Below are 57,671 nucleotides of genomic sequence, written 5' to 3' on the forward strand. Positions count from 1 at the left end.
AAGATGGTTGCAAGGAAGTGTTTCAAGTAGGGGATGTATTCAGAAAAACCATTACCCTCAACTAAGTAGTAAAAATATGAAATATCATAATAACTGTTTCCAGCCTGCTCTATAATTTGACAGACATAAGGAAATATATCTTTCCTCGCTTGATCGCCATTACCTCTATCTGACTGATTAGCCCAATAGTTAATAAGAGCATCTAATATGATCCGATTGGTATCATCATAGCCATACAGACGATGCGAAATCATCCACTCTAATTGCCCTTGACTGAACATCTGTGTCAAGACATCAAAGCCTTCTCTGATTCCCCAAATGGTCAACAATCTAGAGGATTTATAACGCAAAAATTCATCATCACTAGACAATAATGAAGTCAACTTTTGAATCGTTTCTTCGGGAACATCTTCTAGATCAACATCTTCCAATAGATCTGCATAATCAACCCCTTCAGGGACTTTATAAAATAAATCTTCAAATTCTTTATTGTTCATCACTTCTCCATTATTCTGGGAATTATTTTCAACGTCAATCCACTAAAGTCACAGGAAAACTATCTTCCCCACTACGTATGTTATCTTCCATTTCTTTCCACTCAATCACTAATTTATATAGTTCTTCAGTTGGAATAAAGCAAGGGCCTCCTAAAAGTTCTTCCTCAAATTGGAAGTAAACTGCATTCTCTTATTCCGTTACATGACATAGAAAAAAGTAACTATCACAATCAATAATATATAGAGAGTACCAAAAATAATGATATGTAATCGTAAGATTCTGTCATGACCTGGATACCTTTCAACGTAGCCTTGTTTAGGTTTTTGGGGATTACACCATACCGTCATTTTAGAACCAATTGGGAATATTTTTCTTAAATCTAATACATGATAAGGACTTCTGATAAATTTTGTATCAAATACGTCAGCTTTCGCTTTTTTCGAAGTTGTTGTTTCAAAAGTTGAATAAGAGAAACGTTTTTGATATATTTTTCCTTCTACCACATATTCAACAACTGGTAAGGCAGCTAAATCCGAACCATTTAAATAACTATGTTTAACCACTTCTCCAATAACTTGCATAGTTGAATATTTCTGGATATTCTTCTCCCTTTTATAGAATAAAAAATATATTAAAAGGAGGAAGCCAAAAAAAGCTGTGAAGGTGAATATTATTTGAATATATAGGGCTTTCGTCATTTTACAACCGCCTTACTATTTAAAATATATGAATAGAATTTAGTTTAAGGATTTTCTTTATTCCTTTGCCAATCATTCTTTAAACTCACTTTTGTTTAAATCCTATTTTACCAAAATATGCCCATGAATTCATACTCAACCAAAAAGAGAGCAGCAAACTGAGCTGCTCTCTTTTTGGTTTATTTTTCTACCATTCCGCCCTTGATAAGACTGTCTTTCGTTACTGAATAACTGACTGTTTTGTCATCTAGGGGATTAAATCCTGGTACGATTTCTTTTAATTTATTAAAATCGATTTTTGTGTAATCAATGGTATTGCGGATATAAAAGATTCCGTCTTTGTATTCTGATGTTAGTTCAAATCCATGGCCCATCAGATCTTTGAATTTTTCTTGGCTCTTAGCAACGGCTTCTTTCATGGTTTCAAGAGGGTTCTCACCAGGCACTTTTGAGACGTCGTAATCATCAACTTTTTCTTGTAATAACAAGGTATCTCCCTTGTAATACAATGTAATAGTTGACTTACCTGCTTCATCACTCGTTTCGAGAACGGTTTTTTGTGCACCTGCTAGTGCATCTTCTTTTTTGCTTTCATCAGTTGATGACTCTTTTGTCTTCTCTTTAGCGGATGATTTGCTTGTTGCTTTACTAGTTGCTTTAGTAGACGATGGACTAGTAGATTTTGTAGTCTCTTTTTGTGCGCAACCAGCTAAAAGAAGACCCGCTGTCAAGAAGACGGCTAACATTTTTGTGGTTTTATTCATTTTGAATACCTCACTTTTTATGATGGTTAAGGAAATGACTGACGTTTGAAACGAGTCATTTAGCAAGATCAACTGTCGTTTTAAATGTTATTAGAAAAGCCTCAAAAATGATGTTCGCAGTCCCTCCTTATCGATCATTGTAGCCATCTGGGTGGCTGGAATGCCAAGCCCAGGCTGTTTGGATGATGGTTTCGATATTGTCAAATTTTGGTTGCCAGCCGAGGATGGCACGCGCCTTCTCAGAGGATGCGATCAGGGTATCTGGATCTCCTGGTCTGCGATCGGCCAGCTCAAGTGGGATCGGATGCCCTGTCACCTTGCGGGCTGCTTCAACGATTTGAAGATTGGAGAATCCAGTCGAAGAGCCCAGGTTAAAGGCTGTAGATGGGTTGCCATTACGCAGATACTCCACTGCTAAAAGATGGGCATCTGCCAAGTCAAATGGATGGACATAGTCCCGAACATTGGTGCCATCTGGTGTCTGGTAGTCATCTCCAAAAATAGAGATCTTTTCGCGTTTGCCTTGGGCCACTTGCAAGACGATCGGCAAGAGATGGGTCTCTGGTCCATGGTCTTCTCCGATGGATCCATCTGGCTTGGCACCCGCTACATTAAAGTAACGAAGGGGAACATACTTGATCCCGTAGGCTTGATCGGCCCAGCGCATGATGGTTTCCATCATGAGCTTGCTTTCGCCATAAGGATTGATCGGTTTTTGTGGAGTGGTTTCAAGAATCGGAATTTCTTCTGGAATGCCGTAGGTGGCAGCAGTTGAAGAAAAGACGATGTAGTGGACCCCACATTCATGCATGACTTCCAAGAGTTTGACCATGCCTGCTGTATTGTTGTCAAAATATTTCAATGGATCGGCCATGGACTCCGCGACCAGTGAGTAGGCCGCAAAGTGGATGACCGCATCGATATCTGCATGTTCCTTAAAAACAGTGCGCATAAAGTCTTGATCCGCCAGGTCTCCTTGGTAAAAGACGGCATCTGGATGCACCGCTGCACGGTGGCCTGTGACCAGGCTATCGACCACCACGACTTTTTCCTGTCCTTCATTGACCAAACGGTCGACCATGTGGGAACCGATATAGCCAGCTCCTCCGAGTACGAGTATTGCCATTTGTTTTCCTTTCGCTTCTTGTCTTCTCTCTTATTGTACCAAATTTATGTCGCTTCTCCACACTTAAAGTGTTGCAACAAAGCGTCTAAAGGCAGCTTGTCCTTCTGCTGTTCTCTTGTAGACTCCAGCATCTTCCAGCACGCGCGCAAATATCTGGCCGACTGATTCACGGACAAGGGCTTCTGCCTCTGCTTCGTCTGTGATGGCTGGGTGAGTGGCTTTCAAATCATCTGCCCAAGGCTGGTGGTAGGTCGCCACAGTATTCTCACGTCCAAGCAAATAGTCTTGAACCTGCTTGAGCTCTTCCTTGAGGCGAGGTGGCAAAATAGCCAAGCCCATGACTTCGATCAGGCCGATATTTTCTTTTTTGATGTGTTGCACATCCGCATGTGGGTGATAAATGCCATCGGGATGCTCTGGTGAGGTTTGGTTGTCACGGAGCACCAAGTCCAGTTCATAACGCCCATCTCGAATCCGTGCAATGGGGGTAATAGTATGGTGGGGCTGACCGTCGGATGCCGCTAAGACTTGAACGGCTGGATCCGAGTAGCCTCGCCAGGCTGTTAGGATATGGTCTGCCAGGGCAATCAATTGCGCCTTGTCATCTGATTGCAGACGAAGAACCGACATGGGCCAGTTAACAATTCCTAGCGATACAGCCTCAAATCCCTCAACGCTAAAGCTTTCCTCAACAGGAGCTAGCTCCATAGGGAAGGTGTGCCGTCCGCCTTGGTAATGGTCATGAGTCAGGATGGATCCCCCTACAATGGGCAGATCTGCATTAGACCCTGCAAAATAGCCTGGGAAAGTCTCGACAATGGTCAAGAGTCGTTCAAAGGTCTTGCGGCTAATGGCCATGGGAACATGTTGGCTATCGAGGAAAATGCAGTGTTCATTGAAGTAGGCATAAGGGGAATACTGGAAGCCCCAGTCATGACCGTCCATATCAAAGCGAATAATCCGGTGATTGACCCGAGCTGGATGGTCTAGGCGACCTTGATAGCCTTCATTTTCAAAGCATAATTGGCAGGCTGGATAATGACTGGCTTTGGCAAGTTTGGCCGCTGCAATGTCTTTAGGATCTTTTTCAGGTTTTGACAGATTGATGGTGATTTCAAGAGAACCGTAGGGAGTTTCTGCCTCAAAGGCAATATTTTGCGCAATGGCTTTGACTTTTATGTAATCATTGCGCTTAGAGAGGGCATAGAAATCCGCAATCGCGTCTTCTTTGGACTGACGGTAGGTCTCCCAGAAACGATGGTTGACCTGACTAGGGCTAGGGATGATCCAATCCATCAACTCTGCACCCAAGCTGTCCTTGGTGGCCATACTATCCTGGATCTTGCTATTTGCAACAGCGATCTCTACCAGCTGATCTTTGAGCGCAATCAACTCTTCTTTTTGGGCTGGAGCATCTAGCCCTTCTTCTCCAACGCGACTCATGATGCGATTTTTTAGATAAATCCGATCCATCTCTTCGTAGTCACTTGCCGCAATGACGGCTGTGACAAATGCATCCAAAATTCCCTGATTCATTGATTCTCCTTCTTACGTTTTAAATAGTCTCTGACAGCATCCAAATCCTGGAAAACTTGTTCTGCTTTAGTTAAGAAAGACTGTGCTGGTACTTTTAAATCTGGAACACATATGACTGGGATTCCAGCCCGATAGGCTGCTTCAATCCCTGCTTCACTATCCTCTAGCACTAAGCAATTCTCTGGTAAAGCATTCAAATCACTACAAGCCTTTAAAAATATATCTGGGTAAGGTTTACTTCGTTTGACATCTTTTGCAAAAACTAAATGGTCAAATAGGGACAGTACCCCATTGCTATCCAAGATCATTCTAGCCCGAGATTCAACACTTGAAGTTGCTAGGGCGATTGGAATGCCCTCTGTTTTCAAAAAAGTAAGCAAATTTTTAGCACCTTTTTTTAAATGAACACCTTGGGCTAAGATTCGAGCTTCTAGTTCATAAACTTTAGCCAGAGTTTGTTCGAAATTCCAAGGTAAATCATAGGTATCCAAAAATCGTTGAACATTTTCCTCTTCCCTATGTCCACTGTAGTCTTTAGAATAAGTTTCTTCTGTGAAAGGAATTCCAAAATCTCTAAGCAATTCTTGATAAACTTTTAGAGAAATGATTTCAGTATCGGCTAATAAGCCATCTAAATCAAATATTACAGCTTCCATTATTATCACCTAGTCTAAAACCCGTGTCCCTGCCGCAACTTCTGCAATATAAAAGCTAGGCGCATAGCCAACGACTTCTTCATAGCGTTTGCCGACAGCTTCTTTAAAGGCATCAACTTTATCTTTGTTTACAAGGGCGATGGCGCAACCACCAAAGCCTGCTCCTGTCATACGAGCGCCCAAGACACCTTCTTGTTCCCAGGCTGTATGCACCAAGGTATCCAATTCTAGACCTGTCACTTCGTAGTCATGCTCCAAGGATACGTGGGAAGCGTTCATGAGACGGCCAAAGCCTTCCAAATCACCTGCTTCAAGTGCCTTACGAGCTTGGAGGGTCCGTTGGTTTTCAAGTACAGCATGGCGAGCTCGTTTGATGCGATTTTCATCCTTGATCAAGAAGCTGTAGGCATCAAAAGCCCAGAGATCCAATTCCCCTAAGGTTTGGATATCCAATTTTTCTTGGAGTTCAGAAACGGCGGTTTCACATTCTGAACGACGTTCATTGTATTTTGAATCCGCTAATTCCCGGCGTTTGTTGGTATTCATGATGACTACGACATTGTCTTTGAGGTCCAGCGGTACCAGATCATACTCTAGGGTGTTGGTATCGAGATAAATAGCCCGTTGATCAGCTCCCATACCGATGGCAAATTGGTCCATGATCCCAGAGTTGACTCCGATGAAGTGATTTTCAGTTTGTTTGCCGATCTTGACCAGATCTAGACGATCTAACTGAAGATCATATAGTTTCTCAGCGATGACGCCAATCAAGAGCTCAAGCGATGCTGAAGAAGAAAGACCGGATCCGTTTGGAATATTGCCGTAGACATAGACATCCATACCGCTATCAATGACATGACCAGCTTCTTGCAAGAAGTGGAGCACGCCTTTTGGATAGTTGGTCCAGTTGTGCTCTTTTTCAAAGTGGAGATTTTCAAGTGGAACTTCAATGATCCCCTTGTCTTCAAAGTTTCCTGAGAAGAAACGCAAGACCTTATCCTCGCGCTTTCTTGCCGCTCCGTAGGTACCAAGTGTGATGGCTGCTGGGAAGACATGGCCACCATTATAGTCCGTGTGTTCACCAATCAGATTAATCCGTCCTGGTGAGAAGAAAGTGTGGTCAGCCTTTTCCCCAAAAACAGCCTGGAATTTTGCTTGTAAATCTTGAGATGTGATTGTTGTCGTCATGAGAAACTCCTTTAGCTTTGTAAACGTTTTTATACTTGTATTATATCTGATCACAAGTAAAACTTCAAGTGTTTTTAGTAAAATTTTATTAATTTTTTATTTTATGCCCAGAAAGGCGATAACAAAGGGTTTTCCTCCGATTACAACTTCTATTCCATCATTGCCATCTCGAGTTAATTTTAGTAAACTTTTACCAAAAAATCTCAATTGGGAAATCACCCAATTGAGATTCTGAATCCTTTAGTGTTTCTTTCTTGGATAGACAAAAGATCCAAGGAAGGTTAAGAGGCTGATGCCCATGAGGGAGAAGAGGTTCCCTGTTTGACCGGTTTTTGGCAATACCGATGATGCAGGACTTGCTGAAACACTTGCAGGAGCCTGATCAGTGGCTTGTTTCACAGCGATCGGAATAACTTGTGGAGCATCAAGAGTGCTAGCTTTTTCTTGCTTGCTAACAAGGACCTGAGTTCCTGTGTTACCAACCTCTACTGGTTGTGTCTGATGGGTTGGATCTTGGACTGGTGAAGTTGGATCTTGGGTTTCTGGTGTTGGCAATGGTGCCGGTGCTGGATAGAAGAGACCATGACCAATGCGGTAGGCGTACTCTGTTTCCGACATTTTTCCGTCTACAATTTTTGGAATATCCACCGGCAAGGTACCTAGATGTTCTTTGCCATTGAAGATGACTTCCACTCCTGCAGGAATATTAGGACCAAATGCATTGTCTGGTTTGAGGGATTCCGTTGGATCCATTCCCTTATTTCCATAGACTGCCAAAATGGCTTTGGCTGCTGGATAGTTGGCTACATCATAAGGTTTAGAGATAGAAAGGACTGCTGCCTTCTTATGGTTGGTATTGGCATAATTGACGATTTCAGTTGGGATCTTGGTCCGCCAGAAATCTTTATCTAGATGCCCTTCATAACCGATCTCTGAAATCACTACGATGTGAGTGGCTTTCTCTAGGTCTTCTTTTAGACTATCAAGGGTAGATTCTTTAGTGAAGTTCTTGGCCACAAAGGAGGTATCTTTTGGAAGCACTCCGTCATCAATTAAGCGACGCATACCCAAATCGAGTCCAGGAACTTCGTTTTCAAAAGCTCCTAAGAGTAAGACATGGTCCCCTGTTTGCACCTTAAATGGCAAGGTATTGTCTTCATTTTTTACAACCGTCACCGCTGCTGCAGCAATTTTGCGTTCCAAGTCACGGTTGAGGCTAGATCCGACTGCTTCTTCTGCTTTTTCAGCCGTCCGAACACTTGGATCAAAATTCAGGACCCCACGTTTTTCTTTGAGGGTCAGGATCCGACGAACCGACTCATTTAAGCGTTCTTCTGAGATGTCACCGGTTTGGACCGCATCTACCACTGCATTGACAATGGTATCAATCTTGGTCAAATCGGCTTTGCTGCGAAGGGTCGTTGGCATCAAGACCAGGTCAACTCCGGCTTTAATGGCCATCTTCACAGCTTCCACCTCACCGAAGTTCTTAGCGATAGCATCCATTCCCATGGCATCAGAGACAATCACGCCCTTATAGCCGTATTTCTTACGTACCAAGCCCGTTAAAATATCATCAGATAGAGTAGCTGGAACATAGATTTTCTCACCCGTTTCTTTTGACACAACCTGATCTTTTTCAATCTGCGGGTATTGGATATGAGCCGTCATCAAGAGGTCGACCCCTTCATCCATAGCTTTTTTGAATGGAAGGAGTTCCAATTTTTCAAGCTCAGCAAGAGATTTATCCACCAATGGCAGGCCCGTATGTGAATCGACCGCTGTATCTCCATGACCTGGGAAATGCTTGGCTGCTACAGCCACATTGTAGTCCTGAATGCCTTTCATCATCGGAATACCAAGATAGGCAACCCGATTTGGGTCAGATGAGAAGGAACGAAGCCCAATCACAGGATTTTGAGGATTGTTATTGGTATCTAGAACCGGAGCGAAGTCCACATTCAAGCCTAGCGCAGAAAGTTCACGTCCGATGATTTGACCGGCTTCTTTCGCTAGTTTGGGATCATTGGTAGCCCCAATGGCCATATTGCCAGGAAGGGCTGTACCTGTCCCCAAGCGGTAGACGATCCCCCCTTCTTGGTCGATGGCTAATAATAGCGGAATCTTCCCGTTATTGGCTTTGTTTTCAATCGCTGCCTTTTGCATATCTTGCGTCAGAGCCAGGGTCTGCTTGGTCTCTTTGACGTTTTCAGCAAAAAGAATGACGCCTCCAAAATCATATTTATCAATCGCATCTGCTACTTCAGCATTGACCTTGGTGAGATCCTGTGGCGACTCCTGATTAGCCTCCTGCCACTTACGGAAGTCCGGCATGATCATTTGGGTCACTTTTTGTTTGAGTGGCATGTTTTCAATCAGTTTTTCCACTTCAGGAGATGCCGTCTCTGTTGATGTTACCGTTGGAGAAGCAGCAGGGACAGCGGCACGGTCTGTTGAAGTCGGTGTTTCGGCCACTTCCCCCTGATTTTCTGTGGTGTTTTCTGGCGTTGGAGAAGCCACCACCTCTTCTACTGTTGCTGCCGGTTCATTGGCTTGATCCGACACTTGAGCTGTGTCTGCTTTTGCTGTTTGAACGGATAATAGAGCAAAAGCCGTTAATAGGGCCGCAGATGGATAAATGATTTTTTTCATAAAGCGACCTCCTTTCTTTCAATAGATATTGTACCATTGTTTTATAGTTTTGTAAACGGTTGCAATATCTAAAACAGAAAAAGGATAAGCATTTTTTACTTATCCTTTAGTTCGTTCATATTTTTTTAAAACACCATTTCTTGACCATTTTCTGTCACTTGGTAAGTGCCCTCAGCAAGATCAATTCGGGCTACTGCTGTGACAGTTTGGTCTTTATTTTGGCGCGTGATGACAATGGTATGTTCATCTGGTGTTTCCACCTCAATGCTTCCTTCTAAGTCAAAAGCTTGCGAGTTGTTCCGGAAACTAAAGAGCTTGAGAAGGGATTGCACGACTGGTCGCTCTACTTCTTGAGCGATTTCTTCATTGCTGTAGTAATGACGGTTGATATTGCGGCCTTCTTTGGTGTTTTCTAAGAGTTCCAAATCATTCTTCCCAGCTAGGAATCCAACATAATAAACTTGTGGAATACCTGGTGCAAAAGCTTGAATTAAGCGGGCTAGGAAGTACTTACGATCGTCATCTCCAAGCGCAGAATAGTAGGTCGAATTGATTTGGTAGATGTCCAAGTTGTTGTATTCTGCTGTTGAATATTTGCGTTTAACATTTGCCCCAACCTTATAAAGCTCATTTGAAGCATAGTCAATCTCTTCATCAGTCAAGATATCCTTGACATCGACCACCCCAATCCCGTCATGGGTGTCCAGCGTCGTGAACTGCTTCATCGGACTCATCTTCAACCACTTGGCAAGGCGCTCCACTTTTGAGCTATAGAGGGTATAGAGGGTTACCATGGGTAGCGCGAAGTCATAGACATAATAGTCGTGATCGGCAATCTTAAATTGGATAGAATAGTGCTCATGAATCTCTGGCAAAAGCTCAGCACCGTAGCCTGCTGCCATATCGCGCACCTTATCCAACAAATCCCAAATGTCTGGCTCCACGAAGAAATCATTTGTGTCCAATTTCTTCACTGCATAGGCAAAGGCATCTAGGCGAATGAGGTCACAACCATTACTTGCCAGGTGTTCGATGGTCTTGCGTATAAAGTCCATGGTCACTTCCTTGGTCACGTCTAGGTCAATCTGCTCTTCCCCAAATGTATTCCAGAGATGCTCAGTCGTCCCATCCGCAAAAGTGATAGCTTGTTTAGGAGCTCGGTCTTTGCGCTTATAAATCAAGTCCACATCTGCTTGAGTCGGACGATTCTCCGGCCAGAACTTGTCCCAGTTTAGGAAAAGATCCTTGTAAGCACTTTGGTCATGCTTCTCTTGATAATCTTTGTAGTATTTAGACTGACGGGAAATGTGATTGATCATAAAGTCAAACATGAGATAGTACTTGTCGCCCAAGCGTTTGACATCTTCCCAATCACCAAAAGCTGGATCCACTTGGTCATAGTCTACAGGCGCAAAGCCTCGGTCACCAGTTGATGGGAAAAATGGTAAGAGGTGTACTCCACCTACTGCATCTCCAAAATATTTCTCCAGATTTTCATAGAGATCCTTAAGGTTATTTCCTAAGCTATCTGAGTAAGTAATTAACATGGTTTTGTTTTGAATTGGCATAATGGTTCCCTTTCTTTTTTGAAAGCCAAGTCTTTGAGGACCTGGCTTTCATGAGTTTTTCTATTTTAGAATTACTTCCTAGGATACGATTGAAATCAGCAAGCTGAATCGTCCCTTTGTATCTTGTTATTTCACTGCGCCGTTGCTCATTCCTGCGATGATATGGCGTTGGAAGAAGAGATAGACAATGGTGATACTGATAATACCGACAACGTAGGAAGCAAAGCTTGGTCCGTAGTCGTTGAAATATTGACCTGCATAGTTGTATTGGAACAAAGGCAAGGTCCACATTTTTGAATCGCGGTTCAAGACAAGGAGTGGCAACATGAAGTCATTCCAGAACCAAAGGGCATTGATAATCATCGTTGTCGCATGCATCGGTTTCATCATTGGGAAGATGATGCGGAAATAGGTTGTGAATTTATTAGCCCCATCGATCTCTGCTGCTTCATCCAAACTTTCTGGAATCGAGATTTTGATATACCCTACATAGAGAAAGAGGGTCTGTGGAATCGCATAGGTCAAGTAGAGCAAGATCAAACCAAAGGTGTTAGCCAAACCGAGTTTACTCATCATAACCGTAATCGGAATCATGATGACTTGGAAAGGTACGAAAATCCCAAGGATCAAGAGGGTGTACATGATGGTAAAGGCTTTTCTCTTACTCATATTACGTGCAATGGAGTAGGCTGCCATAGGGATAAAGATCATCACAGCAAGTAAAGACAAGACAGTGATGACAACAGAGTTCCAATAATAGCCTCCAATGCCATCAGCTAAGAGACGGCTAAAGTTGTCCCATGTGAAGTTCGTTGGAAATCCAAAGAAATTATCTACAATATCTTTGGTGGGTTTGAAGGAACTAAAGAGGGTGGCAAGGAGCGGTACTAAAATCAGAACCGATCCTAGAATCAATAGAATGTATTTGCCAATCAAGGCTTTTCTTTCATCTTGTTTCATCGTGCTTCTCCTCTTAAATTTCAAATTTCTTAGATACTCTCAATTGGATGATCGAAATCACTACAATCAAGAAGAACAGGATTACGGCAATGGCATTGGCATAACCGAATTGGTTGTTTTTAAAGGCGTAGTTATAAACCAAGAGTCCAAGTGAGGTTGTGGCATTGTTTGGACCCCCACCAGTCATGGCAAAGACTTGGTCAAAGGCGGTAAGCCCACCTTTTAGGGCCAGGATAAAGACCATAGAGACACTTGGTAGCAAGTAAGGCAATTCAATATTCCAGAAGACTTGCTTGCTCGTCGCACCATCGATTCTTGCTGCTTCTGTAATCTCGGTTGGAATAGATTGCAGACCAGCTAGGAAGATAATGATGGGCATGGCCACCCCTTGCCAAAGAAGGACAAAGACAGCCGCAAAGATTGCTCCCCACTTAGTCCCTAAAAGACTGGTTTGGAGAAACTCGATATGAAGGGCATTCCCAATCGCTGGTAGACCATAGTTGAAGACTTGTTTGAAGATCAACGCCACTGTTAAACCAGACAAAACAGCTGGGAAGAAGAACCAAGCACGGAAGAAGGTTTGGCCTTTGATCTTTGAGTTCAAGACACGCGCAATAAAGATCCCAAGGGCAATCTCACCAACTACCATGGCAATCGTGATGATCGCAGTAAAGCCAATAGCATTCATGAATTTTGGATCCATAAAGAGGAGCTTAAAGTTGTTCAAGCCGACAAACTTGTAGTTATAGGTCAAACCTGTCCAGTTGGTAAAACTGTAAAAGGCTCCTTGGAACATTGGCACATAGAAGAAAATTGCTTGTAATAAGAGGGGAATGACCACAAAAGCCCATGCCCAATATTTTTGTAATACTTTTTTCATCGTCTCTCTACTCCTAATCCACATCCGCTTTCATCGGGTTAAAGAAGGCATTCAAATCATTGACCATTCCTTGTTTATCACCTGTCAAGACATAGTTCATCGTCAAGGTATGGAAGTCTGCTTCACTGGTCCAGTATTGTTGCAACCATACCAAGTGACGATCCGTAAAGGCATATTTGGTCATCCCAGCAAGCGGTGAATCCTCTCCTGCTTGTTTGACCCCTTCGATCGCTGTTGGAGATCCGTCCACATCATAGTACTTTTGCATGACTTCTGGACGGGTCATGTATTCCACAAAGGCATTGGCTTCTTTTGGATGTTTGGTAGTAGCTGAGATAGACCATGCTAAGTCTCCCGCACCAACGGTTAAGCTTTGTCCTTTTTCTTTTCCTGGAATCATGAAGGTCCCAATCTTAAATTTCGGTTTTTGTTCATTGATAGCGGTAATGGCCCAAGACCCATTTGGTGTCATGAGGACATCTCCACGCGCGAAGGCACCAATAACATCTGTATAGCCAGCGCCTTCCCAGTTCTTTTGCTTAGAACCTTTAATGCGAAGGATATCCATGACCTTGATGTCATCCTTCATAATCGGATCAGACAATTTAATGGAATTTGGCTGAGAATAACGAAGGTATTGGTTGGCTTCTTTTCCGCCACCTGCTGCTGTCGCAAAGGCTAATTGATTATACCCATTGAGCGTCCAAGCATCTGCACCTGCAATTCCAAATGGTGTTTGTCCTTTGGCAACGATGTCTTTGACTAACTGTTCAAATTCATCCCAAGTTTCAGGAACCTTCAAGCCCAATTCTTCGAATTTATCTTTGTTGTAGTAGATTCCGTAAGCATTGGCTGTGAAAGGAACGTTGTAGACTTTTCCGTTGACAGCATATTTTTCAGCGTAGCCGTTTTTCACACGTTTCAGATAGTCTTTATTGCTTAAATCTTCGAAGACACCCGCTTTCGCCCATTCTTGCAATTCGATGGACTGTGGGTAAATATTGACTACATCTGGCACATCTCCTGCGAGAACACGTGTCTTCAACACCTCACCAGCGTTTGGTACATTGACAACTTTGACCTTGACCTTTGGATTTTCCTTTTCAAAATCACGCGCGATTTCTTCCAAGGTTTTGGTCATTTCTTTTTTCTGGTTGAAATACTCGATAGTCACTGTGCCATCCGCAGATTTTCCATCGTTGGAGCAAGCGCCAAGCCCAAACAAGGCTAGGCCTGTAGTCGCAAGAAGTCCGATTTTTTTATACCATTTCATTTGGCTGTCTCCTTTTATTTTTTGACAAAAACATATTGTTTGCTGAGGAAATCTCCCTGAGGAAGAACGACGGTTAAGCCGGCGTACATGAGCTCAGCTCCTGAATAGACTTGGTCCGTCCCTTCTAAGCGATAGAGCGCATCTTCTTCCAATCCTTTGAGTTTCAGGGTCGGCTCGATCTCCTCAACCGTTGATAAGACCCGTACATAAGTTACAACTGTGCGATCTTGATAAGTGAACTGGACGGCTGCTTGATTGCTACCTTGTCTTGGATGGATCAAGCGGTAGTGTTTTCCGAATTGAACAAGTGGTCGAATCGTTTTGTAATGTGTGACTTGAGCTGCGATCCGATCCAACTCTTCTTGTGGAAGACTGGTTAGATCCAATTCATAGCCCAGATTTCCCATCATGGCTACATGACCACGCGTTTCAAGTGGTGTCATCCGTCCCATCTGGTGATTTGGCACTGCTGATACGTGAGCCCCCATAGAAATGGTAGGATAGAGGTAGCTAGAACCGTACTGGATCGGAAGTCTGGCAATGGCATCCGTATTGTCACTCGCCCATACCTGCGGGAAGTAACGCATCATACCGAGGTCATTGCGGCCACCACCTCCGGAGCAGGACTCAAAGAGGATGTTCTCGTACTTCTCTGTCAAGTAAGAAACCACTTCATAGAGACCTAAGATATACGCATGGGATTGCATCTTGGTTTCAAGGTAGGTTTTCCCATTTCCAAGTTTGGTGATATTGCGGTTCATGTCCCATTTGATATAGTCGATCTCATGATTTCCAAGTAAGTCATCCAAGACCTGCTTGATATAAGAAACCACTTCTTTATTTGCGAAATCGAGCACCAGTTGATTCCGTGAATAGGTGTGTTCGTAGCCTGGGACTTGAATAGCCCAGTCCGGATGAGCCCGATAGAGGTCGCTATCAACAGAAATCATTTCTGGCTCCACCCAAAGGCCAAATTGAAGTCCCTTGTCATGGATGCCTTGGATCAGTTCTGCTAGGCTTCCTCCTAATTTTTCTTCATTGACAGTCCAGTCACCGAGAGCCCGATTGTCATCATAGCGATTGCCAAACCAGCCATCATCAAGAACAAAGAGTTCGATTCCCACTTTTTGAGCCTCGTCTGCCAGCTCCAATAATTTTTCTTTCTTGAAATCAAAGTAGGTCGCTTCCCAGTTGTTGATAAGAATTGGACGTTCTTTATAGGCAAAGGGACTAGGAATGATATGGTCTTGGACAAATGCTTGGCTCTCTTGACTGAGACCGGTCAATCCCTTATGGGAGTAGCTGATCATGGCCACTGGTGTATCAAAGCTCTGATTTGGCGCTAACTCCCAGGAGAAGTTTTCTGGATTGATTCCCAATCCAACGCGAACTTCATTGAGTTGATTCTTTTGAACAAATCCTTCAAAATTCCCACTATAGAGCAGTTGGAAGGCAAGGGCAGAGCCGGCATCTTCGGTCACTTCATGCTCAGCAAGAATGAGGGCTGGGGTCTGCGCGTGTCCAGAAGCACCACGGTTGGAGCTGATGGAGAAGATTCCTTGTTCCACTTGCTGACGGCGGACTGTTTTTTCTCTCGCATAGGCCCCTTGAAGGGTGATGACATCATAGTCACTGGCCGGGACATCGGCCAACACACTAAGGGCCTTATGGATCACGACGGTTTCATCACTGCAGTTTTCAATCTTTGAAAAGCTGGTGATGGTTGCCCGATCTTCGTAGGCTGTGTAATAGAGGGTCAAACGAAGGGCCGCTTGATCATCTTCAAAGACCAAAGCCAAGGTTTCAGCGCTATCTACTGTATGGGGATTGGGAAGACCATTCGCCTCGACACTACCAGAGTAGATATTGGCTCCGACATAGAGGAAATCCGTCACCTCTGTGGCACCGTGCTGGATTTGAATAGACGGCTTTCGAAAATCTCCAAGCCCGTGCTGTCCTAGGATCTGACGCTGGGTATCCAAGCTGAAGGTTCGATTGTCAGGTGTTGGATTTCCAGAGAAAGCATGATCCTTCTCATGCACTGTATTGGAAAAATGATAAGATGGGATCGGACGTCCCAGATGCTTGAGCATTAGGTAGCCATCTCGATTTTCAAGGATCAGGCTCAGTCCCTTACTTTCTACATAGAACAAATCCTGTTCGATACGAATTGCCATGTCTTCCTCCATTGGACCCGAAAAAATATCACTATGTATTTTTAAATTCAGTTCCAATAACTTTCTTTTTTCACATGTCTTTATTTTACATAATGTAAACGTTTACTAAAATAGAATTTTGTTGGACATATATGGTAAAATGTTAGGTAGGAGGTTTCCTTATGTTAGTCTTTTCTGAATACCAAACCGATACCATTGACCTAGCCCTTGATTTTTATGGCTACGAAGATTGCCCGAAGAACTATGAATTTGGCCCTAGCGTCCGAGATAATTTTGTCCTGCATTTTATTACAGAAGGGAAGGGAGTCTTTCACTTCAATAAGAAAGAAATCCAGCTAGAGGCTGGGGATCTCTTTCTCCTCCCTAAAAATATGGTGACCTACTACAAGGCCGATGCCGAAGAACCTTGGTCCTACTACTGGATCGGTATTAGTGGCACCAAGGTGAGTGATTTCATGCGTTTTTCAACCCTGCATGCAAAAGGTTTTCTGAAGAAAACAGAAGTGGAAACAGAAAAGATCGGCCAGTTTATGGAGCGACTCGTCCACAAGGCAGAGGCTTCGAAAATGACTTCTCACTACCAACTCCACCTACTCTCACAGATCTATGAACTGCTATTTCTTATCAGTGAAGTAGCTCCCGATATCCATCGAAGCCATCCATCTCCAACCTATCAACTCTACCTAACCTGCAAGCATGTGATTGAGACGCATTACAATAAAGAGCACTTGAGTATTCAAGAGATCGCTGATAACCTCAATGTTCATCGCTCCTATCTGACAACTGTCTTTAAGGAGTTTCACCAGATCTCTCCCAAGGAATTCTTGCACTCGGTCCGCATGCAGCGTGCCCAACAGTTACTGACCAATACGGACGAAAGCATTAAGATTGTAGCTTACTCGGTTGGCTTTTCAGACCCCCTTTATTTTTCAAAGGCTTTTAAGGCATATAGCCAACTGACTCCTAGCCAATATCGCAACAAACATAAAATTTAGTAAAATTTTATTTCTTTTTACTAGTTTTTAGAGTATACTGGAAGTAGAAATCAATAAAGGATGAACTATGGCAACGATTAAAGACATTGCGGAAAAAGCAGGCGTTTCTCAGGCAACGGTTTCTCGCGTTCTCAACCAGGATGCGACCTTATCGGTCAGCGAAGACACGCGCAGTCGGATTCTTCGCATCGCTGAGGACCTGCATTACCAAAAGAAAAGCCGCAAAACAGTGCCTCAACCAGTTGAAGATTTTCATAAAATCGTCATCTTTGAATGGTACACACGCGAAGAAGAATTAGATGACCTCTACTACTATGCCATTCGGATGGGGTTAGAAAAACAAGCCCAGGAATTAGGCTATGAGATCTTTCGTATCTTTAATAATGACGATTGGTCCTTGATTCAAGAGGCAGACGGCATTATCGCTCTTGGGAAATTCAGTCCCAAGACCATTCGAGATCTAGAAAGCTACGGCAAACCCCTGATCTTTGTCGATAGCAATACCCTCTATCTAGGGCATTCCTGTGTGACGACCGATCTAGAAGATTCTGTCATCACCGCTCTCGAGTATTTCCTTGATCATGGCCACAAGGAGATTGGGCTCTTGGTCGGGCAGGAAGAGACGGCAGATGCGACACCGCTACAGATGGATCCCCGTCAACGAACTTTTCAACAGTATCTCACAGAAAAAGGGCTTTATGAGGAGCGCTTTGTCTCTGTTGGTCAATTCTCGACTGAGTCGGGATATCAGATGATGGAGCAGCTGATTCAAGCACTGGGCGACGACTTGCCAACTGCCTTTTTCATGGCCAGTGATGCCATAGCTGTTGGGGCCCTTCGGTCCCTTCAGGAGCATCAAATCGCTGTACCAGATCGCGTCAGCATCATTTCCTTCAATGATACTTCCATCGCCAAGTATGTCTTTCCTGCCCTCTCTACAGTGACCGTCTACACAGAAGAAATGGGCAAGCAAGCCATTCAGATGTTGCGGCAAACCTTTCAAGGGAGTCAACCAAGTGTTCCCTGCATGGTCAAATTAGCCACCAAACTGACGATTCGAGACAGCAGTCGCTAGGAGGTCTTAATCTTATGAAAACACACGAAATCCTCTTTCAAACCCTTTCTCAGGCAGATGATTATGTCAACGGAGAGCAACTAGCAAAAGAATTAGGCGTTTCCCGCACCTCCATCTGGAAGGCTATTCAGCGCCTGGAAAAAGATGGGGTCGTCATCGAATCCCTAAAAAAGAAGGGCTATAGACTGGTTTCAGGCGATATTCTGCTTCCTGAGGTCATCGCAAGCAATACCCAGTTGACCGTTACTTTGAATGAAGAATGTCATTCTACCCAATTGGACGCAAAATTAGGCATGGAAGCCCATAAAGAGGGCAGGGCTCTCTACCTAGCCAATTCGCAATCCGCTGGAAAGGGCCGCTTCGGTCGGGACTACTACTGCCCTGATCAAGGGGGCATCTACATGTCCCTTCATCTCAAGCCTCAACTGCCCCCTGCGGAGCTCCCCCCATATACCCTCATGGTCGCTGGAGCCATCTACAAGGCTATTAAAAACCTGACCCTGATCAATATCGATATCAAGTGGGTCAATGATATTTACTACCGCCATAAAAAAATTGGGGGAATCCTTACCGAAGCTATCACGTCCATCGAGACTGGTCTCGTCACGGATGTTATTATCGGAGTCGGTCTCAATTTAGCCATCCCTACTTTTCCAGATGAGCTACAAACCAAGGCTGGTTCCTTATTTGAAGGGCCTTGTCCCATCACCCGCAATGACCTCATCAGTGAGATCTGGAAAGAATTCTTCCAAACGGATATCGATGAACTGGTCTACCTCTATAAAGAGCGCTCCCTGGTCTTAGGCCGAACTGTCACTTTTGAGCAAAATCAGCAGACCTATCAGGGCATCGCCAAAGACATCTCTGATACCGGCCAACTCTTGGTCCAATTAGACAATCAAGAAGAAATCTGGCTCAATAGTGGCGAAATCTCCTTGACGAAATGGTGAAATGATGTATAGAAATAGCCACCCGAGGGTGGTTTTTTTGATCTATTTTGAAAGCTCCTTCTACCCAAAAACTACGGAACTTCATTCTTTTTAAGATATCCATAACTAGTTACGGCTTTAGCTCTTGCTCCATTTTTTCAACAAAGCGATTTAATTCTTTCTGCACTTTTTCTAGGAGCTCTTTTTGCTGAGAATCACTGACCTCAACTCGGTTAGTGGTCCCATCTTTCTCAATATGGAAATAACTAGCATGTAGTAATCCCCACTCTTTATCTAATGAAAAGGCTACATCTATTTTTTCACCTTCAATGATCGTTGAAGAGGTAATCAAGATTTTATTGTCATCTGAACTAGGAACTCTTACCATACATTTCAAATCCCCATCCATTTCCAGTTGGTCTATGCCACCCACACGTCTGATCTCTGCGTCTGAAGGAATCCCATAGCCAGCTTCTCTAATGGTATTGGCATTACGATGATCAAGTATTCTTGCCAGCAATTCAATTTTATTTTTAGATGAAAAATTTGGAGCTGGTTGTTCATCCGGAACAAAGAGAAGCCAAGCTACTAACACAGTCATTCATAATAATAGAAAGATCAATCCTTTTTTTAGCACAGACATCCTCCTTTCCTCACTTCTTTTCTAGCTCCGCTTCGATGTATGTCTAGTATAGAACAAACCACCTCGAGGGTGGTCTGTTATTATCATAATTAAAAACACCTCAAAAGCTAGAAATAATCCAACTTTTGAGGCGTTAATCAATTAAGGCTCATTATTAATAACATAGCCGCCACTACCGAATGTATAAGAAACACCGTCTATAATTAGAGTTTTATTACTTGCAAATGCACCACCATCGTTAGGATCTGCATAATATTTGAGTCCAGATAATTCAACCCATCCTGTTATCAATTCACGTGTAACTGGGTCGAAATAATAGCGTTTTCCATCTATTAATGTCCTCTGACCTACAAATGCCTTACCAAATTCGTCAAAGCAATACGTTTTCCCATCTATAGTTTGCCAACCTGACAATCCTTCTCCACTTTCTGGGTCGTAATAATACCATTCTAGACCAGGGTATCCTTGTTTAGATATCCAGCCCGTTTTCATATCGGAATTAACTGGATCGAAATAATATCTTTTATCACCTATCTTTTGGAAACCTTTTAACGCGTGAGGGAGAAAGTAATACCATTTCCCATCTATATTTCTCCAACCAGTAGCTTTTTCTCCGCTTACAGGGTCGTAATAATTCCATTCCGTACCAGAATATCCTGGATAAGATATCCAACCAGTTTTCATATCACAATTAACTGGGTCGAAATAATATTGTTTTCCATCTATATTTTGACCACCAAAACGTGCTCCAAATGCGCTAAGGTAATACCATTTCCCATCTATCAATTGCCAGCCCATTTTTTTATCACCGTTTACAGGATCGTAATAATACCACCCAGAGTAATCTCCACCATTATACACATTATATTGCCAACCAGTTATCATATATCCTCTACTATCAAACTTATAGTCTTTACCGTCGATATAAACTTCTTGGTTTTTATAATAAGAACCATTATTTAGTGAATACCACCAACCAATATTATCTTGATGCCAATCAGCCTTTACTTGAGATACTGGAGTTAAAAGTAATATTACTAATGCCCCACCTAGCAAACACTTAGTTGCTTTTTTCATCTTCATTTCCTCCTTATATTTTGTATACGCTTTCATTGTAGCATGTTTATTTCTCTAAATCAAATGATGTGTGGATATATGAAGATCACCATCAACGAATTCAAATATAGAGTCACTCTCTTTTTATTTCTCCTTCAAAAGGCTATCAGTGTTCACTTTTAGATAAAATTATATAAGATAGTATCTGAAATAGAATCAAAAAAATAATTAAAGAAATAACCTTATAACTCACTCTAATTTTATAATACAATTCTTTATAATCATAGTTAAAAGCACCTTGAAAGTTAGAAAAAAATCTAACTTTTAAGGTGCTGATCAATTAAGGTATATTGTTTATAAGAGTACCTCCACTATCGAATGTGTATGAAATACCGTCTATAATTAAAGTCTTACTTCTTGCAAGTGCACCACCATCATTTGGATCTGCATAATATTTATATTTACCTGACTCAAACCATCCTATTTTCAATTCACAAGTATCTGAATCAAAATAATAATCTTTTCCATCTAAACCACTTATACGACCACTGTATGCCCCATACAGGCCAAAGTAATACCTTTTCCCATCTATGTTTTGCCAACCTGATAGCTGTTTCCCACTTTCTGGGTCGTAATAATATCTTTTTGTACCAGAGGCCTCTTGTCTGCTTACCCAACCCGTTTGCATATCGCAGTTAACCGGATCAAAATAATAATTTTCTCCATCTAAATTCTGCGAACCTTTTAAAGCACTAATTGTAAAGTAATACCATTTCCCATCTATATTTCTCCAACCCCTAGCTTTTTCTCCGCTTACAGGGTCGTAATAATTCCATTCCGTGCCATCATATCCTGGATTAGATATCCAACCAGTTTTCATATCACCATTAACTGGGTCAAAATAATAAGATTTCCCATCCATGTATTGCTCACCAATAAGTGCTCCACTTCTAGTAAGGTAATACCACTTTCCATCTATATTTTGCCAGCCAATTTTTTGATCACCATTTACTGGATCAAAATAAGACCAGTTTATTTTTTTCCGACTAGTAGCATTACGCTCCGCTATCGGCTGCCAGCCGGTCATCATATAACCTCTGTCATCAAATCTATACCACTTCTCGTCAATATAAGCTCCTGTGTTTTTATAATAAGAACCATTGTTCAGTGAATACCACCAACCAACATTATCCCGTTTCCAATCAGCCTTTACTTGAGACATTGGAGTTAAAATTGATATCATAATCGCACTAGCAAGCAATAGCTTATTTTTTTTCATTTTCTTTCCCTCCTTGCACGATCTTTGTATACGCTTTCATTGTACCATGTTTATTACTCTAAATCAAATGATGTGTGGATATAAGGAGGCTATTATCAATGTATTCAAGGGTAAACAAAAAAATTTGCACATTTTTCTTATAACAACAGAGGTACTTACTCCTCTACTTATTTTCTTCAAAAACATTGCAAATGTCCATTTAATGTCAAATACAATGTGACTTATCTATCAATTGTTTATTTATCGATTGCGAAATCCCCTAAAAGCAGTAATTTGAAAAATAATAAAATTTTAAAAATATTAAATTGAGTCTTGAATATTCATCAGAGCAAACTCTTAACTTTCCGGAAAACGTTTCTTTTTTTAGAAAAATATAATTTCATTATTTATCATTCAATAATTTTTGATTCCTTCATACTCTACCAAACACCATCCTCCTATTATCCCCCCACTTGTGGTATGATGGTAGAGTATGTTTAGGTGCCAGCAACCCTGCTCGAGCACCTCCGTGCTAAAAGGAGAACGAATATGAAAATCGCATGGAATGAAATTAAATACCAGCCCAAGAAGTTTATCTTGATTGAACTCCTCATTACCATACTCATGTTTATGGTGGTGTTCTTGTCCGGTCTGACAAATGGACTGGGCCGGTCGGTATCAGCCCAAATCGATAACTATGGGTCGCTGCACTACATCCTTTCGACGGATTCAGAAGAGATTATCCCCTTTTCAACCATTACGGCGAAAGATATAGATGAGGTCCAAAAGATAGAGGGAATGGGCTATTCGGGTTTGTCCATCCAGCGGGCAACCGTCTCAAAATCAAAGGATTCCAATACTCTGGATATCACCTACTTCGCGACCGACCACAATGAAGAGGAAATCCTCAATCCAATCATGGAAGATACAGACCTCAAGATCTCCGACCTAAAGAAAAACGAGGTCATTTTGGACAGTTCTTTCAAAGAGGATGAAGGAATCCAAGTCGGCGATCAAGTGATTGATATAACCTCTAAGCAAAAACTCAAGGTCGTGGCCTTCGCGAAAAATGCCAAATACGGCTATAGCGAGATTGGTTTCATCAGCTCGGATACCTACACAGGCATGCAGCAAAAAACAGATCCAAGCTATCAATGGCAAGCCCAAACCCTTGTGACCAAGAAAAGCATCACTTCTAGCGATCTAGCCAGCAACTTAATGGTGGCGGATAAGAAGCAAGTGATCGATAAAATCCCTGGCTACAAGGCTCAAAACCTGACGCTACGGATGATCACGTGGGTGCTCTTACTCGCTTCTTCTGCTATCCTTGGGGTCTTCTTCTATATCCTCACCCTGCAGAAGTTGAAACAGTACGGTGTCTTGAAGGCCATTGGCATGTCCATGAGCCAGATTACCTATGTCCAACTATCCCAGCTCACCATCATCTCCCTCATCGGAGTGCTGCTGGGGCTTGGCTTGGCAACCATAATGGCGCCATTTTTACCCAATAGCGTCCCTTCCTTTATGACCCTGAAAGACAACCTCACCATCTCGGTTAGCTTTATCCTGGCCTCTATTTTGTGTGGTGCCTTGTCCCTTGTCAAAATCAAAAAAGTAGATCCAATCGAAGTCATTGGTGGAAATGGAGAATAAGATGGCCATTATCGAATTAGAAAATATCAGAAAATCCTACGCCGATGGTAGCCAAATGCACCATGTCCTCAACCAGCTTAATTTAAGCGTAGAACCCAACGAATTCGTCGCCATCTTGGGCCCATCTGGATCTGGCAAGTCCACGCTTTTAGCCATCGCTGGCTTGCTTTTATCAGCGGATGAGGGCCGGATTCGCATCGCTGGCCAAGACTTGACCGGTCTCAACCAAGGCCAGTGGACGCAAAAACGGCTGGAATTGCTCGGCTTTATCTTCCAAGATCACCAGCTCCTCTCCTATATGAAAATCGGTGACCAGTTAGAACTGGTGGCCAAATTAAAAGGGGAGAAGGACAAGAAAAAACGCCAAGAGGAAGTCAAAGCCTTGCTGGCAGATCTTGGCATCGAAGCTTGTTACCACCAATACCCGAATCAGATGTCCGGTGGGCAAAAACAACGGCCAGCCATCGCTCGCGCCTTCATCGGAAATCCGCAGGTCATCTTAGCCGATGAACCAACAGCTAGCCTAGACCCAGATCGAGGGCAAGAAATCGCCCAATTGATCCAAAAAGAAGTTAAATCCAAAAACAAGAGCGCCATCATGGTAACCCATGACCGCTCCATCCTGACCTATGTTGATACCATTTATGAATTAAAACATGGCCAATTGCTAAAGGTAGAAAAGGTTGATTAAATACAAGAGAGTGGGACAGAAATCGGTAATTCGTTAGAATTCGATTTCGTCGTCCCACCTCCGCACAGTTGAGTAGGGCTGTAAAAGCTGATGAAATCAGCGTAGTAGAGCCCACTCAACCACTGCGTCTTGCTCAACAATCCAAAAATAATTGAGAGGCTAGGACTTTTGTCCCAGCCTCTTTTTATTCTTGAGGATCTTTAGGCAGTTCCATACAGAAGCGCAAGCCCATAGCCGTTTTATCAAATTGGTAGGCCAGTTCTTCATGGTCTAGCAAGTGTTGGACCACGAAGAGTCCCAAGCCGCCTTCCTTCTTCTGACGGCTAGCGGTCATTGGCATTTCAGCAGTCTCTACCATTTCTTGACTGGTATTTTCAACTGCCAAGTGCGTCCCTTCTTCTTCGAGACGGAGCTGGATCTCTCCACCGGCATCCGAATGCTTGACTGCATTGCTGATGACATTTGAGAGGACCAATTTCAGAATCGCTGGGTCCATATAGACTGGTTTGGCTGGAATCTGATTGTCAATCGTGAGCGCGCGGGAGTGAGCCAAGACTTTGTACTGGTCAAGGATCTGCTCTAAAACTTGATCCAGCTGGATCCACTCCTTGTCACCGGCCAATTCTTGGACAGAGGAGAGGGACAGGATTTCTAGGACGATCTGGTTCATCTCATCGACGATATCGAGGGAGACCGACAGATAGCGGTCCCGGTCCTTGTAGCGGCCGATCTTATCCCGCATATTTTCTAGGATAATCTTCAAGCTGGCCAGAGGCGTCTTGAGCTCATGCGAGGCCCCACGTAGAAATTCGACCTTCATCTGCTCCAATTTCAGATTTTCCTGTTTCTGCTGCTCTAGATTGTCGATCACTTCTAGGAGATGATGATAGAGGTCGTTGATCTGTTGCTTGAGGACGCCGATCTCATCCTGCGAATGAATGGGAAGACTGGCCGTCCGATCCAAACGCTTCATCCGCTTGGTCATCTGCTTGATCTCAAGGATCGGAGCAGAAATCATGCGGGCATAGAGATAGGAGGCAAGGAGTGACAGAACAAAGGAAGCCAGAAGACTATAGGGAAGAAAGCCCAGACTGATGTCCCGCGCTTCCTTTTGGGAATCGACAGTTGCTAAGAATTGCAAGGTCAAGTCCTTCCCCTCTTTAGTCTGGATCTTTCGCTCCTCAATGACCAGGGAATTGTTCTGGCTATCCGGGTTCACGAGCAAGTCATCCTTGACCTCTAAGGCATTTTGTTTTTCCTTGCCCTTGATCGAGACCTTGATATCATTGGTCTTGGAATAAAGATCAATGACCGACTCAATGGTTCCTTCTTCCTGGCCTTGAAAACTCTTAGCCAAGGCCTGTGATTTCTTCAAAATCGTCTGGCGCTGGGACTCGATATAGGTCGACGGGAAAATAAAGTAAACCGAAGCGTGTAGAAGGATGACTAAGCCACTAAAAAGGGCAAAGGTGATCAGAAAGATCTTTGCAAAGATACTCCGTTTGGTCATGGTCTCTCCAATTTATAGCCGACATTGCGTACCGTAACGATACAGTCCAGCTCTAGTTTTTTTCGTAGTTCCTTGATATAGACATCGATCACCCGATCAAAAGGAATCTCCTCTGTCTCCTTCCAGACGGCATCGAGGATCTGAGAGCGGGTCCGGGCCTTGCCTTCATGCTGGAGCAGGTATTCCAAGATTTCCAACTCCTTGGCATTCATGGAGATGGCTTGCCCAGCTAGACTGGCTGTGTAGCTCTCAAAATCCACCCATGCCTCTCCATAGGTGAAGACTCGGGAAGGCTGAAGCTTTTTAAAAATAGCTTCGATACGGACCTTCAAGAGGGACAAGGAGAAGGGTTTTTCCAGGTAGCCGTCCGCCAACTCTCCAAAGGCCGTCAACTTATAGTCTTCATCATGGAAGGCCGTCAGCATGAGGACAGGAACCGAGCTGGTCTTCCGGATAGTCTTGAGCACTTCCAAGCCATTGAGGATAGGGAGCTGGATATCCAGCAAAACTAGATCCGGCGCCTCTCTGTGAAAGAGGTCCAGGGCCTCCTGCCCATCACCTGCTTCAAAGACCTCATAGCCACATTCCATGAGATAGTCGCTCATCCCTTCGCGAATCAGGACTTCATCTTCTACGATTAGTATCTTCATACACTTTCCTTTTATCTAAGAAACTTCTTCTACCTCCTATTATACCCTATTTCTATTTTAGGAAACAATCTCTTATTCGACATCCACCAAGAGATCTTTTGGTTTCTTATGCAAGAGCCATTGCGAAGAAAGGATGGATACGAGAATCAAGAGGAGGCCGCCAACCAAGACAACCACCAGCAGTTGGCTCGGTTGGATGTCCATATGGAGGTCTGTAAGGGTCTTGCTGAAGCTTTCTGCTTCAGCTCCTCCACCAAGGTTGGCTGCAGAGGATTCTTGAGCCATTTGTTTGGCAATGCCACTGGTTACGTTCTTAAGCACCGTATCTCCGACTCCTTTGGCAAGAAGTCCTGCGACTCCATAGGAGAGGAGGAAGGCTGGGATGGAGATCATGACTAATTCTGCCACGAATTGTCCCGCAATCTGTACCTTGGAGAGTCCCAAAGCCAGCAAAATCCCCACTTCTCTGCGACGGGCATTGAGCCACAAGACGAGGAGAAGGGTGAGAAGCAAGCTAGCAAAGATGAGGCTGCCGATAAACAAGTAGTCCGCCACTTGGAACATGCTGCTGATGGATTTTTGCAAGGCTGGATAGTTAGAAGAGCTCTTAACCAAGTCAAAGTAATTCCATGGGATATCCAAGGCTTTGATTTTTTCGATCAATTGATCAAGGTCCTGATCCCCCTTGGCAAAGAAGGTCGCATCCTCATAGGTAGCTGTTTGAACAGTATTGCCATAGAGCTTGGCAGCTGTATCTAGGTCAGAAATGAGGGTATCTTCATACAACTCTTGGGCGTAAGTTAGAGGAGCTTGGTTCTTCCCTGAGAACAGACCCTTAATGGTCACTTCAACAGTTTCATTGGCTCCTTTTTCATTGTCAGCGTCGTAGAGATTGGACTTGAGGCGCACCTTATCGCCCACCTTGAGACCATTCTTTTTCGCCAAATCTTCATGCATGAGGATTTGGTTTTTGTCCTTGTCTGTCAGATGCTCCCCTTGGACCAGCTTGTAGGCTCCAGAGACAAATTTATCTTCTTTAGAAGAGTCATTGACCCCCGTCACCATCAAGGTGTTCTTGAAGTATTTTGCCCGCTCTGGAGATTGATTTTGCAGGGTTTCTTCAGTCTCAATGATCTCGTGGTCTAGGATATCTGCGATGGCATTGATCCGCTTGATGGAGGAGGTGATCCCCTCTACCTGGCTGATTTTTTCGATATCCTCTCCTCTGAGATTCCCTGCTCCCCGAGGAGTTCCTGGATTGGTCCTGCGGTTAATCTGCATGGAGAAACTATTGGTGATGGATCCCAGGCTTTCCGATGAAGCTTGTTGGGTCGCTCCCTTCATAGAGAGTCCGATCAAGCTCAAGGTCCCCATGAGGAGAATGATGGCAAAGAGCAAGAGAGACTTGGGCCATTTACGTGTGATATAAGCAAAAGCATTGCGCAACATAGCATTCCCTCCTTACTTGCTCTTCTCAACGAGGCTACGGCGACTCAATTCCAAGACCACATCGGAGGCCTCTGCCACTTCCTTACTGTGGGTGACGACAATGACACATTTTTGGCGTTCCTTGGCCAACTTCTTCAAAATGGCAATGATGTCACCTGCTGTCTGTTCGTCAAGGTTTCCTGTCGGCTCATCCGCCAAGATGACAGGTGCTTCTGAAACGAGCGCACGCGCAATGGCCACCCGCTGTTGCTGCCCTCCAGATAGTTGAAGGACGTTGCGTTTAATTTGCGTTTCGTCCAATCCCAACTCCAAGAGAATGTCTTTCCCAGCTTGTTTGTTGACCAGGCGGACATTTTCCAGTGGCGTCAAATAATCAATCAAATTATAATTCTGAAAGACCAGGGAGACATGATGCTTGCGGTGGTAGCTAGACCCTTTGGTCTGGATGTCCTCCCCATCAAAGAGAACCTGCCCCTTCTTGGGATTGTCCAGACCAGCCAAGAGGGAGAGGAGGGTCGATTTCCCTGCTCCAGACTGACCGATAATGCTGTAAAATGTCCCATTTTTGAACTGATAGTTCACGTCTGAGAAGATCTCTTCTTGGTAACTTTGGTAGCTATAGGATACATGTTTGAGTTCTAACATAGGTGTTATTTCTCCTTAACTCATTTTTGTTAATATTTCTTTTGGACTCTTGCGCCAGATCATGCTGGTAGTTACACCGAGCGACAGAAGGATCAAGCACAAGAGGCTGGCATAGGCGATTCCTAAGGAAAGGCCTTGAGGGATTTGGTTGAGTAATTTTAGGGTCTGCTGTTGACCGGTCTGTCCGACAAACTGCTCTAAGAAACGATGGCTGACCATCTGCCCGATGAGAAGGGCTGGGATCACTGCTAGTAAGGATACCAGCACCACTTCCAAGAGGAACTGTCTAAAGATCCGGCCCTTGCTCTTCCCAATGGATAAGAGGACGCCGATTTCATGAATCCGCTCCCGTGTCCAGAGACTGAGTAAAAGCGATAGAGCACCGGCTCCCGTCACCAGGAGGACGATCATCATGATCCGTACCAGGCCTTCTAGGGTCTGAGAGGATTCCTTCATCTGGTCAAAGGCCTTGCGATCTTCGACCACGCGTAGAGATTGCCAATCCAGATCCAAGCTTTTGACTTGCTTCAAGAGCGCATCGATTTTCTCAGGATCTTTGACCCCAAAGGTGACCTGGGTCACTTCTTGCTGACTGAGACCAAGAAGCTTGGTCGCATCCTCATAAGAAAGGTAGACTTGATTCTCACTCAAATCAGAGGTCATTCCTGTGAATTTTTCCTGTTTCTTACCCGAAAAGATCCCAACGATTTTAAAGGTTTGCTCTTTGGCAGGAGTCTCTCCCATCTGAAAGCTGGATAAGGTCAAGGAATCTCCGACCTTTAGCTTATTCTTCTTAGCCAACTCTTGGTGAATCAAGATCTGCCCGCGAGCCTTATCGGATAAGTGCTTGCCTTGCACCAGTTGAAAACTGCCACTGCGGAAATCTAGGTGCTGGTCTGTCTTCTGGGTAAAAACAGCGCCTAGCGCTTGCTTAGCTTCCTGACCCAAATCATCCCGCTCTACCGACTGCTGCCCAGTCACCGCTTCTTTACCAAGAATACGAACGGGACTTTCATATTGAGGAACCATGGCTCCCACCCCAGCTAGCTGCTGCACCTTTTTAGCCTCCTTCAGTGCAAAGGGAGTAGCCCCCTGCTTACTGGTCAGGGCAAAGCTGGTCCCAGCCGACTGTTTGATATGGTCCTCCAACCTTTCTCCCACTTGCATCAGTGAAAAACAGAAATACAAGCAAGAAAGGATCAAGAGGAGAATCAGAAAGAGGACCAGATTCCTCGTTCTTTTTCGAGAAATATAGGCGATTGCCTGTTGTAAGAGCATGATCTTACCCTCCATTTCAAAGCCCACGACAATACAATGTGGACGCTTTCATCATTTGTTGCTTTCATTATAGAGGAGAAATGTGAAATGTTTATGAAATAGAAAAAGTTTCCTAAATTTTCTAGGAAACTATATTCGATTTAAATAATATTAGGAAAATATGCGTCCCACTTCCTTGACTTCATTTTTCAAAGACTCCTCCTTCTTGGATTCTTGAAAAGATCTTATCGGTCAGTCGAACATTCAAGAAGCTCCATAGGGCAAAACCACCAAACGTAAAGAGATAAATAGCTGTCAGTAAGCGTTCGGGACTACTGAGACTGATATAGATCACCGCCAAATTGAAGAAGACAAGAAAGATGGTTTGAATAGGATTTAAGAGAGCAATGAGGAAACTATTCAGACAGACTTTTCTTGTAGGGGCTTCAAAGAGCCCGATATAAGGGAAGATCAAGGTCATCCCTCCACATAGAAGGACGATAAAGGGAAGCAAAATCCAAATCCCATACTCATTTAAAAAGGCCGTATTTGAAAAAAGACAGTAATCCAGATATAGTAGCACTGATAAGCCTAGACAAGTCAGCCAAATCATCGTCGCTTGCTTGAAATTAGCGCGAAAAAGACGGAAAAAATGAAAGACGAGATCCGTATCTTCTCCTTTCAACAAGCGGTGCCACATGGTTGCTAAAGCCGTAACCGATGCACCGATCGTGAGAACCGGAAGGCAGCAAACGATAAACAAGGTGTTCAAGATGATGAGGTCTGTAAACCGGGTCAAACCCTTGACTAAGCGTCCATCCAATGAAAATAATTTTTGCATTTCCTTCTCCTTGTTCTTCATCCCTATTTCTGCTACTTCCTCCAAGGAAGCACTCAGGGGCTTTAAGCCCCTGAGATACTTACTTTTATGAGCTTAGTCACTGTTACTTCACTTCTTTTTGGTAACGATCATAGGCATCTTGTTGAATCTTCATAAAGTCATCAATGCCCATCTTCTTCAAGGTTGCTTTGTAATCGTCCCATTCCTTTTCGATGCCACCTTCTACTACCCATTTAGAAGCTTGTTGGGTAACATAGGAGTTGATATCGACATAAATATTGGACAATTTGTTCAATTCTTCTTGAGAGTAGATGACATTTGGATAAGCTGGCAAAGCGTATTGTTTCAATTCTTTGTCCATCTTCAATTTGAGCCCATCACCTTGCGTTTGGTCGATGTCGACATGGCTATTGATATCATCTGACACATATTTTGGTCCAAAGTCACGAAGCGAATTGATCCAAGCCCATTCATCGGCTGATTTACCATCTTTTGGAGCCAAAACCTTGTATTTGTCGCCATCTTTTTCAGTCGCAATGCCAAAGGATCCATAGAAGTTTTGGATGCTGGCATCATCGGTGTAGAATTTATCCAACCATTTAAGCAATTTTGCAGGGTCCTTGCACTTATTCGTGATCAAGATTTCATTGCGGCCATAGTTCAAATGATCTGGGTCAGAAACGACATATTGTTTGCCATCCGGTCCTTTTAGTGCTGGAAGAGGAGCATATTCGTTAGCATGTTGGCCGAAGGTTGCATCAGCTGTCCAACCACTTGACACACCGACACGCGCCACTCCCTTGTCCATCCGTTTCGCAACAGACATAGAGGTATCTTCTGTAAAGAGTTCAGGGTCGATCAAGCCTTTCTTGTAGGCTTCATGCATAGCCGCTATCCCTTGTTTATAACTATCTTCTGTCCGTAGGTAGACCGGTTTGCCATCTTTGACGGACATTTCATAGGTATTATCTCCACCTAGACGGTTGTTGAATGGCAAGATATAAGAGAAGGTCGGATCAAAGTTACCAGAGCCAAATGGAATTTCATCATTGACATCGCCATTGCCATTGGCATCCTTATCCTTGAAAGCTTGTAAGACATTCACCAAGTCGTCATAGGTTTCTGGCATCTTCAAGCCAAGATTATCCAACCATTTCTTATTAATAAAGAGCTGGTTGCCGACGATTGGCCGCATTGGCAATTTCTTAGGCAGGCTGTAAATATGACCATCAGGGTTGGTCACCATAGCTTTTAATTTTGGTTCTTTTTCAAAGGCCTTGTTCAAGTTTGGCATATTATCCTTGATCAAGTCTTCCAATGGAATGAACATATTTTGGTTCTGAGCGATTTCAGAATCCGTGAAGGCATTGGATCCCAAGAAAGCGTCTGGTAAATCTCCACTGGCTACAAGAACGGATTTCTTATCCGACCAGTCTGCAGCCACCATGGTATCCCATTTGATCTTGATCCCTGATTCCTTGGCTGAATCATCTAGAAAACCTTTGTGATAGTCTTCCCCCCAGTCCGACCAACGAACGGTCGTAATCTTGAAGGTGTTGCCATCATTCTTGTCATTGCTTGATTTATTTGTGGAAGCTCCACAAGCCGTCAAGCCAGCTAAAGCAGCTGCTCCAAGGAGCAGATAGGCAAATTTCCTGTTTTTCATGATCTTCTCCTATTCTTTCAAGGCCCCTATCATGACACCTTGATTAAAGTATTTTTGGACGAATGGATACAGCATCATAATCGGTGCTGTTGAGATAACGATGGCTGCATATTTCATCATATCAGCCTTAATACGGAGGTCAGAAGCTACCTCCCCTGTTGCTTGCGATTGCAACATTTGATTACTAATTAAGAGACGGCGCAGGATCAGTTGTAGGGGTTGGAGATTTTCATTGGTCAAATAAATCAAGGCATTGAACCAAGAATTCCAGATCCCTACTGCTGTCCAAAGTCCAATAACGGCAATAATAGCCTTGGACAAGGGGAGCACAATCTTTCTGAAGTAATGAATGGTTCCGCAACCATCGATCTGGGCGGCTTCCCACATCCCTTCTGGAATACTATTGTTAAAGAAAGTCCGAGCTACAACGATATTGTAAGGAGATACTGCAAACGGTACGACCATCACCCAGAAGGTGTCGACCAAGCCCAATTGTTTCACTGTCAAATAAATGGGAATCAAGCCCCCAGAGACAAACATGGGAACGATAAAGAAGACACTGACCCATTTCTTAGCAAAGAGGTCCTTTCGCGACAAGGCGTAACCAGCCGGGATATTAATGACCAGGGCAACGATGGTCCCTACAACTGTGTAGAGTATGGTATTGAGATAGCTCTTTAGAAACAAAGGCTGCTCAATCAAGCGTTGATAGCCATCTAGTCGCCATTCCCTCGGGATAAACCAAACCTTACCGGTTGCCACATCAGACGGATTACTGAAGGAGGCAATAATGACAAACCACAAAGGGTAGACAATCAACAGAATCAAGCAAATCGCTAGACCATAGATAAAAACATCAAAGAGGATTTCTGACTTGGTCTTTCTAGCATGTTGAAACAATTTCACAATTTCTCCTCCTTTCTAGAACAATCCTGTCTTGGTATAGCGTTTCGCAAACCAGTTGACCGACAGTAAGATGATCAAGTTAACCAAAGTATTAAAGAGACCGATAGCTGTCGAATAACTATATTGGAAATTAATCATCCCCACTTTGTAGACATAGGTCGAAATGATTTCACTTCCTGCCAGATTGAGTGGATTTTGCAAGAGCAAGACCTTTTCAAAACCAACACTGAGAAGGCTGCCTGCTCTGAGAATCAAGAGAATCATCGCCGTTGGTAACAGTAAGGGCAAGTCAATATGACGGATTTTTTGCAATCGACTCGCCCCGTCCATGGTCGCAGCTTCATAAAAGGTTGGATCAATGGCTGATAAAGCGGCTAGATAGATAATACTATCCCAACCGATATGTTGCCAGACATCGCTCCAGACATAGACACCCGCAAAACTACCCGGTTTGGATAAGAGGGCAGGCATCTTTAAGCCGACCAATTTGAGGACATTAGCTAACAGTCCACTACTTGGAGAGAGAAAGAGAATAATCATCCCACACATGACCATGGTCGAGATAAAATGAGGCAAATAAGTCGTTACTTGAAAGATTTTTTTGAACTTGCCCACACGAATCTGGTTGCAAATGATGGCTAGAACAATCGGCAAGGGAAAACCAACCAGAATACTGTAAATAGAAATTTTCAAGGTATTCTTCATGGTTGTCGCAAATTGGAAGGATGAGAAGAACTGGTTAAAATACTTGAGACCAGCCCAAGGACTTCCAAATATCCCAGTAGCGGGAGAGTAATCTTTAAAAGCGATGACTAAACCCGCCATAGGGATATAGGCAAATAAAATCAATAAAATAATCGATGGTAGGAGCAGCACATATAAAGGAATATTTTTCTTAAATTTGCTCTGCTTCGCATTTACTTCGCTTTTCATAAGGCCCTCCTTTTCTTTCTCCTCTATTTTATAGGAATCCTTTCCATCTTTATAGAACTTTTTCGTGCATCTTCATTCACTTTTCCGTTTTCTCCACACAAAAACATGCACTTTCCCGATTTTTTTTACTTTAATATCGGTTTTGTTCATGAATCCGTTTTCAAATAGTGCTATAATATATGTGAGGTGCTCATTATGAAAGCTATTCACAGAAGTACACGAGATCACTCGATTCAATTTTTTTCGCGCCTACTCTTTCTCCTCTTAGTCGTCAATACCTTGATCAACCTTTTGATTGGTGGGATTAGCCGAAATTTTATTAAACACCAAAATATGCTCCATTTAGAGGACTCGATTCATATCTATGCGGATTCCTTAAATACAGAGCTTCACTCCGTTGAGCGTTTTATGTACAGTACTATTAGTCACAATGACTATTTGACAGAGCTCAATAGTCCGCTTGATTTCACGGATTTCCAAGAAAACCTAAAAAAACTGCGGATCGACTTCACTGAGTTTCAGTACCAGATGGATAGTCCCATTACCTTTTTCATAGAGACAAGAGATATTCCACATTTTTTCAATGCCTCCAGTCTTCAACTGCCCTACCTAGACTATGTGCAATTGAAAGATCATCTTAAAACCTATGACAAAGAAACAGACAAGACCAGTCAAAAATGGCAACGGATCAGCCTGAACCAGCATGATTACCTCTTAAAATCCCTCCATTACAAGAGTAAGGCCATCTATGCCATCATTTCTACCCAGGATATTTTAAAACCCTTGCAAAAGCTCAATATCGGGAAAAAAGGACGCTTAGCCATCGATCGCCCTAACCAGATCCATGCGTCAGATTCCCTCATTCAAGCAGATAGCACTCATACCCACCTGCCTTTTGATCTTTATGTGACGGTCGACTACGGGGATGTTTTCCGTACAAATATCGTTCTAGAAACCCTACTCTCCTTGGTTCCTTTGATCATCGCTGTTCTCTCCACCGTTCTTATCCTTTATATTCGTCAGCGGATGATCCAGCCGATAAAACGACTCACCCAGCGGCTTTCTCAACTGGATGCTGCTTCAACTAAGCTCGACGTGATCGAAGACCAAGGGATCTTAGAGATCGATCAGGCCAATCACAAGCTCAATCAGGTGCTGATCCACATGAAAGACCTCCAAATTCGCGCCTACCACGCGCAACTCAATCTCAAAAAAGTCGAACTCAACTATCTCAAAAATCAAGTCCGACCCCATTTTTACCTCAACATGCTTTCCATGATTCACAGCATGCTCCAAACCAAGGACTATAAGGAAATCGAGGAGTTGACCAAGGTGACTTCCAACTACTTGCGTCACCTCTTTCAAGCCAATCAAGATTTCAATCGCTTAGCAGATGAAATCCAACATATCCGAAATTACCTAGAAATCCAGAAAATCCGCTATGGGGACAGCATCCATTTTGACCTGGACTGGGATCCTGGTCTGAAAGATGCGGCTATTCCCCCTCTGCTTTTACAAACCTTTGTGGAAAATGCCATCAAACACGGCTTTTCTTTCCAAGATTCCTTCCACATTCAGCTTTCCATTCATGAAGAAGCAAACCAACAGCTTGCCATTTCCCTTCAGGATAATGGTCCTGGTTTTAGCTCCGCTATCTTACAAGATCTAGCAGAGAAAAAATCCTTAGTCACAGAAGATGGCCACCACATTGGTTTAACCAATGCACGGGAGCGACTAGATCTCCTCTATCCAGATCACTACACGCTTCAATTTTCAAATGGATCCCAAGGAGGTGCCCGCATCCAACTGAGCCTTCCTTATGAACTCTACAAAGGAGACACACATGAATATCCTACTCGTTGACGATGATCGTTTTATCATTAAAGCCCTACAGGAAACCATCCATTGGGAAGCCTTGGGCATTGAGCAGGTATATACTGCCTCCAGCCTGAGCCAAGCCCAAGCCATCATTCAAAGTCACCCAATCGCCCTCATGATCAGTGATATCGAGATGCCACAAGGCAGTGGGCTAGATCTCCTAGCCTGGATCCGGTCAGAAAAATATGACATTCAAACGATCTTCCTCACCAATTATGCTGATTTCAATTATGCCCAAAAAGCCATTGAACTCCAAAGTTTTGAATACTACCTCAAACCGATTGACCCCGACCGCTTAGAATTTATCATTCAAAAAGCCCTCAATAAGATCAAGCGCCACAAGAGTGCGGCCCAATTAGCACAGCAAGGGCAAAAAGAAGCTGAATTTTGGCATGACTACTTGAGAAAACCGCGTCCATCTCAAGCAGAACAGTTCCTTCAAGAAGTAACAAATCGGGGCTATAGCCCCAAACCACATGAAGACTACCTCTTAGTCCTCATCACTCTCCACTTAGTTGAAGAAGACTTTCACCCCAGCGTCCCTTCTTGGCGCTTGCAGCTCCGCCATTGTATCAAGGATCTCTCCCTGGATTTCCCTGTCCACTACTGCGCCCTCAGTAAAATCGAAAGCCAGACCGATCGCTACCTCTGCCTTTTCAAAAAGAATCAGACTACAGAGTGTGCAGACTTCCTAAAGGCTATCCAGCAGAAGATCCAGCAAGACTTAGACCGATCCTCTATCCTTCTCTATTCAGACTCCATTTCCCTTGAGACGCTCTTGATGAAGGCTCTTCACCTCTGCCAATACAGTGAAGAACAAGTCTTCCATTGGAACAGTATCCACTCATATGCTTCTTTGGCTCCACTACCTCAAAAGCCTACTCATCGGACATCGCTCACTTTTACAAATCAACTAGAGACAGAACAGCTTCTCCAAATCATCCATAGCTTAGAGAATCAAGATCGCATTCCACTTTCAGCTCTGAGTGAACTCCAGCTAGACTGGACCCAGCAAATTGGGATTTATCTGGACAAGAACGGCATTCTCGCCCACAAGTTATTTCAAAACAAACACCATCAATTTCTATTCGAACGGCGGTTTCATGCCATCGAAGCTTTTGAAGCCTATATCGGGGATTACTGGAGCTCTGCTCGCCATTATGTGATCGATCTTGAGCACCAGTCCAATCTCATCCAGCGGATCACCGACTACATTGACCACCATTACAAGGAAGATATCAGTCGCACCAAGCTGGCAGAGATGGTTTTTCTTAGTCCAGATCATCTAGCGCGGATGTTTAAGCGCGATACCGGCGAAACCCTGGTAAAATACATCACCGATAAACGGATGGCCGCCGCAAAAGAGATGCTATCGCAAAGCGATACCCCCATTTACCAAGTTGCCCTCCAGGTGGGCTATGACAACTACTCCTACTTTACAAAGGCTTTTAAACAGAAGGTCGGCCTCTCCCCAGGAGATTACCGCAAGCAATGCCAAGAAGCCTTTTAAAATAAGAAAAAAACCTTTGAAAAAGGATTTCTTTTCAAAGGTTTTATTTTCTTTTCTTTCTGATTTCTTTTTCAATGGCACTAGCAATCTTCTCAACCATATAGGCCGTCTGGAGATTGCGCAAGATCAAGAGGGCCCAAAAACATGCAAAGAGCATTTGACCCGCCATGGTCGCTTCATTGAAAAAATAAGTCTCCATAGCAGTAAAGACTGCTATCACTGCAAATTGTTTTCTATTCATAAAATTATTTTACCATGATTCAGTAAAAAATTCATGTATTAATCGTCTTGCAGGGTGATTTTATCGGATAAAAAGTGAAATTCCTCAGGGATGACACTTTCCTCTTCTTCTACCACTTCCGCTTTTTGCCCACGCGCCTTAGCCGAAAACTCTGCCCGGATTTGGGTCCATTCTTCCATCGAAACCGCTAAAATCTCTGGTGAGAAGCCAGCAGCATTGCTGAGGATATTTCCAAACATGGTATTGAGGTTGTCCCGCTTCATGGTCTGTTCAGCATTAAAGGCAGACTCAAAGGCTAAAATAGCGTGATTTTCATTGGCAGCGACCGGCTGAGATCCGATTAAGAGGGCCTTATCCGCACCTGCCAAGCTCTCGATAATTTCCCCCCAAGCGTTCTGAAGACGGATCAAGTTGGTCCGTGCCAACTCTGGGTTTTCAACCGCCTCTTGTAAAATGGCATTGACCTTATTTCGATCCGCACGGTAGCCCTTGCTAGACTTGGTTGGGCGAGCTACTGCTGGTTTTGAAGCAGGAAGACTGCTACCTGATTGCGCTAACTGTTGCTTGAGTTGAGCGACTTCCTTCTTCAAGTCTTCCAGCTGAGCTAGCACATTGGAAGGAACCTCCACAGCTGCTGAGTTAGAAACTTGGCCCGTGCTTTCAGACAATTTAATGGTCATCATTTCAGTGTAAATGCGCGGTTGCAGACTATTTTTGATATCCGCTAGACTGGTTGTCGCCTGGTCAATCAGGGCAAAAAGACGGGCTTGATCGGCTTCAAGATTCGCCGCAAATAAGTCACTATTGTGGGTATTTTCTCCACCCGTCTGGACAATCAAGAGATCTCTCAGGTATTGAAGTAAGTCCGTGACAAAGCGGGCCATATTCTTCCCATTATCAAAGATAATCGCCAGCTGATCCAGCGCCGCTGTCGCATCATGAGCCAGAATGGCAGCCACGTACTGATCGAGCGCAGCTAGGCTGATGGAGCCGGTAATCTCTTCGGCGATCGCTGTCGTCAACTCACTACCCGCAGTCAGACTCAGGGCTTGGTCCAAAATGGACAAGGCATCCCGCATCCCACCTTCAGCGCGCCGGGCGATGATCTGAACAGCATCTGCTTCATAGGCAATGCCTTCTGTAGCTAGGATGCTTTCCAAATGGTGAACGATATCCGGCAGTTTGATGGATTTGAATTCAAAGCGTTGCACCCGAGACAGAATGGTGGCTGGAATCTTGTGTAACTCCGTTGTTGCAAGGATAAAAACCACGTTTTCCGTGGGCTCTTCCAGTGTCTTCAACAAGGCGTTAAAGGCCCCTGTTGAGAGCATATGGACCTCATCGATAATGTAGACCTTGTGCTTGGCTAGACTCGGAGCATAGGTGGATTTGTCGCGAATATCCCGAATTTCATCGACCCCATTGTTGGAGGCCGCATCAATCTCGATGACATCTTCTAGACTCCCATTGGTAATGGATTCACAGATATAGCAGTCATTACAAGGCTCCCCATTGACTTGATTAGGACAGTTCATGGCCTTAGCAAAGATCTTAGCCACACTGGTTTTCCCAGTACCACGAGGACCTGAAAAGAGATAGGCATGGCTGATCTTATCCTGCTCAACGGCCTGTCTCAATGTCCGTGCCACTACTTGCTGGCCGACCAATTGGCCAAAGGTCTGGCTCCGGTATTTCCGATATAAAGCTTGATACATTAGTTCTTAACTCCAAACATCTTAAAGTCCCAGTTTGTCTTATCGATCAAGAGAGCGACAAACTTTTCTAAATACTCCTGATCCAGCTGATCGTAGTCAGAGACACACTCCGAATCCAGGTCTAAAACCCCAAGGAGCTGACCGTCCTTGATCATAGGCACCACAATCTCACTCATAGCCCGACTATCACAGGAAATATAGTTGGCATGCTGGCGCACATCATCGACAATCATGGTTTCCTGCTTTTGAGCTGCTTCTCCACAGACACCCTTTCCAAGAGCGATATGGACACAAGAAACACCTCCCTGAAAAGGTCCCAGGATCAATTCCGTTTGGTCATACAAATAAAAACCCGCAAAGACCGAACGAGGCAGGGCTTGATTTAACAGCGCACTGGCATTGGACAGATTAGCCAAGGCATTGGTTTCATCCATTAAGAGAGCGTCTAACTGAGCCAGCAAGAGCTGGTATTGTGATTCTTTTTCCGAATGTTTCATACCTTTCATTATACCAAATCTTTGCTCAAAAATTAAGCTTCAAACAACGAAAGAAAAGAGAGTGGGACAGAAATCTGTAATTCGTTAGAATTCGATTTCGTCGTCCCACCTCCGCACAGTTGAGTAGGACTGTAAAAGCTGATGAAATCAGCGTAGTAGAGCCCACTCAACCACTGCGTCTTGCTTGACAATCCAAAGACAATTGAGAGGCTAGGACTTTTGTCCCAGCCTCTGGAATATAGATAAAGTTATCTTAAAACTTTTCTCACGGCGGAAAGTTTCAATATATTCTTGATTCATTTTAAAAATGAAATCTCAGTTTTATTTCTTTGCAAAATCATTTAACTTATTTTTTAAAATCATTTTATCTATTCATGTCGCCGATTGAAGCGAAAGACTTCAAAATATTGAATGGCCCGGTAGATTAAAAAGATGGTCAAGATGATGGCCACTAGCCAGATAGTTTTTAAACCATAAAACTGGATTAAGTAAGTTGAAAAGATGGCCCCACAGACAAAGCTTCCGAGCAAGCAGGTCATAAAAATGGCTTCCCAGAGGAATTTCATCTCCCTGTCTCTAACAAAATTTCCATAAGCTACCATGGTTTTCTTGAGATTTCCGGTCATAAAAGAGTGGTTGTAGGCATAGCCATCTACTTCTCCAAATGAGGTCGCTACGATTCCCAAACTCAGGCTAAAAAAAGGCACGATGAAGACATTTTTTACCGATGCTGGTAAAAATCCCGTCACCAAGGTCGTGAGGATAAAGGGCACCAGGGTACTCAAGCGCCAGACTGAATTGTCAATCAAGCGACGTAAAACCGTCATCAAAAAGATTCCCAGCATAAAGGCCAGCATCGTGGCTAACTTCACTTCTACATCTGAGATCTGCTGGCCAATCAAACCAACCGATAGAAAGACCACATTTCCCGTCTGGCCTGCCGCCAAGGTCCCACCCCGACAAATAAAGGTATAAGCATCTGAAAAACCAGCACACATGGTCAATAAACAAGCGAACGCCTTAGTTCGCGAATGAAACTCCCTTTTCATTTCCATTCTCCTTAGGAAAAAGAGGGAGTGGTATCAAATGTTTAAATAAACATTTCTAGTACCACCCCCACAAAGTCGATTGAGAACTCTTCTTAATCTTTTAGCGAATGAAGAGTCTCACCAACTACTGAGACATTCCGTAATTCCAACTATTGTTATAGGATTGGAGATCGATTGCCCTATTTCCCCTATTTTTATTTTCCCTCACGCGCTTCGTTGAGGATTTTCTCAATCTTGGTTGTAATCAAATCAATCGCTACCGTGTTGGTAACTCCTTCAGGAATGATCACGTCCGCATAGCGCTTGGTTGGCTCAATGAACTGATGGTACATGGGTTTCACCACTCCAAGGTACTGCTCAATGACACTATCGAGACTCCGTCCACGCTCCTCCATATCGCGCTTGATCCGGCGAATGATCCGGACATCATCATCCGTATCCACAAAGATCTTGATATCCATCAAGTCTCGAAGGCGCTTGTCTTCAAGGACTAAGATCCCTTCCACAATAAAGACATCTTGAGGTTCCTGACGATAGGTCTTGCTACTGCGCGTATGCTCTGCATAGTCATAAGTTGGAATATCCACCGGACGACCTGCCAAGAGTTCATTGATCTGCGCAATCATCAAGTCCGTATCAAAGGCAAAAGGATGGTCATAGTTGGTCTTGATCCGCTCCTCAAAGGTTAAATGACTCTGGTCCTTGTAATAAGAATCATGCTCAATCATAGCAATCTTTTCATTCGGAAAATTAGCCAAAATGGCACGAGACACACTGGTCTTTCCACCACCAGAACCACCAGTAACACCAATAATAATAGGTCTATTTTGCATTTTCTACTCCATTACCTCTAATCGCTTGAAAAGGTCCTAACCTCTCCATTACATCTTATCCATTTTACCATATTTTTGTCTAGACTTGAATCATTTTTTCCGATGAAATTTAGAGTAGAAAAGGACCTTGCGGTCCTTTCATTATTTCACTTTTTCTAATTTTGCGGCAAATTCATTACCACCATGTAAGACGAGTATATTTTTTCCACCGTTGACAGGTACGAAACAATAATTTGAATTAGCTTGTATATAGACTTCCTTAGCGCTCTTCACTTGATAGCCTTGTGATTTCACCGCTTCTTGAATTACTTCAAATGTGTGTTCGATCTCTTCTTTAGAAGTCGTGTCTCCATCATACTTTTCTGAATCAGCTAGAGAATAGAATGCGTAAGCCTTGCTATCGTAATACTTATCACTAATAATTCCGTGATCTGAAATCTGAACAGTTGTATTATCTCCTTCTGTCACATTCTTCCATTTTCCAACCATGGCCTTTGGTGTTTCAACCTTGTGATAGACCAAATTATCTTCAAAGTTTCCTTGGTATGACTTATAAGTTTTCAAGTCGAATAAATCATTTCTTAAAATAATATTGCTTCCGTCTTTTTGGAGCAAGTTATAGCGTGTGTTCCCACCAGACTTAATAACAACTATTTCTGTCGTCTTCAGGTTAAATTTCTTATCGACATCCGCAAGTGAATGCAAGTCAGATGCATTCAACAAAGAAAGTGCTGTATTAAATTCTTTTTTCGCTTCATTGCCCTTGAGAACCTTTTTGATGGTCTCATCGCCATTGACTCTTTGTTTCTTTCCGCTTAGTTCATAAGTGACCGGACTTGAATCCGTATCTCGCAACCAAACGCCATCTACACTTGGTCCACCTGAAAAGAAAAAGAACCAAGCAAAAGCAATCACTGCGACAAGTCCTCCAACTGCGCCCCCAATCTGTGCTTGTTTATTGAATTTTTTCGGTCTTGGAACAGGTTGCAAGGTTTTCGCAGATGGTTGTGGTTGAACAAAAGCAGTCTGCTCTTGTGAAAGAGGTGCGCTAGGTGCAACAGGCGCTTCTTGAGCTGGAGCCTGCGCTTCAGTTGCTGGAGCTGGTGCCTCAGTTGCTGGAGTCGGCGCTTCTTTACGCTCTACGACAAACTCCCCTTTTTCACGCGCTTCTTGAAATTCTTGCATACTTGGCTTACGACCATTGATCGCTTCAAAGTATTCAACCCAATCTTTTTGATTCATCATATCCCCCTTATTGATTCATCATAAAAACTAATCATATTATACCACAAATCCATGGTATATTTTGTGATTTTCAGAAAATAAAAGAAAAAGTCCAAGCACTTTTCTACTTGGACTTTCTTCCTTATTTCAAAACTTTTTGTGTTTTCGCGTAGTTGGCTTCCACATCTTCTTTTTCAGCCTTCCACCAGTCTTGGTGGTCTGTATACCACTTGATAGTGTCTTCCAAACCTGCTTCGAAGTTTGTGAATTGTGGTTCCCAACCCAATTCTTCACGCAATTTTGTTGAATCGATGGCGTAACGCAAATCGTGACCAGCACGGTCTGTGACACGGTCGTAAGCATCTTTTGGTTGTCCCATTTTTTCAAGGATCAATTCAAGCACTTCCTTGTTGTTCTTTTCACCGTCAGCACCGATCAAGTAGGTTTCACCGATACGGCCCTTAGTAAGAATCGCCCAAACACCAGTTGAGTGGTCGTTAGTGTGGATCCAGTCACGGACGTTCTTCCCTTCACCATAAAGTTTTGGTTTGATCCCAGACAAGATATTGGTGATTTGACGTGGGATGAACTTCTCGATGTGTTGATATGGTCCATAGTTGTTTGAACAGTTTGAAATGGTTGCCTTAACACCAAATGAACGAACCCAAGCCTTCACGATTAAGTCTGAAGCAGCCTTAGTTGATGAGTACGGTGATGAAGGGTTGTATTTGGTTTCAGCAGTGAATTTTTCACCAGGACCTTCCCCATGTCCAGGAAGATCTTCGCGCAATGGAAGGTCTCCATACACTTCGTCTGTTGACACGTGGTGGAAACGAATATCGTACTTACGAGCCGCTTCCAAGAGTGTATAAGTTCCAACAAAGTTTGTGTAGATAAATGGAGATGGATCTTTGAGGGAGTTGTCATTGTGGCTTTCAGCCGCATAGTGAACAATCGCATCAGCCTTGGCAGCCAATTTGTCAACTAATTCAGCATCAGCGATGTCTCCCACCACCAACTCAACACGATCTCCAAGGATTTCTTCGATATTGGCACGGTTTCCAGCATAAGTAAGTTTATCAAGGACAGTCACATGTACGTCTGGATGGTTATTGTAGACATAGTGTACGAAGTTTGAACCGATGAAACCAGCGCCACCGGTTACGATGATATGTTTATATTCTGACATTTTTTCTCCAAATAGTTTTTAGTTTTGATTATTTCTTAAATCAATCTTTTTTTAGCTTTCCTTAGGTGAGTACGGAAGTTAGGTGAAATTATCCAGTGGATGATTTCAGCAATCCAGGAAGTTCCATGACTAAATTAAGATACAAAGGGCGTTTGCGAATAAAGTCAAAATAGGAAGTTTGACGCAGAATCTTTCGATTCTAGGAAAACTTATCTTTTTGACACAATCCGTAGCCCGTGTTCAATTAGTTTTGAGCCTAGTGTCTCAAAACTTCCGAGCACCTGAAACATTATGGTTCAGGTGCTTTTCTCACGGCGGAAAGCTAAGTACATAGCTCGCTTCGCTCGTTTATAGCAAAGCTAAAAACTATATAATGATGTACTTGATTGTTTTAAGAGCTTCATTTTTACAAATCTTCTGCTTTTAGGGGTTTAACATCTTTGAGCAATGGGTGATTCTTGTCAGCTTCTGAAACTTCTGCTTCTTCCAAGTTTTCCCATTGGATGTCTAGGCTTGGGTCTGCGTAATTAACAAATGCATATTTTGGCTTGAGCTCCAATGCCCAGTAATCATTGACTAAGTAAGTATAAGCCACCTTATCCGTCAAAACTTGGAATCCATTGGCAACGCCACGAGGGACAAAGATTCCTTTAGAAGCATCAATCACAGTTTGGTAGGTGTTCCCAAAGGTCTCACCTTCACGAAGGTCTACCCAAGTACCGAGAACCTTTCCTTCATCTGCTACAGAGATGTACTTGTCCCAAGGTTCTGCATGCAAGCCACGCAAGACATTCTTACGAGAGAATGAAATGTTATTTTGCAACTTGCCTTCCGCAAAGAAGCTTTCTGGAAAACCAAGAGGAAGCATCTTCTCTTTTTGGAAGTTTTCCTTGAACCAACCACGGTTGTCTCCACGAACTGGAATATCAAACTCCATCAAACCTGGGATCGCTTCAATCTTGCGGGCTGCTAATTCTTTCTCGAAAAATTGTTCTGTCATTAAGCTTCTCCAATCAAACGGAGCAAATATTGTCCGTATTCGTTTTTCTTCAGAGGTTGAGCCAATTCATAGACTTGCTCTTTAGTAATATAGCCCATACGATAGGCAATTTCCTCAAGGTTGGCTACTTGAACGTTTTGCAAGCGTTGAACCGTCTCGATATATTGAGAAGCCTGCAAGAGACTTTCATGAGTTCCTGTATCCAACCAAGCAAAGCCACGGCCCATGAGCTCAACAGAGAGATCTCCACGCTCCAAATAGGCCTTGTTGACATCGGTGATTTCAAGCTCTCCACGAGGACTTGGTTTGATGTTTTTGGCAATCTCTACTACATCATTGTCATAGAAGTAAAGACCAGTCACCGCAAAGTTTGATTTCGGATGTTCTGGTTTTTCTTCGATAGAGATAGCATTCATATCCGCGTCAAACTCTACCACACCAAAGCGTTCTGGATCTTTGACTTGGTAGCCAAAGACAGTTGCCCCTTTTTCTTTGGCTTCTGCCCGTTGCAACATCTTGGTTAAGCCATTTCCGTGGAAGATATTGTCCCCAAGGATGAGGGCAACATGATCGTCACCGATAAAATCTTCTCCGATGATGAAGGCTTGCGCCAAACCATCTGGACTTGGTTGCTCTGCATAAGAGAGAGAAATTCCTAGTTCAGAACCATCTCCAAGAAGCTCTTCAAAACGAGGAAGGTCTTGAGGAGTCGAGATGATCAGGATGTCTTTGATCCCAGCCAACATAAGGGTTGATAAAGGATAGTAGATCATCGGTTTGTCATAAATGGGCATCAACTGTTTGGAAGCGGCACGAGTCAAAGGATACAAACGAGTACCTGAGCCACCAGCTAAAATAATACCTTTCATAATGTTAGGCCTTTCTACGTAGTCATTACCCTTATTTTATCATGTTTATATAAAAAAGTCACCTTGCATTTGTGTTACAAGGTGATGACAGGAGATGAGCGTTGTAGAATTGTTAGCATTGGTCTTACTCATGATTCAAATCGATTACTGCTCCTTGACTGAGCCGTCTGAAAACCTTACCTTGTAGTAGAGCCCACTCAACCACTGCGTCTTGCTCGACAATCAAAAAACAATTAAGAGGCTAGGACTTTTGTCCCACTCTCTTCTTCACATATTGTTCAACTGGATAATCTGCTGGATCTAGGCGCACCTTTCCTCCTGCCACTAGTTGGGCCAGGTGCCACCCAATAAGGGGACCAGTTGTGAGGCCAGACGAACCTAGGCCACTGGCGACATAAATACCAGCTTGATCGGGAAGTGCTCCCCAAAAGGGCGAGAAGTCGCTGGTGTAGGCCCGGGTACCCACGCGCTCACCGACAACTGTCGCTTGAGCTAGTTTTGGATAGTAGGTCAAGGCTTCTTCTTCCATTTGATTCAGCAAAGCTTGATCCATCGACAGGTCAAAGCCCATCTCATTCTCATGAGTAGCTCCCATACTGATCTTGCCTTGCTGGAAGGGAATGATATCTAGCTCTCCTTCTGGCATAACCACAGGATAATTATCCGTATATAGGTCTAGCTGATAATCCCTCAACTGTCCTTTTTGCGGACGGACATCTACTTGGTAGCCGAGTGGCTCAAGGATTTGCCCCAACCAGGCTCCTGTCGCTAGGATGACTTGGTCATAGCTCTCTCCTGCTATCTGATAGCCATGATCCGTGACGGAGAGAGCAACCTCTTCCTTGATGACTCTTGCCCCACTTGCTTTAAGGAGAGTTTCCGTTAGAAGGGCTCCCTCTACATGGGCCCCACCCGAGGCATAAAGGAGCTGTTCAAAGCCTTGCAGACCTGGGAATTGTTGGGCCACTTCTTCTGTAGTAAAAATCGATAAGTCTCCGATTAAGGGAGATTCTTCCCGTCGACTCAACGCCAACTGATAGAGTTCTTCTAATTTCTCTTCCTTCTTCTTAAGGAGATAGACCCCTGTCTGCTGGTAAAAGTCTGTTTCGATTCCGTCCTTGGCCAGGTCCGCTACCAATTCTTGGTAGAAATCAGCTCCTAGCCGAGCCAGACGATACCAGGCCTTATTCCGCCGTTTGGAAAACCAAGGGCTAATAATGCCAGCCGCTGCCTTGGTTGCTTGGCCAACTCCGTGATCATAGACGGTGACATCTATCTGTGCTTCCTTGGATAAATAATAGGCTGCAGTGGATCCTACGATCCCTGCACCGATAATAGCAACTTTCATGATAACCCCTTAGATATGATAAAAAGGATTGGTGCTGGCTTGACTGCCAATCACTTCGATCTCCCACGCTTCTTCAGACTTCCACTGATTGAGCTTTTCGACTAGTTTTGACACAAAGAGAACTTCGATATGGTGACCTGGATCCAAGGCCAGGAGACCATCGCTCAGCATGTCCTGAGCCGTGTGGTAGTAGATATCTCCTGTGATATAGACCTCTGCTCCCTTGGCGAGAGCATCCTTGTAAAAGGACTGGCCACTTCCGCCACAGATGGCGACGCGCTCAATCACTCGTTCCAAATCCGCCTGGTCATAACCAACCAAGCGCAAAGCATCTAATCCAAAAGTTCCTTTTACCTTATGAGCCAACTGCCCAAAGGTTTGAGCTGGTATTTGACCGATACGGCCGATTCCGAGTCCTTCTCCTGTCATACTGAGGGGCTCTGTATTTTCAATTTCTAAGAGCTGGCAGAACCAATCGTTGAGCCCATCTGGGACGATATCAATATTGGTATGGCTGACATAGACCGCAATATCATGCTTGATCAAGTCAATGTAGATCTGATTCTGAGCCCGATCGGCTACCAAATCCTTAATAGGACGGAAAATGGGCGCATGCTTGACAATGATCAAGTCCACTCCATGGGCGATGGCTTCCGCCACCGTCTGCTCCCGGATATCCAAGGCTACCATGACCTTCTTGATGTCTTTTTGCAGGGTGCCGACCTGTAAGCCACAGACATCTCCCTCCATGGAAAGTTCTTGAGGACAGTAAGCTTCATAGCGTTTGATGACTTCACTTGCTAGCATTTAGGACCTCCTTGATTTGGGCGATACGCTCTTCTAACGATGCTCTGGCGGATTGATTCTCAACTGGGACCTGCTCCAAAGCAAAGGCTAATTTCTCCACTTCCTTGGACCACTTTTGGACAAAGGCTGGGGCCTGTTCCAGCATCAAATAGGGACCAAAACGCAGTTCCTTGGCTGTCAACTCTTGAGAACCGTGTTCCACCACGAGGATCTCATAGAACTTCTCATTTTCTTCCAAGATAGCTTCATCGACAATGCGAAAATCATGGTTTACCAACCAAGCCCGCAGTTCATCCTCTCGATTATTGGGTTGCAGGACCAAGCGAGAGACACCGGCTAATTTCTCAAGCCCTGCTGCTAGGATATCTGCAATCAAGCGTCCTCCCATGCCCGCAATAGTGATACAAGAAATGCCGTCTGTTGGTTCAAAGGCAGCCAAGCCATTGGCCAGACGGACCTCTATCTTATCTTCTAAACCATTATCGGCAACATTTTGGAGAGCAGACTGATAAGGTCCCTCAACCACTTCTCCTGCAATAGCAGCCTCAATCTTGCCTTCTTGTAATAGGGCGATTGGGAGATAAGCATGGTCACTTCCCACATCCAACAGACGCGCTCCAGCTGGGACGAAACTGGCCACCAAGTCCAATCGATTCGATAATTTTGTAAATTCCATGTGCTACTTTCTAAACTTTTATTCCATCCTTTAGTATACCATGTTTGCACCATTAAAAAAAGGCGCGACAGCGCCCTTTTCATTATGCATCAATTTCCTTATATTCTACTACTAAGCCACGTTTCACAGCTGGGCGATTGGCAATTTTCTCTGTCCAAGCCTGCAGATGCTTGTATTCCTTCACATCCAAGAAAATCCCTGCACGGTCCCAGACCTTGTCTTGGGCTAGACGGCCATACCAAGACCAGATGGCAATATCCGCTATGGTGTAGTCATCTCCTGCAATATAAGGTTTGGTCGCCAATTCCTTGTCCAGTAGGTCCAATTGGCGTTTGGCTTCCATGGCAAAGTGATTGATGGCATACTCGATTTTCTCAGGCGCATAATGGAAGAAGTGACCAAAGCCTCCCCCTAAAAATGGTGCAGCCCCTGTCTGCCAGAAGAGCCAGTTGAGCACTTCTGTCCGTTTAGCCAGATCTGTCGGAATCAATTGTCCAAATTTCTCTGCTAGATACAAGAGAATATTGGCTGATTCAAAGACCCGAATGGCTTGATCCCCTGATTGATCCAACATGGCTGGAATTTTCGAGTTTGGATTGATGGCCACAAAGTCACTGCCAAACTGATCTCCCTCACCAATCTTGATCCGATAAGCGTCATAGCCTGCATCCACTCCCAGCTCTTTGAGTTCTTCCAGCATAATGGTAGCCTTGATCCCATTGGGTGTTGGAAGGGTATAGAGTTGGAAAGGTTGATCCCCTTTTGGAAGGGTTTGTTCAAAGCGGGCACCTGCTGTGGGTTGGTTCAAACCTCCCCAGGCTCCTCCCATTTGACTCGGTGCTTCCCATACTTCTGGTAATTGATAGTCTGACATCTTTCTTCTCCTTTAATTCGCTACTCCTAGCATATCAAATATTGGGCTCCCTTTCAAAGATCTGCTACGCTAGCTTTACTTGACTTTTCTGGTCAAAATGATAGTATAGAAAAAATACAATTTTAAGGAGAAAACCATGTCCATGATCGATTTTCATAGTTTGGCAAAGACGGAACTTCACTGTCACTTAGACGGTTCCTTGTCTCTTCCGACTATTCGTCAATTGGCAGCCCTGGCCAATATTGACCTACCTGCTAGCGATGAAGAGCTCAAACACCATGTCACTGCCCCTGCCCACTGTGAGAATCTCTTGGATTATTTGGAGGCCTTTGATTACATTCGCCCTCTCCTTCAAACTAAAGAAGCCCTGATCCTTGCTGCTTACGATGTCGCTAAGCAAGCGGCTCTGGAGAATGTCCTCTACATCGAGGTTCGTTTTGCCCCAGAATTATCCATGGACCAAGGGCTCACCGTCCCAGAAACCATCGATGCTGTCTGCGATGGTCTGCGCCAAGCCCAAGATGAATTTGGCATTACAGCCAAAGCCCTTGTTTGTGGCATGCGCCAGTCGGATCCAAAACTCACCTCTCGCATTCTTGCAGAAGCCAACCAAGTTAGCGATCAAGATTTTGTTGGTTTTGACTTTGCCGGGGATGAGCACAACTACTCTCCAGAAGATATTCGACCTCTAATTGAGCAAGTCAAGAGTTACCATCGTCCTATGACACTTCACGCAGGTGAGTGTCATTGCCCACACTTTGTAGCCCAATCGATTGCATTTGGCATCAAACGCAATGGCCACGTGACAGCTCTATCTCATGAACCAGCCTTACTCCAATCCTTTATTGACAATGGGGTCACGGGTGAACTCTGCTTGACCAGCAACTTACAGACAAAAGCAGCACCGACTATAGAGGATTTCCCTTATCTGAAGATGAAGGCAGCCGGAGCTCGGATCAGTATCAATACTGATAACCGGACTGTATCTGATACGGATTTAACCAAGGAATATGCCCTCTACCATCAGCATTTCCAAACCAAGGAAGCTGACTTTTACCAGCACAATGTCGATGCCATCCAGGCTTCATTTGCTAGCGACGAGGAAAAACAAGAACTCCTCACCAAACTAGAAGAAGCCTACGCAGACTATTTATAAAGATATTAGCTTGTATTTGGTTAAGCAATGGCTTAAGATTGAAGACAGAAACTTATTAGAAACTTTCCTTAGGTGAGTACGGACGTCAGCAAACTTCTTCGAAGTTCCATGACTTAGTTTTGAACCTAAGGTTTCAAAACTCCCGGGTACTTGAAACAATAGTGTTTCAAGTACCTTTCTCACAGCGGAAAGTTCCAATATTCGCTTGTCTGATGCTAAAATCACCCATATATTTTTTTGTCAATTAATTCAAAAGAAGTTTATCCACATTTAAAAACTAGCACTTTTATAAAGTGCTAGTCTTTTTCTATTTAGAAACTGATTCATACAAAGCCACGTCTCTAGGAGTCAACAATCCAGTATAAAATCCGTCAACATTTACATTCGCATACTTAGTTAAATCATCATACGTATGGATGGTATGAATGTAAATGCGTTTTCCAAGTCGGTGAATTGCATTAATAAAGTCTGGATTGAAGCGAGAATCAGCAAATGAAATCGTGACTGCCTCAATTTCCTTGTGTTTCGAGATAAAATCTAAAGCCTCTTCTGCACTATCTGGTGAAGCATACAAGGTATAGATAACATGCTTGAAAGGATAAATAGATTCAATTTCTCCGAACATCTCTTGATTATAGATTTGTGGAATCACACGATCTAATAGTTCCTTGTCTCGTTTTTTAGCTTCTGAAACAATGTCTTGAAATTGAGTGATCATATCTTCTTTGGGAATTTACATAGATTTAGTATCTGTGATCAAAACCATATCTTTATTGATCACCATTTGATCCAAGACATCTCCTATCAACATCGTCGTGAAACGACTTGGTGTTTCTGGAGAACCATAAGCCTTAAATTTTTTCCATTCATCAGAAGAAAGAGCAACATCATCTTTGTTTCCAAACTGATGCCAATCATGAACAGCAGCCAACTTTTTATCACTTGTCAGATAAAAATCCATTTCGAACAAGCGATGACCTAGACTATAATTCTGTTGCAAAGCTTCCAAGGAATTAGTATAAAAGGTGTTGTATTCTTTTTCTCGAATCGCTCCTCCAGCATGGGCTACTAATCTAGGAGAATCCTTTAGCCAATCCTTCTTTTTAGCTTTTGTGTAATGAACAAAGCCAAATTGATTCGATAATTGACCATTTATTAGTGTTTCAAGAGATTCCTTATCAACAAAATCTTTCGATAAGAAAGTCGTCTCTTTGTCTACTTTAAAACGATAGTGATTCTTATCAAATTCTCTTGTCTTCTTATTCCACTTGATTAGAGTCGTCAGATCAGATTCCTTTTTGGTATATCCATCTTTCGTTTTTGTATACCCCGCCTGTACTAAACTATCTTCAACTGGATACAGACCTGACGACAATAAATTCGAACGCGTAACGTAAAAACTGACTAAACTAAACAATAAAGCTATTCCAAGCACTAGCATGGTTGGATACAGCCATCTAAATCTTTTTCTTTTTTTGTCTCCCCGTTTCATCCTTTAAATCTTTTCCCCTTAATCCTTCCACAAATCCATGGCCTGTAAGAAATCGTCTGAAACCGTCACATTGCGTGGGTTGGCTTGCTCGCGTTCTTGTAGTTTCGCCTCTACTTGGACCAGGCTATTGATACCTTCACTGCGCCAGTTTCGCAAAATGGCTTGGATATATTTCCAGTGAGGCTTGCCGTTAAAGACGGCTTCTCGTAGCGCTGCCTTGATCACATCTGGATCTGTCTGATCCTCGCGCACGGTCTTGGTCAGGTCTTCAATCTCAAAAGGTGTCAAGAGTCGTCCCAGTTCTTGTTGGAAGGTTTCCACCAAGTCCTTGATGACATTTCCCTTGGCAGGAGCACTCTGGGCCTTCCCTTGTGTCTGAGCATCTAAAATTTCATCCAAGCGATCCAGGGCAATGGTCGCATCAAAGATGGCTTCAATCTCGCCATTGAGCTCAATGGTCCGATATTGAAGAAGTCCCTTGGTGGTCAAATTGGACATAATCCGATTGACCTCTGTCACCGTTTTTCCCAGATGACTAGCAATCTGATTAGGAGTCAAGGTCTCTTGACCGGTCGTATTTTGAAGGAAGAAAAACTGCCAAACCAAGTAGTCATCTGCTTGGTCAAACAATTCATGATAATGAAAAAGCAAGGCACTTGGAAGAACCAAGTTGCCATACTTAAATGCTTGTGAATATGTCATAATTCCCCTTTATAGGTAACCATAAAATGAAATATCTTTTTCCAATTCTTCCAAGCGGTAAGGTGTTTCTTGATAAACCGCATAGTTGATCCAATTACTAAAGAAGGTTGTCGCAGCTAGATTCCAGCGAATGCGAGGCTCTGTACTAGCATCATCCCCATCAAAATAATTCTTAGGAACATCCGGATCCAAGCCTGCCTTGACATCTCGGTTGTATTCCTTAGCCAGCGTATCGCGATCATACTCCAGATGGCCAAAGCTATAGACCTCACGCATGTCTGGACTGGCAATGATGGAAAGGCCAACTTCATTTCCTTGCGCGATCACCTGAAGATTGCTCTTTTCAAGGACTTCCTTCAAAGGAACATCCGTATAGCGAGAATGAGGGGCAAGGAAGCGATCGTCAAAGCCTCTCATGAGAAGACTTTCCGGACGCACCACTGTTTGGTCATAGATACCGGATAACTTGTCACAGAGCTCTACTTTTTGAATCCCGTAACGGTGGTAGAGACCAGCCTGAGCTCCCCAACAGAGGTGCAAGGTGGAAAAAACATGACGCTTGGCCCATTCAAAGACCTGGGTCAACTCATCCCAGTAGTCCACTTCTTCAAAGTCCATCTTTTCGACAGGCGCTCCTGTCACAATCAAGCCGTCATAGTAATTATCCTTGATATCCTCAAAGGTCTTGTAGAAGCTCTCCAAATGTTCTGCCGCTGTATTCTTGGACTCATGGCTCGCCATATAGAGGAACTCCACATTGATCTGCAAGGGTGTGTTGGCCAAGAGGCGTAAGAGCTGGGTTTCTGTCGCAACCTTGGTCGGCATCAGATTAAGAATGAGAACATTCATGGGCCGAATATCCTGGTGAGTCGCCCGAACATCATCCATGACAAAAATATTTTCTGAACGAAGGATATCAACTGCTGGTAATTTTTTATCTAGAGTAATTGGCATAAAAAGCTCCCATCTTACAAGTTCTTAACTAACATTATATGATAGGAGCTTATAGTTTTCAATTATGGTTTTTCTGTAGCCAGTTATAGCATTAGACTATATTAGTAATGCATCAAAACTTTGTAGTCGTAATCGCCGATCGCTTCGCGACCTTTCAAGTCGTCCAACTCGATCAAGAAGGCACACCCTGCAACGACCCCACCGAGTTTTTCGATCATTTCGATGGTTGCTTTCACCGTACCACCAGTCGCCAAAAGGTCATCAACGATGAGAACACGTTGACCTGGTTTGATAGCATCTGCGTGCATGCAGAGGGTATCGACACCGTATTCTTTTTCGTAGTCAGCAGAGATGACTTCACGTGGCAACTTACCAGGCTTCCGAACAGGCGCAAATCCAATTCCCAACTCAAAAGCGACCGGACATCCAACGATGAACCCACGTGCTTCAGGACCGACGATCATGTCGATTTTCTTATCGGTCGCGTATTGAACGATTTCACGAACCGCATAACTATAAGCATTGCCATCTGCCATTAAAGGGCTGATATCACGGAAGGTAATACCTTCTTGTGGATAATTTTCAATGCTTGCAATGTAATCTTTTAAATTCATGGTTAACTTTCTTTCATAAAAAATTTCTACATTCCATTATACCATGAATTCTACTAACTTGCATCATTTTATACCAAATCATTTTCCCAAGCTCCCCGCGTCAAAAGCAAAAATCCCACATCCGAAAAATGATGTGGGATTGGATTCCAAAAAAACTTACTACTCTTCTATCAATTTGTTGTATTCAATTTTCATATCCCCCAAGTTTTTCAAGGAATAACGGGAGCTTCCATTCTTGAACCAGGTACCAAGGATATACTGTTCAACAACTTTCTTACTTTGCTTCTTCAACCAAGTGCGGTCTTTACCGTAGGTGGCAAGTTGATCAAGAAGTTGCTGGCCCTCGTAGGTAGTATCTTCTTTAGAAAGGTAGACCTCCTTCTGAAAAAACAGCTTTTTTGACGAGTCGTATTTAAATATAAATCCGAGTGTCACACCTTTTTCCAATTTAAAATCATACATATAGGTCCAGTTGGGAGTTCCTCTAAACATCATCACGGACAAGTCTTCGTTTCCATCAACAATTCCTTTTGAATAATGGTAGGTTTGAAATCCCTCATCTTCTTTCCAGATACCATCATTTCCTATCGTTTCTGTAAAGGGCTTAAACATCACATAGCGCATCATCCCACCATTTTCGGAGTAGTTAATTTCTTCCATGGGGTTCTTGAGACTCAGGTAGATTCCCAACCAATAAAGGCAAAAAAGTAGGATAGGAGTGAGCCAGAGGAATTTTTTTAGGTATCTTTTCATGAGGCCTGACCTGTCAGGTAGTCGTAGATTTCACGAACTGTTCCAAGGGCCATCAACTCCTGCTCTTTCACCGTTTGTCTGAGGTTTTGGTAGATGCTACTTTCTGCGATTTCGCGTTCTTCTGCTTCTTTATTGACCTTCATGATGCCATTTTCAATGGTCACAAAGCCCAGCTCTTGGAAGATCTGAATCATTTTGACCAGGAGGATCTGCTGGATCTTGAGATAGGCTGCTAGGTCTTTGAGTTTATAGCGGACATCAAACTCTGGATACTGGTAGATGGTTTTATAGAGTTTGGCATACTGGTCCCTGCTACCGTATCCTGTCAGATAGTAGGCTTTGGCGATCTCATTTTTGAAATAGACAGCCTGGAAATCATGCTCTTGGAAAATTTTCCGTAATTCCTCTAAATTCTCAGGGATATTTCCAACCACTACAGCAGATGCCCCAGATAGATCTGGCAATTCTTTAGTAAAATCCAGAACGGGAACACCTGCGGGGAGGCTGACATTTTTAGAGCGGATATTAAAGAGCTGCACGCCGTCCACACGCGCATCAACCAACATGAGCTGAAGGGTTGTTTGGCCATTCCATTGGTTGACCGACAACTGCACGGCTAGCTCTAGGTCTTGCGCTTGCGCAAACTCTGCCTCTAAACTTCCCAAGCCAAAGGCAACCACCTCAAAGGTCGCATCTTCTTGAGAGATCTTGAGTTTCAAGTGGGTATTGCCAGCTCCCATCGAGCGTGCCCCTTCTACCTTGAAATTACGGACCAGAAAGACTGGTTTTTTATTGTCCATGCCAAAAGGACTCAAGCGATCAAAGCTTTTCAAGGTTTCAAGCGTTAGCTCTGTTAGATGCAGTTCCTCGTCGATGGCTAAGCTAGACTTGCTGCTGAGATCAATCTCTTGTTCTGCAATGTAATCCGTAAGGGCCTGAGACAAGGCAGGGAGTTGGTCCACATCTAAGGTCATCCCTGCTGCACCGGCATGCCCGCCAAAGGCGACAAAGAGCGACCGGTGGGGATCGAGGGCCTCAAAGATATTGACCGACTCAGGACTCCGAGCGCTTCCTTTAGCACGCCCATCTTCGATGCTTAAAACAACTACTGGCTGATGAAGCTCTTCTAATAGACGGCCAGCTACAATACCAAGGACCCCTGGATTCCAGCCTTCCTTGGCCAAGACTTGGGCGGACAAGCTCGGATCGACCATAGTTTTAGCTTCGTCATAGATGCTTTGGACAATTTCTTTACGTTCTTCATTCTTTTGATGAATCATGAGGGCAATCTCGTGCGCCTCTTCATCGTCAAAGCCAGTCAGTAGTTCAATGGCCGGATTGGGATCATCGAGGCGGCCAAGGGCATTGAGACGAGGAGCAATCTGAAAACCAACCGTTTCTTCATTGACATCCTCCGGACGAATCCCTGCGATCTCCAAGAGCTCCTGCAAGCCCATGCGCTGGGTATGTTGGAGAACACCCAGACCGTATTTGACCAGGATCCGATTCTCATCTGTCAGGCTGACCATGTCAGCAATGGTCCCAATTGCTACCAAGTCTAAGAGATCGACTGGTACTTCCTCTAAGAGGGCACAGGCCAACTTAAAGGCCACACCACATCCTGCTAGATAATGGAAGGGATAATCCGCATCTGGATGATCCGGATGAATGATCGCATAAGCATCGGGTAAAACCTCTGGCATGGAGTGGTGGTCGGTCACGATAACATCAACCCCCATCGCTTGAGCCATGGCAATGGCTTGATTGCCCGCAACCCCATTGTCCACCGTGACAATCAGGGAAATGCCTTGCTGCTCGATAAAGTATTTGTAGACACTCTCATTGGGACCATAGCCGTCTGTGAAGCGGTTGGGTAGGTAGACTTGCACCTCTGCACCCATCTGCTCCAAGGTTTCCTTCATAATGGAGGCTGAGGTCATCCCGTCCGCATCATAGTCTCCGTAGATGAGGATCTGCTCATAATCTTCGATGGCCCGTCGGATGCGCTCCACTGCCTTGTCCATATCATGGAGTAAATAAGGGTCGTGTAGCTTCTCCAGCTTGGGTTCTAAAAAGTCTTCTAAATCCTCTTTGGTCTGAATGCCACGCTCATACAGCAAGGTTGCTACGGATGCTTCCAGGCCTGCTTTTTTGGCA

The 57,671-nt window shown here is 43.8% G+C and carries 53 protein-coding genes (2 of these 53 running past the window's edge); 8 read left to right on the forward strand and 45 right to left on the reverse strand.

Translation table 11 applies throughout. The annotated features are described in order from the left end of the window. From NMM13_RS00590 to NMM13_RS00650, 13 genes are all read right to left on the reverse strand, one after another. A protein-coding gene (locus tag NMM13_RS00590) for a hypothetical protein (RefSeq protein ID WP_254726856.1) crosses the window boundary here: on the reverse strand, window positions 1–497 show its 5' portion. The gene continues 148 nt to the left of window position 1, outside the view; 497 of the gene's 645 nt are visible here — the first part of the coding sequence; it begins with the start codon at window positions 495–497; the stop codon falls past the left edge of the window. 198 nt (window positions 498–695) lie between these two features. Continuing rightward, window positions 696–1,079: a hypothetical protein gene (locus NMM13_RS00595; protein WP_134974568.1), complete on the reverse strand. Its 384-nt coding sequence runs from the start codon at window positions 1,077–1,079 to the stop codon at window positions 696–698. A 296-nt stretch (window positions 1,080–1,375) separates the two neighbouring features. Beyond that, window positions 1,376–1,960 carry a DUF1307 domain-containing protein gene (locus NMM13_RS00600; RefSeq protein ID WP_045759595.1) on the reverse strand — a complete coding sequence of 195 codons (585 nt, stop codon included), beginning with the start codon at window positions 1,958–1,960 and terminating at the stop codon, window positions 1,376–1,378. Window positions 1,961–2,087: 127 nt separating this feature from the next. Continuing rightward, window positions 2,088–3,086 (reverse strand): UDP-glucose 4-epimerase GalE, encoded by a 999-nt coding sequence (gene galE / locus NMM13_RS00605; protein ID WP_118095322.1) that lies wholly within the window; start codon window positions 3,084–3,086, stop codon window positions 2,088–2,090. A 63-nt stretch (window positions 3,087–3,149) separates the two neighbouring features. Beyond that, entirely contained in the window at window positions 3,150–4,622 is a 1,473-nt protein-coding gene (gene galT / locus NMM13_RS00610; protein WP_254726858.1) for a UDP-glucose--hexose-1-phosphate uridylyltransferase, read from the reverse strand. Next, window positions 4,619–5,278, reverse strand: a complete 660-nt coding sequence (locus NMM13_RS00615) for an HAD family phosphatase (protein ID WP_254726860.1) — start codon at window positions 5,276–5,278, stop codon at window positions 4,619–4,621. Before NMM13_RS00615 ends, galT begins: the two co-directional genes overlap by 4 nt. Window positions 5,279–5,287: 9 nt before the next feature. Beyond that, window positions 5,288–6,454: a galactokinase gene (locus NMM13_RS00620; RefSeq protein ID WP_254727607.1), complete on the reverse strand. Its 1,167-nt coding sequence runs from the start codon at window positions 6,452–6,454 to the stop codon at window positions 5,288–5,290. A 252-nt stretch (window positions 6,455–6,706) separates the two neighbouring features. Then, window positions 6,707–9,118, reverse strand: a complete 2,412-nt coding sequence (locus tag NMM13_RS00625) for a glycoside hydrolase family 3 N-terminal domain-containing protein (protein ID WP_254726862.1) — start codon at window positions 9,116–9,118, stop codon at window positions 6,707–6,709. A 125-nt stretch (window positions 9,119–9,243) separates the two neighbouring features. Further along, window positions 9,244–10,686: a sucrose phosphorylase gene (gene gtfA / locus NMM13_RS00630; RefSeq protein WP_254726864.1), complete on the reverse strand. Its 1,443-nt coding sequence runs from the start codon at window positions 10,684–10,686 to the stop codon at window positions 9,244–9,246. Window positions 10,687–10,812: 126 nt separating this feature from the next. Next, window positions 10,813–11,646 carry a carbohydrate ABC transporter permease gene (locus NMM13_RS00635; RefSeq protein ID WP_021153463.1) on the reverse strand — a complete coding sequence of 278 codons (834 nt, stop codon included), beginning with the start codon at window positions 11,644–11,646 and terminating at the stop codon, window positions 10,813–10,815. 13 nt (window positions 11,647–11,659) lie between these two features. Then, window positions 11,660–12,526, reverse strand: coding sequence for a carbohydrate ABC transporter permease (locus tag NMM13_RS00640; protein ID WP_000757161.1), 867 nt, complete (start codon window positions 12,524–12,526; stop codon window positions 11,660–11,662). Window positions 12,527–12,539: 13 nt separating this feature from the next. Next, entirely contained in the window at window positions 12,540–13,799 is a 1,260-nt protein-coding gene (locus NMM13_RS00645) for an extracellular solute-binding protein (protein WP_049499208.1), read from the reverse strand. Window positions 13,800–13,813: 14 nt separating this feature from the next. After that, window positions 13,814–15,976 carry an alpha-galactosidase gene (locus NMM13_RS00650; protein WP_254726866.1) on the reverse strand — a complete coding sequence of 721 codons (2,163 nt, stop codon included), beginning with the start codon at window positions 15,974–15,976 and terminating at the stop codon, window positions 13,814–13,816. 161 nt (window positions 15,977–16,137) lie between these two features. Here NMM13_RS00650 and NMM13_RS00655 point away from each other — a divergent pair, with 161 nt between their 5' ends. The 3 genes from NMM13_RS00655 to birA all read left to right on the forward strand — a co-directional run bounded on the left by NMM13_RS00655 (window position 16,138) and on the right by birA (window position 18,996). Next, a complete protein-coding gene (locus NMM13_RS00655) occupies window positions 16,138–16,971 on the forward strand; it encodes an AraC family transcriptional regulator (RefSeq protein ID WP_049491927.1) in 834 nt (277 codons plus the stop codon). 67 nt (window positions 16,972–17,038) lie between these two features. Further along, complete coding sequence (locus NMM13_RS00660; RefSeq protein ID WP_254726868.1) at window positions 17,039–18,046, forward strand: LacI family DNA-binding transcriptional regulator; 1,008 nt, start codon at window positions 17,039–17,041, stop codon at window positions 18,044–18,046. A gap of 14 nt (window positions 18,047–18,060) precedes the next feature. After that, a complete protein-coding gene (gene birA, locus NMM13_RS00665) occupies window positions 18,061–18,996 on the forward strand; it encodes a bifunctional biotin--[acetyl-CoA-carboxylase] ligase/biotin operon repressor BirA (protein WP_155169532.1) in 936 nt (311 codons plus the stop codon). 109 nt (window positions 18,997–19,105) lie between these two features. Here the strand turns inward: birA and NMM13_RS00670 are convergent, their stop codons facing one another. The 3 genes from NMM13_RS00670 to NMM13_RS00680 all read right to left on the reverse strand — a co-directional run bounded on the left by NMM13_RS00670 (window position 19,106) and on the right by NMM13_RS00680 (window position 21,953). After that, window positions 19,106–19,570 (reverse strand): hypothetical protein, encoded by a 465-nt coding sequence (locus tag NMM13_RS00670; protein WP_254726870.1) that lies wholly within the window; start codon window positions 19,568–19,570, stop codon window positions 19,106–19,108. Between the two features lie 189 nt (window positions 19,571–19,759). Beyond that, complete coding sequence (locus tag NMM13_RS00675; protein WP_195189532.1) at window positions 19,760–20,695, reverse strand: N-acetylmuramoyl-L-alanine amidase family protein; 936 nt, start codon at window positions 20,693–20,695, stop codon at window positions 19,760–19,762. A gap of 319 nt (window positions 20,696–21,014) precedes the next feature. Further along, window positions 21,015–21,953, reverse strand: coding sequence for a cell wall-binding protein (locus NMM13_RS00680; protein WP_254726872.1), 939 nt, complete (start codon window positions 21,951–21,953; stop codon window positions 21,015–21,017). 528 nt (window positions 21,954–22,481) lie between these two features. Between NMM13_RS00680 and NMM13_RS00685 the strand changes: the two genes are divergently transcribed. Beyond that, entirely contained in the window at window positions 22,482–23,585 is a 1,104-nt protein-coding gene (locus NMM13_RS00685; protein WP_254726874.1) for an ABC transporter permease, read from the forward strand. A gap of 1 nt (window position 23,586) precedes the next feature. Then, on the forward strand, window positions 23,587–24,276 hold the full coding sequence (locus tag NMM13_RS00690; protein ID WP_254726876.1) for an ABC transporter ATP-binding protein: 690 nt from the start codon (window positions 23,587–23,589) through the stop codon (window positions 24,274–24,276). Window positions 24,277–24,460: 184 nt separating this feature from the next. On the opposite strand, the gene NMM13_RS00695 is transcribed toward NMM13_RS00690, so the two are convergent. The 9 genes from NMM13_RS00695 to NMM13_RS00735 all read right to left on the reverse strand — a co-directional run bounded on the left by NMM13_RS00695 (window position 24,461) and on the right by NMM13_RS00735 (window position 34,133). Next, window positions 24,461–25,786 carry a HAMP domain-containing sensor histidine kinase gene (locus tag NMM13_RS00695; RefSeq protein WP_254726878.1) on the reverse strand — a complete coding sequence of 442 codons (1,326 nt, stop codon included), beginning with the start codon at window positions 25,784–25,786 and terminating at the stop codon, window positions 24,461–24,463. Next, the gene (locus tag NMM13_RS00700; protein ID WP_254726879.1) at window positions 25,783–26,436 is read right to left on the reverse strand and encodes a response regulator transcription factor; all 654 of its coding nucleotides are present in this window, start codon (window positions 26,434–26,436) and stop codon (window positions 25,783–25,785) included. Before NMM13_RS00700 ends, NMM13_RS00695 begins: the two co-directional genes overlap by 4 nt. 72 nt (window positions 26,437–26,508) lie before the next feature. Further along, complete coding sequence (locus tag NMM13_RS00705) at window positions 26,509–27,885, reverse strand: ABC transporter permease (protein ID WP_254726881.1); 1,377 nt, start codon at window positions 27,883–27,885, stop codon at window positions 26,509–26,511. Between the two features lie 12 nt (window positions 27,886–27,897). Beyond that, a complete protein-coding gene (locus NMM13_RS00710; protein WP_021153487.1) occupies window positions 27,898–28,530 on the reverse strand; it encodes an ABC transporter ATP-binding protein in 633 nt (210 codons plus the stop codon). A gap of 15 nt (window positions 28,531–28,545) precedes the next feature. Further along, window positions 28,546–29,808: an ABC transporter permease gene (locus NMM13_RS00715; RefSeq protein ID WP_254726884.1), complete on the reverse strand. Its 1,263-nt coding sequence runs from the start codon at window positions 29,806–29,808 to the stop codon at window positions 28,546–28,548. A gap of 181 nt (window positions 29,809–29,989) precedes the next feature. Beyond that, window positions 29,990–30,628 (reverse strand): YesL family protein, encoded by a 639-nt coding sequence (locus NMM13_RS00720; protein ID WP_254726886.1) that lies wholly within the window; start codon window positions 30,626–30,628, stop codon window positions 29,990–29,992. Window positions 30,629–30,731: 103 nt separating this feature from the next. Beyond that, window positions 30,732–32,294 (reverse strand): extracellular solute-binding protein, encoded by a 1,563-nt coding sequence (locus NMM13_RS00725; protein ID WP_254726889.1) that lies wholly within the window; start codon window positions 32,292–32,294, stop codon window positions 30,732–30,734. 9 nt (window positions 32,295–32,303) lie between these two features. Further along, a complete protein-coding gene (locus tag NMM13_RS00730; RefSeq protein ID WP_049475288.1) occupies window positions 32,304–33,200 on the reverse strand; it encodes a carbohydrate ABC transporter permease in 897 nt (298 codons plus the stop codon). A 15-nt stretch (window positions 33,201–33,215) separates the two neighbouring features. Continuing rightward, complete coding sequence (locus NMM13_RS00735) at window positions 33,216–34,133, reverse strand: sugar ABC transporter permease (protein ID WP_021153492.1); 918 nt, start codon at window positions 34,131–34,133, stop codon at window positions 33,216–33,218. A gap of 195 nt (window positions 34,134–34,328) precedes the next feature. On the opposite strand from NMM13_RS00735, the gene NMM13_RS00740 reads away from it, so the two are divergent. Then, window positions 34,329–35,996 (forward strand): sensor histidine kinase, encoded by a 1,668-nt coding sequence (locus NMM13_RS00740; RefSeq protein ID WP_254726891.1) that lies wholly within the window; start codon window positions 34,329–34,331, stop codon window positions 35,994–35,996. Further along, window positions 35,977–37,521 carry a helix-turn-helix domain-containing protein gene (locus tag NMM13_RS00745; RefSeq protein ID WP_254726893.1) on the forward strand — a complete coding sequence of 515 codons (1,545 nt, stop codon included), beginning with the start codon at window positions 35,977–35,979 and terminating at the stop codon, window positions 37,519–37,521. Before NMM13_RS00740 ends, NMM13_RS00745 begins: the two co-directional genes overlap by 20 nt. 43 nt (window positions 37,522–37,564) lie before the next feature. On the opposite strand, the gene NMM13_RS00750 is transcribed toward NMM13_RS00745, so the two are convergent. The 13 genes from NMM13_RS00750 to yghU all read right to left on the reverse strand — a co-directional run bounded on the left by NMM13_RS00750 (window position 37,565) and on the right by yghU (window position 49,843). Further along, window positions 37,565–37,762: a DUF3272 family protein gene (locus NMM13_RS00750; RefSeq protein ID WP_003002577.1), complete on the reverse strand. Its 198-nt coding sequence runs from the start codon at window positions 37,760–37,762 to the stop codon at window positions 37,565–37,567. Window positions 37,763–37,800: 38 nt separating this feature from the next. Then, window positions 37,801–39,477 carry a DNA polymerase III subunit gamma/tau gene (gene dnaX, locus NMM13_RS00755; protein WP_118228027.1) on the reverse strand — a complete coding sequence of 559 codons (1,677 nt, stop codon included), beginning with the start codon at window positions 39,475–39,477 and terminating at the stop codon, window positions 37,801–37,803. Further along, window positions 39,477–39,974, reverse strand: a complete 498-nt coding sequence (locus NMM13_RS00760) for a GAF domain-containing protein (RefSeq protein ID WP_049475358.1) — start codon at window positions 39,972–39,974, stop codon at window positions 39,477–39,479. The genes dnaX and NMM13_RS00760 overlap by 1 nt, the downstream gene beginning before the upstream one ends. A gap of 368 nt (window positions 39,975–40,342) precedes the next feature. Next, window positions 40,343–41,023, reverse strand: a complete 681-nt coding sequence (locus tag NMM13_RS00765; RefSeq protein WP_254726896.1) for a YoaK family protein — start codon at window positions 41,021–41,023, stop codon at window positions 40,343–40,345. 194 nt (window positions 41,024–41,217) lie between these two features. Further along, a complete protein-coding gene (gene udk / locus NMM13_RS00770; protein ID WP_003007856.1) occupies window positions 41,218–41,856 on the reverse strand; it encodes a uridine kinase in 639 nt (212 codons plus the stop codon). Window positions 41,857–41,997: 141 nt separating this feature from the next. Then, window positions 41,998–43,098 (reverse strand): hypothetical protein, encoded by a 1,101-nt coding sequence (locus tag NMM13_RS00775; protein WP_254726898.1) that lies wholly within the window; start codon window positions 43,096–43,098, stop codon window positions 41,998–42,000. A 124-nt stretch (window positions 43,099–43,222) separates the two neighbouring features. Continuing rightward, entirely contained in the window at window positions 43,223–44,269 is a 1,047-nt protein-coding gene (gene rfbB, locus NMM13_RS00780; protein WP_254726901.1) for a dTDP-glucose 4,6-dehydratase, read from the reverse strand. Between the two features lie 406 nt (window positions 44,270–44,675). Next, window positions 44,676–45,269 (reverse strand): dTDP-4-dehydrorhamnose 3,5-epimerase family protein, encoded by a 594-nt coding sequence (locus tag NMM13_RS00785; RefSeq protein WP_003007862.1) that lies wholly within the window; start codon window positions 45,267–45,269, stop codon window positions 44,676–44,678. Beyond that, on the reverse strand, window positions 45,269–46,138 hold the full coding sequence (gene rfbA / locus NMM13_RS00790) for a glucose-1-phosphate thymidylyltransferase RfbA (protein ID WP_003011246.1): 870 nt from the start codon (window positions 46,136–46,138) through the stop codon (window positions 45,269–45,271). The genes NMM13_RS00785 and rfbA overlap by 1 nt, the downstream gene beginning before the upstream one ends. Window positions 46,139–46,379: 241 nt before the next feature. Further along, the gene (locus NMM13_RS00795; RefSeq protein ID WP_254726903.1) at window positions 46,380–47,486 is read right to left on the reverse strand and encodes an FAD-binding oxidoreductase; all 1,107 of its coding nucleotides are present in this window, start codon (window positions 47,484–47,486) and stop codon (window positions 46,380–46,382) included. Between the two features lie 9 nt (window positions 47,487–47,495). After that, on the reverse strand, window positions 47,496–48,293 hold the full coding sequence (locus tag NMM13_RS00800) for a Nif3-like dinuclear metal center hexameric protein (protein ID WP_254726905.1): 798 nt from the start codon (window positions 48,291–48,293) through the stop codon (window positions 47,496–47,498). Continuing rightward, window positions 48,280–48,969, reverse strand: a complete 690-nt coding sequence (locus NMM13_RS00805; RefSeq protein WP_070449148.1) for a tRNA (adenine(22)-N(1))-methyltransferase TrmK — start codon at window positions 48,967–48,969, stop codon at window positions 48,280–48,282. The genes NMM13_RS00800 and NMM13_RS00805 overlap by 14 nt, the downstream gene beginning before the upstream one ends. An 82-nt stretch (window positions 48,970–49,051) precedes the next feature. Further along, window positions 49,052–49,843: a glutathione-dependent disulfide-bond oxidoreductase gene (yghU, locus tag NMM13_RS00810; RefSeq protein ID WP_254726907.1), complete on the reverse strand. Its 792-nt coding sequence runs from the start codon at window positions 49,841–49,843 to the stop codon at window positions 49,052–49,054. Between the two features lie 136 nt (window positions 49,844–49,979). Between yghU and add the strand changes: the two genes are divergently transcribed. Beyond that, complete coding sequence (gene add, locus NMM13_RS00815) at window positions 49,980–50,999, forward strand: adenosine deaminase (RefSeq protein WP_254726910.1); 1,020 nt, start codon at window positions 49,980–49,982, stop codon at window positions 50,997–50,999. A 307-nt stretch (window positions 51,000–51,306) separates the two neighbouring features. On the opposite strand, the gene NMM13_RS00820 is transcribed toward add, so the two are convergent. The 7 genes from NMM13_RS00820 to recJ all read right to left on the reverse strand — a co-directional run. Then, window positions 51,307–51,717, reverse strand: coding sequence for a hypothetical protein (locus NMM13_RS00820; RefSeq protein WP_254726911.1), 411 nt, complete (start codon window positions 51,715–51,717; stop codon window positions 51,307–51,309). A gap of 15 nt (window positions 51,718–51,732) precedes the next feature. After that, complete coding sequence (locus NMM13_RS00825) at window positions 51,733–52,491, reverse strand: hypothetical protein (protein ID WP_254726912.1); 759 nt, start codon at window positions 52,489–52,491, stop codon at window positions 51,733–51,735. 18 nt (window positions 52,492–52,509) lie between these two features. Beyond that, on the reverse strand, window positions 52,510–53,193 hold the full coding sequence (locus NMM13_RS00830; protein WP_254726914.1) for a DnaD domain-containing protein: 684 nt from the start codon (window positions 53,191–53,193) through the stop codon (window positions 52,510–52,512). Window positions 53,194–53,202: 9 nt separating this feature from the next. Then, window positions 53,203–54,147, reverse strand: coding sequence for a homoserine O-succinyltransferase (metA, locus tag NMM13_RS00835; RefSeq protein ID WP_254726916.1), 945 nt, complete (start codon window positions 54,145–54,147; stop codon window positions 53,203–53,205). 101 nt (window positions 54,148–54,248) lie between these two features. Next, window positions 54,249–54,761 (reverse strand): adenine phosphoribosyltransferase, encoded by a 513-nt coding sequence (locus tag NMM13_RS00840; RefSeq protein WP_254726918.1) that lies wholly within the window; start codon window positions 54,759–54,761, stop codon window positions 54,249–54,251. A gap of 159 nt (window positions 54,762–54,920) precedes the next feature. After that, window positions 54,921–55,514 (reverse strand): TipC family immunity protein, encoded by a 594-nt coding sequence (locus NMM13_RS00845; RefSeq protein WP_254726920.1) that lies wholly within the window; start codon window positions 55,512–55,514, stop codon window positions 54,921–54,923. Beyond that, on the reverse strand, window positions 55,511–57,671 hold the 3' portion of the coding sequence (gene recJ, locus NMM13_RS00850) for a single-stranded-DNA-specific exonuclease RecJ (protein ID WP_254726924.1). It continues 65 nt past the right edge of the window; the window shows 2,161 of its 2,226 coding nt (coding positions 66–2,226); its start codon lies beyond the right edge, outside the window; the stop codon is at window positions 55,511–55,513. The genes NMM13_RS00845 and recJ overlap by 4 nt, the downstream gene beginning before the upstream one ends.

This window comes from Streptococcus sp. CF8_St5-11, from assembly GCF_024295625.1.
GTDB lineage: Bacteria > Bacillota > Bacilli > Lactobacillales > Streptococcaceae > Streptococcus.

Bases quoted from the DNA above. Each gene is read 5' to 3' on its own strand.
- udk (WP_003007856.1), bottom strand. From the start codon at position 41,856: ATGCAAAATAGACCTATTATTATTGGTGTTACTGGTGGTTCTGGTGGT.
- galE (WP_118095322.1), bottom strand. From the start codon at position 3,086: ATGGCAATACTCGTACTCGGAGGAGCTGGCTATATCGGTTCCCACATG.
- galT (WP_254726858.1), bottom strand. From the start codon at position 4,622: ATGAATCAGGGAATTTTGGATGCATTTGTCACAGCCGTCATTGCGGCA.
- NMM13_RS00840 (WP_254726918.1), bottom strand. From the start codon at position 54,761: ATGAATTTAAAAGATTACATTGCAAGCATTGAAAATTATCCACAAGAA.
- NMM13_RS00690 (WP_254726876.1), top strand. From the start codon at position 23,587: ATGGCCATTATCGAATTAGAAAATATCAGAAAATCCTACGCCGATGGT.
- NMM13_RS00725 (WP_254726889.1), bottom strand. From the start codon at position 32,294: ATGAAAAACAGGAAATTTGCCTATCTGCTCCTTGGAGCAGCTGCTTTA.
- NMM13_RS00675 (WP_195189532.1), bottom strand. From the start codon at position 20,695: ATGAAAAAAGCAACTAAGTGTTTGCTAGGTGGGGCATTAGTAATATTA.
- NMM13_RS00625 (WP_254726862.1), bottom strand. From the start codon at position 9,118: ATGAAAAAAATCATTTATCCATCTGCGGCCCTATTAACGGCTTTTGCT.
- NMM13_RS00795 (WP_254726903.1), bottom strand. From the start codon at position 47,486: ATGAAAGTTGCTATTATCGGTGCAGGGATCGTAGGATCCACTGCAGCC.
- NMM13_RS00830 (WP_254726914.1), bottom strand. From the start codon at position 53,193: ATGACATATTCACAAGCATTTAAGTATGGCAACTTGGTTCTTCCAAGT.
- NMM13_RS00740 (WP_254726891.1), top strand. From the start codon at position 34,329: ATGAAAGCTATTCACAGAAGTACACGAGATCACTCGATTCAATTTTTT.
- metA (WP_254726916.1), bottom strand. From the start codon at position 54,147: ATGCCAATTACTCTAGATAAAAAATTACCAGCAGTTGATATCCTTCGT.
- NMM13_RS00765 (WP_254726896.1), bottom strand. From the start codon at position 41,023: ATGAAAAGGGAGTTTCATTCGCGAACTAAGGCGTTCGCTTGTTTATTG.
- NMM13_RS00705 (WP_254726881.1), bottom strand. From the start codon at position 27,885: ATGTTGCGCAATGCTTTTGCTTATATCACACGTAAATGGCCCAAGTCT.
- add (WP_254726910.1), top strand. From the start codon at position 49,980: ATGTCCATGATCGATTTTCATAGTTTGGCAAAGACGGAACTTCACTGT.
- NMM13_RS00635 (WP_021153463.1), bottom strand. From the start codon at position 11,646: ATGAAACAAGATGAAAGAAAAGCCTTGATTGGCAAATACATTCTATTG.
- NMM13_RS00845 (WP_254726920.1), bottom strand. From the start codon at position 55,514: ATGAAAAGATACCTAAAAAAATTCCTCTGGCTCACTCCTATCCTACTT.
- NMM13_RS00750 (WP_003002577.1), bottom strand. From the start codon at position 37,762: ATGAATAGAAAACAATTTGCAGTGATAGCAGTCTTTACTGCTATGGAG.
- NMM13_RS00720 (WP_254726886.1), bottom strand. From the start codon at position 30,628: ATGCAAAAATTATTTTCATTGGATGGACGCTTAGTCAAGGGTTTGACC.
- NMM13_RS00805 (WP_070449148.1), bottom strand. From the start codon at position 48,969: ATGGAATTTACAAAATTATCGAATCGATTGGACTTGGTGGCCAGTTTC.
- NMM13_RS00640 (WP_000757161.1), bottom strand. From the start codon at position 12,526: ATGAAAAAAGTATTACAAAAATATTGGGCATGGGCTTTTGTGGTCATT.
- NMM13_RS00735 (WP_021153492.1), bottom strand. From the start codon at position 34,133: ATGAAAAGCGAAGTAAATGCGAAGCAGAGCAAATTTAAGAAAAATATT.
- rfbB (WP_254726901.1), bottom strand. From the start codon at position 44,269: ATGTCAGAATATAAACATATCATCGTAACCGGTGGCGCTGGTTTCATC.
- NMM13_RS00715 (WP_254726884.1), bottom strand. From the start codon at position 29,808: ATGCTCTTACAACAGGCAATCGCCTATATTTCTCGAAAAAGAACGAGG.
- NMM13_RS00655 (WP_049491927.1), top strand. From the start codon at position 16,138: ATGTTAGTCTTTTCTGAATACCAAACCGATACCATTGACCTAGCCCTT.
- NMM13_RS00645 (WP_049499208.1), bottom strand. From the start codon at position 13,799: ATGAAATGGTATAAAAAAATCGGACTTCTTGCGACTACAGGCCTAGCC.
- NMM13_RS00700 (WP_254726879.1), bottom strand. From the start codon at position 26,436: ATGAAGATACTAATCGTAGAAGATGAAGTCCTGATTCGCGAAGGGATG.
- NMM13_RS00680 (WP_254726872.1), bottom strand. From the start codon at position 21,953: ATGAAAAAAAATAAGCTATTGCTTGCTAGTGCGATTATGATATCAATT.
- NMM13_RS00820 (WP_254726911.1), bottom strand. From the start codon at position 51,717: ATGATCACTCAATTTCAAGACATTGTTTCAGAAGCTAAAAAACGAGAC.
- NMM13_RS00825 (WP_254726912.1), bottom strand. From the start codon at position 52,491: ATGAAACGGGGAGACAAAAAAAGAAAAAGATTTAGATGGCTGTATCCA.
- birA (WP_155169532.1), top strand. From the start codon at position 18,061: ATGAAAACACACGAAATCCTCTTTCAAACCCTTTCTCAGGCAGATGAT.
- rfbA (WP_003011246.1), bottom strand. From the start codon at position 46,138: ATGAAAGGTATTATTTTAGCTGGTGGCTCAGGTACTCGTTTGTATCCT.
- NMM13_RS00785 (WP_003007862.1), bottom strand. From the start codon at position 45,269: ATGACAGAACAATTTTTCGAGAAAGAATTAGCAGCCCGCAAGATTGAA.
- NMM13_RS00685 (WP_254726874.1), top strand. From the start codon at position 22,482: ATGAAAATCGCATGGAATGAAATTAAATACCAGCCCAAGAAGTTTATC.
- NMM13_RS00650 (WP_254726866.1), bottom strand. From the start codon at position 15,976: ATGGCAATTCGTATCGAACAGGATTTGTTCTATGTAGAAAGTAAGGGA.
- gtfA (WP_254726864.1), bottom strand. From the start codon at position 10,686: ATGCCAATTCAAAACAAAACCATGTTAATTACTTACTCAGATAGCTTA.
- yghU (WP_254726907.1), bottom strand. From the start codon at position 49,843: ATGTCAGACTATCAATTACCAGAAGTATGGGAAGCACCGAGTCAAATG.
- NMM13_RS00595 (WP_134974568.1), bottom strand. From the start codon at position 1,079: ATGCAAGTTATTGGAGAAGTGGTTAAACATAGTTATTTAAATGGTTCG.
- NMM13_RS00695 (WP_254726878.1), bottom strand. From the start codon at position 25,786: ATGACCAAACGGAGTATCTTTGCAAAGATCTTTCTGATCACCTTTGCC.
- dnaX (WP_118228027.1), bottom strand. From the start codon at position 39,477: ATGTATCAAGCTTTATATCGGAAATACCGGAGCCAGACCTTTGGCCAA.
- NMM13_RS00745 (WP_254726893.1), top strand. From the start codon at position 35,977: ATGAATATCCTACTCGTTGACGATGATCGTTTTATCATTAAAGCCCTA.
- NMM13_RS00800 (WP_254726905.1), bottom strand. From the start codon at position 48,293: ATGCTAGCAAGTGAAGTCATCAAACGCTATGAAGCTTACTGTCCTCAA.
- NMM13_RS00775 (WP_254726898.1), bottom strand. From the start codon at position 43,098: ATGAATCAAAAAGATTGGGTTGAATACTTTGAAGCGATCAATGGTCGT.
- NMM13_RS00600 (WP_045759595.1), bottom strand. From the start codon at position 1,960: ATGAATAAAACCACAAAAATGTTAGCCGTCTTCTTGACAGCGGGTCTT.
- NMM13_RS00615 (WP_254726860.1), bottom strand. From the start codon at position 5,278: ATGGAAGCTGTAATATTTGATTTAGATGGCTTATTAGCCGATACTGAA.
- NMM13_RS00760 (WP_049475358.1), bottom strand. From the start codon at position 39,974: ATGAAACATTCGGAAAAAGAATCACAATACCAGCTCTTGCTGGCTCAG.
- NMM13_RS00660 (WP_254726868.1), top strand. From the start codon at position 17,039: ATGGCAACGATTAAAGACATTGCGGAAAAAGCAGGCGTTTCTCAGGCA.
- NMM13_RS00710 (WP_021153487.1), bottom strand. From the start codon at position 28,530: ATGTTAGAACTCAAACATGTATCCTATAGCTACCAAAGTTACCAAGAA.